Genomic DNA, 57,671 nt, shown 5'->3' with positions numbered 1-57,671 from the left:
CTGGAGCAGCTGGCTGTCCGCTACCGTGAGCTGGCGCGTCAGGTTCATCCGGATCGTTTCGCCGATGCCGGTGAGCGTGAGCAGCGCATAGCGCTTGAGCGCTCGGCCTGCCTCAACGAGGCGTATCAGGTTCTGAAAACGCCGTCTCAGCGTGCGCGCTACCTGCTTGCGATGCGTGGCCCCGAGCTGCCCTTGGAAGTGACGGTGCAGGATCCGGATTTCCTTCTGCAGCAGATGCAGCTGCGCGAAGAGCTGGAAGAACTGCAGGACGGTGCCGATCTGGCCGGTGTCGCCGCTTTCAAGCGTCGTCTGAAAACAGCGCAGGAGCAGCTCAACGAGCGCTTCGCTGCTTGCTGGGATGACGAAGCTCGCCGTGAAGAGGCCGAGCGCCTGATGCGCCGCATGCAGTTCCTCGACAAGCTCTCCCATGAAGTGCGCCAGTTAGAAGAGCGCCTCGACGATTAACCTGTAGGTTGCCACGGCAGCCTGCCTGATGACTTCAAGAAGACCATGGCCTTATTGCAGATCGCCGAGCCCGGGCAGAGCCCGCAACCGCACCAGCGTCGTCTGGCAGTGGGTATTGACCTGGGTACCACCAACTCGCTGGTTGCCGCTGTGCGCAGCGGCCTGGCTGAGCCCTTGGCTGACGATGATGGCAAGGTCATCCTGCCGTCTGCCGTGCGTTACCACGCTGGAAGCATCGAGGTCGGCGAGTCGGCCAAGCTGGCGGCCGCCAGCGATCCGCTCAATACCGTGCTGTCGGTCAAGCGCCTGATGGGGCGCGGTATCGCCGACGTACATCAGCTCGGCGAGCAGATGCCTTACCGCTTCGCGGTGGGCGAGTCGCATATGCCCTTCATCGAGACCGTGCAGGGGGCGAAGAGCCCGGTCGAAGTCTCGGCGGAAATTCTCAAGACCCTGCGCTTGCGTGCTGAACAGACCTTGGGCGGTGAGTTGGTCGGTGCGGTGATTACCGTTCCAGCTTATTTCGATGACGCTCAGCGTCAGGCCACCAAGGATGCTGCGCGCCTGGCCGGTCTTACGGTTCTGCGTCTGCTCAACGAGCCCACTGCTGCTGCAGTCGCCTATGGCCTGGATCAGAAAGCAGAGGGCGTAGTCGCCATTTATGACCTGGGTGGCGGCACTTTCGACATTTCCATCCTGCGTCTGACCGGTGGTGTGTTCGAGGTACTGGCTACCGGCGGCGACAGCGCGCTGGGTGGTGACGACTTCGATCATGCCGTGGCCGACTGGATCATCCAGCAAGCCGGTATTTCCAGTGATCTCGACCCGGCGACCCAGCGCAGCCTGCTGCAGACTGCCTGTGTGGCCAAAGAAGGGCTGACGGATGCCGATAGTGTCGAGCTGAGCCATGGTGAGTGGCGTGGTTCGTTGTCGCGCACGCAGTTCGAGGCGCTGATCGAGCCGATGGTGGCGCGCAGTCTCAAGGCCTGTCGTCGCGCCGTGCGTGATTCCGGTGTCGAGCTGGAAGAGGTTGGTGCGGTAGTCATGGTCGGTGGCTCCACCCGCGTGCCGCGTGTGCGTGAGGCTGTAGGCGAGCTGTTCGGTCGTGCGCCGCTGACCAATATCGATCCGGATCAGGTGGTGGCCATTGGTGCTGCGATCCAGGCCGATGCTCTGGCCGGCAATCAGCGTGACGATGGTGAGGAGTTGCTCCTGCTGGACGTGATACCCCTGTCGCTCGGCCTGGAAACCATGGGCGGGCTGATGGAGAAGGTGATTCCGCGTAATACCACCATCCCTGTGGCGCGTGCGCAGGAGTTCACCACTTACAAGGATGGCCAGACGGCCATGATGATTCACGTGCTGCAGGGCGAGCGTGAGCTGATCGCCGATTGCCGCTCCCTGGCGCGTTTCGAGTTGCGCGGCATTCCACCGATGGTGGCGGGGGCTGCGAAGATCCGCGTGACCTTCCAGGTCGATGCGGACGGTCTGCTCAGTGTCGCGGCGCGTGAGCTGAGCTCCGGCATCGAGTCGAGCATTCAGGTCAAGCCATCTTACGGTCTGACCGATGGCGAAATTGCACGCATGCTGCAGGACTCCTTCCAGAACGCTGGAGGTGACAAGGCTGCGCGCGCGCTGCGTGAGCAGCAGGTCGATGGTCAGCGTCTGATCGAGGCGGTCGAAGCAGCGCTGCAGGCCGATGGCGAGCGCTTGCTGGATGCCGAGGAGCGCCAGGTCATCGAGCTGGAGGTGCAGGAGTTGCGCGACCTGCTTGCGAGCAATGATGGTCTGGCCATCGAGCGGCAGACCAAGCGACTGTCCCAGGTAACCGATGCGTTCGCGGCCCGCCGCCTGGATTCGACGGTAAAAGCTGCGCTGGCCGGGCGCAATCTGAATGAGATCGAGGAATAATTGATGCCGCAGGTAATTTTTCTGCCTCACGAGCGATTCTGCCCGGATGGCCTGGTGGTCGAGGCCGAGCCTGGCATTTCCATTCTTGAGTTGGCGCACGAGCACCATATCGAGATGGAAAGCGCCTGCGGCGGTGTCTGTGCCTGCACCACTTGTCACTGCATCGTACGTGAAGGTTTCGACTCGCTGAACGAGGCCGACGAGCTGGAAGAGGACTATCTGGACAAGGCCTGGGGGCTTGAGGCTCAGTCGCGCCTGGCCTGTCAGGCCATCGTTGGCGAGGAAGATCTCACCGTCGAGATTCCCAAGTATTCGCTGAATCACGCGGCTGAAGCGCCGCATTAATCCAGGAAGCATCATCATGAGTCTGAAATGGGTCGATGTACTGGACATCGCCATCGAGTTGAGCGAGCAGAAGCCGGATGTCGATCCGCGCTACGTCAACTTTGTCGATCTGCATCGCTGGGTCGTGGAGTTGCCGGAGTTCTCCGATGACCCGCAGCGTGGGGGAGAGAAGGTCCTGGAGGCGATACAGGCCGCCTGGATCGAAGAACTCGATTGAAACAGGCGCTTACGGCGCTCGCCCTACGCTTTTAACCGGAACCCGCGTATAATTCGCGGGTTTAATTTTTCGCTTTAACCCTAAAGTTTCTGGAGCTTCACATGGCTGTTCAACGTACTTTCTCCATCATCAAGCCTGACGCCGTTGCCAAGAACGTCATCGGTGAGATCACCACCCGTTTCGAAAAAGCCGGCCTGCGCGTTGTTGCTTCGAAGATGGTGCAACTGTCCGAGCGCGAAGCCGCTGGTTTCTACGCTGAGCACAGCGAGCGTGGCTTCTTCAAGGATCTGGTTGCCTTCATGACCTCCGGTCCGGTCATCGTTCAGGTTCTGGAAGGTGAAGACGCCGTTCTGAAAAACCGCGAGCTGATGGGTGCCACCAACCCGAAAGAAGCGGCTGCCGGCACCATCCGTGCTGACTTCGCCGTTTCCATCGACGAAAATGCTGTTCACGGTTCGGATTCCGAAGCCTCTGCTGCTCGCGAGATCGCTTACTTCTTCTCCGCTACCGAGCTGTGCGCGCGCATTCGCTGATTGGCGAATGATGCGAGGGTGAAGCCATGACCAATACCACCGGCAAGATCAACCTGCTGGGCCTGACCCAGCCGGAAATGGAACAGTTCTTCGAGTCCATCGGCGAGAAGCGCTTCCGTGCCGGCCAGGTAATGAAGTGGATTCATCACTTTGGCGTCGATGATTTCGCCGCCATGACCAATGTCGGCAAGGCCTTGCGCGAGAAGCTCGAGGCCTCTGCCGAGATTCGCGGCCCGGAAGTGGTCAGCGAAAACATTTCTGCCGATGGCACGCGCAAGTGGGTGGTGCGCGTGGCGTCGGGTAGCTGCGTGGAAACCGTGTACATCCCGCAGAACGGCCGTGGCACGCTGTGTGTGTCGTCGCAGGCTGGTTGCGCCCTGGATTGCAGCTTCTGCTCCACCGGCAAGCAAGGCTTCAACAGCGACCTGACCAGCGCCGAGATCATCGGCCAGGTGTGGATCGCCAACAAGTCCTTTGGCACCGTTCCCGCGAAGGTCGATCGCGCCATTACCAACGTGGTGATGATGGGCATGGGCGAGCCGCTGCTGAACTTCGATAACGTCGTCTCTGCCATGCAGATCATGATGGACGACCTTGGCTACGGCATTTCCAAGCGCAAGGTAACCCTGTCCACCTCCGGCGTGGTGCCGATGATCGACAAGCTGGCCGAGGTCATCGACGTGTCCCTGGCCCTGTCGTTGCACGCACCCAACGACGAGCTGCGCAATCAGCTGGTGCCTATCAACAAGAAGTACCCGCTGGAAATGCTTCTGGCCGCCTGTAAGCGCTATATCTCCAAACTTGGCGAGAAACGTGTGCTGACCATCGAGTACACCCTGCTCAAAGGTGTCAACGATCAGCCCGCGCACGCTGAGCAGATGGTCGCACTTCTGGCCGATGTACCTTGCAAGATCAACCTGATTCCGTTTAATCCCTTCCCCTTCTCGGGGTACGAGCGGCCGAGCAATAACGCCATTCGCCGCTTCCAGGACCTGTTGCACAAGGCCGGCCATAACGTCACGGTACGTACTACCCGCGGTGACGATATCGATGCGGCTTGCGGCCAGTTGGTTGGCCAGGTCATGGACCGTACTCGGCGCAGCGAGCGTTACATCGCCGTGCGCCAGCTGGGCAACGAGGCGCAAGAGCCTCATGCTGCCGCCAATCGAAATTGAAGAGAGGATGCCTATGATCCTGCGCCCAGCGCTGTTGTTGCTCGTTGTCAGTCTGCTCGCTGGTTGCGTCACCACGGGCAATATTGACCCCATGCGTACGGCCAAGGGGCGTGACGAAGCACGCGATGCCTATGTTCAGTTGGGTCTTGCCTATATCCAGCAGGGCGACACGCAGCGCGCCAAGGTGCCGCTGAAGAATGCACTTGATCTCGATTCGTCGAATGCAGACGCGCATGCCGCGCTAGCTATGGCCTTCCAGCTGGAAATGGAGCCAAAGCTGGCCGATGAGCATTTTCGCAAAGCGCTGTCCCAGCGCCCGAAGGACGCCCGTCTGCTAAACAACTATGGTGGTTTCCTGTTTGAGCAGAAGCGTTATCAGGAGGCCATGAGCACCTATCTCAAAGCTGCAGAGGACAACCTCTATCCAGAGCGTTCCCGGGTTTTCGAGAATCTGGGCATGACCGCTCTGCAGCTCGGTCAGCGTGAGCAGGCCAAAGAGTACTTCCAGCGCGCCTTGCGCCTGAGTAGTCGTCAGCCACGCGCATTGCTGGAAATGGCCGTTCTGTCCTATGAGGACAAGGAGTACGTGCCAGCGCGTCGTTACTACGACAGCTACAGCGAAATGGCACCACAGAATGCGCGCAGCCTGCTGCTCGGCGCACGTTTGGCCGACGTATTCGAGGATCGTGACAAGGCCGCCAGTCTGGGCCTGCAGTTGCGTCGCCTGTATCCGGCCTCTCAGGAATATCAGCAATTTGTTTCGGGGCAACAATGAACGCGGCACATAGCGAAGTGACACAGCCGATGCCGACCAATCCGGGTGAAAGTCTGCGTCAGGCCCGGGAGATCAAAGGGTGGAGCGTCGCCGAGGTGGCGACTCAGCTCAACCTGACTCCTCAACGTCTTGCCCAGATCGAGGCCGGTGCTTTCGACAAACTGCCGGGTACCACCTTCGCCCGTGGTTACATTCGCGCCTATGCCAAGCTTCTCGAAATGGACCAGAACCGGCTGGTGATGGAGTTCGATCAGTTCACCGGGACAGATGCCTCTGGTAGCAGTGTGCATGCCTTGGGACGTATCGAAGAGCCCGTGCGCTATTCGCAGAGCATCCTGCGTCTGGTCAGCTTCCTGTTGTTGCTGGCGTTGATCGGTGCAGGTTTTCTCTGGTGGCAGGATCAGGGCCGCCCGGTGGCCAGCTTGGCTGATCTGGGGCTCGAGCATGTGGAGGTGGAAGGCGCCGACGGTACCACTCAGGTGCACTCGCTTGCCGAGCCGGAAGACCAGGCGGTGATCGCCGCTCAGGGCAACGAGCAGAGCAGCCCGCTGCTGCTGCCGGTCGAGCCAGGTGAAGCACCAGAAGCTGTCAGCACCGCAGAACAGCCTGCTGCCGAAACCGGCACCGCTGAAAGCGTGCAAGAGGCTCCTGCTGCGCCTGTATCGAATACACCGGCTGCTCCTGCTCCGGCTGCACCTGCAGCCGAACCTGCAACGCCTGTAGCCGCCTCTGCTGGGCAGGGTGTGCTCAACGTGCAGTTCACCGCCGATTGCTGGACTCAGGTTACCGATGCTGATGGCAAGGTCCTGCTAAGCGCACTCAAACGCAGCGGTGAACGTATCGAACTTGCTGGCAAGGCACCGCTGGAACTGCGTCTGGGTTTTGCCCGTGGTGCCCAGGTGGCCTACAACGGCGAAAGCGTTGACGTTGCGCCGCACATGACTGGCGAAACCGCGCGCCTGAAACTGGGGTTGTAAAGCATGCATTGCGAATCGCCGATCAAGCGCCGACTGTCGCGCAAGATCTGGGTTGGCTCGGTACCGGTGGGCGGCGATGCGCCGATCGCGGTGCAGAGCATGACCAACACCGACACCAACGATGTGGCTGCTACCGTGGCGCAGATCCAGCGCCTGGAAAATGCCGGCGCTGATATCGTGCGTGTTTCCGTGCCGGATATGGAAGCCGCCGAGGCCTTTGGCCGCATCAAACAGCAGGTGCGCGTACCACTGGTGGCTGACATCCATTTCGACTACCAGATCGCTCTGCGTGTGGCAGAGCTGGGTGTCGACTGCCTGCGCATCAACCCCGGCAATATCGGCCGCGAGGATCGCGTCAAGGCGGTGGTCGAGGCTGCTCGTGACAAGGGCATTCCGATCCGCATCGGCGTCAACGCCGGTTCCCTGGAGAAGGATCTGCAGAAGAAGTACGGCGAGCCGACTCCCGCGGCGCTGGTGGAATCCGCGCTGCGCCATGTCGAGCACCTGGATCGCCTTAACTTCCCCGATTTCAAGGTCAGCGTGAAGGCCTCCGACGTGTTCATGGCCGTCGAGGCCTATCGCCTGCTGGCCAAGCAGATCGAGCAACCGCTGCACCTGGGCATTACTGAAGCCGGCGGCCTGCGCTCCGGTACCGTGAAGTCCGCAGTCGGCCTGGGCATGCTGCTGGCCGAGGGGATTGGCGATACCATCCGCATCTCGCTGGCCGCCGACCCGGTGGAAGAGATCAAGGTTGGCTTCGACATTCTCAAGTCTTTGCGTCTGCGTTCGCGTGGCATCAACTTCATCGCCTGCCCGAGCTGCTCGCGGCAGAACTTCGATGTGGTCAAGACCATGAACGAGCTGGAAGCCCGCGTCGAGGACCTGCTGGTGCCGCTGGACGTGGCCGTGATCGGCTGCGTGGTCAATGGCCCTGGCGAAGCCAAGGAGGCGCATATCGGTCTCACTGGCGGCAGCCCGAACAATCTGGTCTATATCGATGGCAAACCGGCCTCGAAGCTGACCAACGAAAACCTGGTGGACGAGCTGGAAAAGCTCATTCGCGACAAGGCAGCCGAAAAGGTCGCCGCTGATGCCGCCGTGATTGTGCGCGGCTGATCCGTGCGTAAGGAATACAATTGAGCAAGTCCCTGCAAGCCATCCGTGGCATGAACGATATTCTGCCGGAGCAGACGCCTGCCTGGCGTTACCTGGAAAGCACCTTGGTCAGCCTGCTCGACGGCTACGGCTACAAGGAAATCCGCTTGCCCATCGTCGAGTACACCGAGCTGTTCGCCCGGGGCATCGGCGAGGGCACCGACGTGGTCGACAAGGAGATGTACACCTTCCTCGACCGCAACGAAGAATCCCTGACTCTGCGCCCCGAAGGCACCGCCGGTTGCGTGCGCGCCGTGCTCGAGCATGGTTTGTCCGGTGGCGGCCAGGTGCAGAAGTTGTGGTACGCCGGCCCCATGTTCCGCTACGAGAAGCCGCAGAAAGGCCGTTATCGCCAGTTCCATCAGGTGGGTGTGGAAGCCTTCAACCTGCCGGGGCCTGACGTCGATGCCGAGCTGATCGTGCTTACCTGGCGTCTGTGGAAGAAACTCGGCCTGGCCGATGCCGTGACCCTGCAGCTCAACAGCCTGGGTTCCAGCGAGGCGCGCGCTGCGTATCGCGACGCCCTGGTGGCCTACCTGCAGGAGCGCTTCGACCAGCTCGACGAGGACAGCCAGCGTCGTCTGACCACCAATCCGCTGCGCATTCTCGACAGCAAGAACGAGGCGACCCAGGCCGTGCTGGTCGGTGCGCCGACCTTGGGCGACTACCTCGACGAGGAGTCGCGTCTGCATTTCGAGGGCGTCAAGGCGCGTCTGGATGCAGCTGGCATTCGCTATCAGATCAACCACAAACTGGTGCGCGGTCTGGATTACTACAACCGCACCGTGTTCGAGTGGGTCACCGACAAGCTTGGTGCTCAAGGCACGGTATGCGCCGGTGGTCGCTACGACGGCCTGGTGGCACAACTGGGTGGCAAAGCCACGCCGGGTGTCGGCTTCGCCATGGGTGTCGAGCGCCTGGTGCTGCTGCTGGAAACCCTGGACTTGTTGCCGGCCGAGCTCAATCGCGCTGCCGATGTCTACGTCTGCGCCTTTGGCGAGGCGGCGGAGCTGGCGGCGCTGACGCTGACCGAGCGTCTGCGCGACGAGTTGCCGGGTTTGCGTCTGCTGCTCAATAGCGGTGGCGGCAGCTTCAAGAGCCAGTTCAAGAAGGCCGACAAGAGCGGTGCACGCTATGCGCTGATTCTGGGGGACGACGAATTGGCAGGGCGCGTGGTAGGTTGCAAGCCGCTGCGCGACGACAGTGAACAACAAAGCGTTGCCTGGGATGCTCTGGCTGAGCATCTGGCTGCCTGCCAGCAGGCCTGAGCAGGCTCTCGATTAGGAGTACGGGGTTAGACATGCAGACCGAAGACGAACAGATCGCGCAACTCAAGGATTGGTGGGATCGCAACGGCAAGCCTTTGTTGGCCGGCGGCGTACTGGCGCTGGTAGCCGTATTCGGCTGGCAGGGCTGGCAGAAGTATCAGGTCAATCAGGCGCAGAGCGCCTCGGTGATCTACCAGCAACTGCTGGAAACCGCACTGGACCCGGCCGGCAAGCCCGACGCCGCGAAGGTTGCCGAACTGGCCGGCAAGCTCGACAGCGAGTTTGGCGGTAGCCACTACGCCCAGTACGGCAGCCTTTTCGTCGCCAAGGTCGCCGTCGAGGCGGACCGCCTCGACGATGCCGCTGCAGCGCTACAGCGCGTGCTCGACAAGCCTGCCGACGCCACGCTCAATGAGCTGGCACGTCAGCGCCTGGCCCGTGTGCTGGCCGCGCAGAACAAGGCTGATGATGCGTTGAAACTGCTCGATGCCAAGGTCGAGGAAGCTTTCCTCGCTAGCCGTGAAGAACTCAAGGGCGACCTGCTGGTACAGCTGGGTCGCAGCGATGACGCGCACGCCGCCTATCAGAAGGCCAAGGATGCGCTGGCCGAAGACGCCGCTGTTGGCGGTCTGCAGATGAAGCTGGACGACCTGGCAAAAGGGGATGCGTGACGTGATGCGTTGGAAGAATGCCGCACTGCTGGCTCTGGCCGTTCTGGCCGTGGGTTGCAGCAGCAATAGCAAGAAGGAACTGCCGCCCGCCGAACTGACCAAATTCGACGAAGAAGTCGAGTTGCGTACCGAATGGAGCCGTTCTGTCGGTGATGGTCAGGGCGAAACCTTCAATATGCTGGTACCGGCCATCGATGGCGAGGTGATCTACGCCGCCGACGTCGAAGGCCTGGTGATGGCCATGGACCGCACCAGCGGCAAGGTCATCTGGCGCAAGAAGCTCGACATCCCGGTTTCCGGCGCCATTGGCGTGGGCTACGGCCAGGTACTGGTAGGTACGCTCAAGGGCGAAGTGATCGCGCTCGACTCCAGCGACGGTGAAGAACAGTGGCGCTCGCGCGTGACCAGCGAAGTGCTGGCTGCACCAGCGACCAATGGCGATATCGTCGTGGTGCAGACCCAGGACGATCGCCTGATCGCCTTCGATGCCAGCACCGGTAGCCAGCGCTGGATCGTCGAGAACACCCCGGCCGTACTGACCCTGCGCGGCACTGGCGCTCCGCTGGTGACCAACCGTCTGGTGGTCGCTGGCCTGTCCAGCGGCAAGGTGGTCGCGGTCGACGCCCAGCGCGGCCTGCCGGTTTGGGAGCAGCGCGTTGCCGTACCACAAGGTCGTTCCGAACTCGAGCGCGTGGTGGATATCGATGGCGGCTTGCTGTTGTCCGGTGGCACCGTCTACGCAGTGAGCTATCAGGGCCGTGTCGCTGCCATGGATCTGGAGTCTGGTCGTGTGCTGTGGCAACGCGAGGCATCCAGTTCGGTAGGCGTCGCTCAGGGTTTCGGTAACGTATACGTCAGCCATGCCAGTGGCACCGTCGAAGGTATCGACGAGCGTAGCGCTTCGGCTCTGTGGAGCAACGACTCCCTGGCGCGTCGTCAGCTGTCGGCACCGCAGGTGTTCTCCAGTTACGTGGCCGTGGGCGATGTGGAAGGCTATCTGCATCTGCTGAGCCAGGTCGATGGTCGTTTCGTCGGTCGTACCCGCATCGACAGCGATGGCCTGCGTGCCCAGCCGTTGGTTGTCGGGGATTGGCTGTACGTCTACGGCAACAGCGGCAAGTTGGTGGCACTGACCATCAAATGAACCGACTATGCTGCATCCAGACCTGAGTCTTGGATGCAGCAGCGCAACAGATTCCGGCCGCTGCCCGTGCAGCGGCCTTTGCATTTTCTGAATTAACTCAAGTGGAGAGCCTGATGGTTCCCGTAATTGCCCTGGTGGGCCGGCCGAACGTCGGCAAGTCCACACTCTTCAACCGCCTGACCCGCAGCCGCGACGCCATCGTCGGCGACCTGTCCGGTCTGACCCGCGACCGCCAGTATGGCGAGGCGAAGTGGCAGGGGCGCACCTACATCGTGATCGACACCGGGGGTATTTCCGGTGACGAAGAAGGCATCGACGCGAAGATGGCCGAGCAATCGCTACAGGCCATTGAAGAGGCCGATGCCGTGCTGTTCCTGGTGGACGCGCGCGCCGGCATGACCGCCTCCGACCAGATGATCGGCGAGCACCTGCGCCGTCGTAACAAGCAGAGCTTCCTGGTGGTGAACAAGGTCGACAACCTCGACGTCGACCTGGCTCGCGCCGAGTTCAGCCCCATGGGCCTTGGCGAACCGCTGGCGATTGCCGGTGCCCATGGTCGTGGCATCACCCAGATGCTCGAAGTGGTTCTCGGCGCTTTCCCAAAGGACGCTGGTGAGCCGGAAGAGGGCGCCGAAGAAGAGGAAGAAGTGCTGGAAGGCCAGGAGGCCAAGCGCATTCCCGGCCCGAGCGAGAAGGATGGCATCAAGCTGGCCATCATCGGCCGCCCCAACGTGGGCAAGTCGACCCTGGTCAACCGTATGCTCGGCGAAGAGCGGGTCATCGTCTATGACCAGGCTGGCACCACGCGCGACAGCATCTACATCCCGTTCGAGCGTGACGACGAGAAGTACACCCTGATCGACACCGCCGGCGTGCGCCGTCGCGGCAAGATCTTCGAGGCCGTGGAGAAGTTCTCCGTGGTCAAGACGCTGCAGGCCATTCAGGACTCCAACGTCGTGGTGTTCGTCATGGATGCCCGCGAAGGCGTGGTCGACCACGACCTCAACCTGCTTGGCTTCGTGCTGGAAAGCGGCCGCGCCCTGGTCATCGCCCTGAACAAGTGGGACGGCATGGACCAGGGGCAGAAGGATTACGTGAAGACCGAGCTGGAGCGCCGGCTGTTCTTCGTCGACTTCGCCGATATCCACTTCATCTCTGCCCTGCACGGTACTGGCGTCGGCCATCTGTACAAGTCGGTGCAGGCCTCGTTCAAGTCGGCCATCACCCGCTGGCCGACCAGCCGCCTGACGCAGATTCTCGAAGACGCCGTCAGCGACCACGCGCCGCCTCTGGTCAATGGTCGCCGCATCAAGCTGCGCTATGCCCACCTGGGCGGTGCCAACCCGCCGCTGATCGTGATTCACGGTAACCAGGTCGACGCCGTACCGCGCGCCTACTCCCGTTACCTGGAAAACACCTTCCGCCGTGTGCTGAAACTGGTCGGTACGCCGATTCGCATCGAGTACAAGGGTGGCGAGAACCCCTACGAGGGCAACAAGAACAAGCTCACCGACCGCCAGGTGAACAAGAAGCGTCGCCTGATGAGCCACCACAAGAAGGCCGAGAAGAAGCGCAAGGACAAGCGCAAGGACAAGCGCAAGTAAGCTCTGCAGAAGCGTGCACGCCGGAGAACGCTCGGCGTGCACGGCATAAGCTTCCAGCTCTTTTTCATAAGCACTGCGGGTGCCGCCTATGGCGCCCTTCGGCTATCCTCGCGGCTTGCCTAGTTCTTCGTAGGAAGTCGCGATGCTCGTCAGCAAACTGCCCAACGTCGGCACCACCATCTTCACGCGGATGTCCCAGCTCGCTCTGGAGACTGGCGCGATCAATCTGTCCCAGGGTTTCCCAGATTTCGATGGGCCGCAGGAGTTGCGCGAAGCCGTGGCGCGCCACGTCATGGAAGGGCGCAACCAGTATTCGCCGATGACCGGGTTGCCCAGTCTGCGCCAGCAGGTGGCGGCGAAGATCGCCCGCAGCTATGGCGTGCAGCGTGATGCCGACAGCGAGATCACCATCACCCCCGGCGCCACCGAGGCGATCTTTTGCGCGGTACAGGCGCTGATCCGTCCGGGTGATGAAGCCATCGTCCTCGACCCTTGTTACGACAGCTACGAGCCGTCGGTGGAGCTGGCCGGCGGGCGCTGTGTGCATGTGCCGCTGGCATTGCCGGATTTCGCCGTGGACTGGCAGCGCCTGAGTGATGCCATCAGCCCGCGCACCCGGCTGATCTTCCTCAACTCCCCGCACAACCCCAGTGGTGCGCTGCTGACCCGTGCCGACCTGGACAAGCTGGCCGAGCTGATTCGTGGCCGCGATATCCATGTGATCAGCGACGAGGTCTATGAGCACCTGATCTACGACGGCGCCCGCCATGCCAGCGTGCTGGCCCACGACGAGCTGTATCAGCGCGCCTTTGTGGTCAGCTCTTTCGGCAAGACTTATCACGTGACTGGCTGGAAGACTGGCTACGTGGTGGCGCCGCCGGCACTGACCGCGGAACTACGCAAGATCCATCAGTACGTCAATTTCTGCGGCGTGACGCCGCTGCAGTTCGCACTGGCCGACTTCATGGCCGCGCACCCCGAGCATGTCGAGGAGCTGCCGGCTTTTTACCAGGCCAGGCGCGACCTGTTCTGCGATCTGCTGGCTGGCTCGCGCTTCACCTTCACCCGCGCTCCGGGTACCTATTTCCAGTTGGCCGACTATTCGGCCATTCGCCCCGATCTGGACGACGTGGCCATGGCCGAGTGGCTGACGCGTGAGCACGGCGTGGCGGCGATCCCGGTGTCGGTGTTCTACCAGTCGGCGCCCGAGGATATGCGCCTGGTGCGCTTCTGCTTCGCCAAGCGTGAAGAAACCCTGCGCCAGGCCGCCGAGAAACTCTGTGCGGTGTGAGAGTAGGGCGGGTGTAACCTGCCTGTAAGGAGTTGGCGGGTTTCACCCGCCCTACGGCGAACGAGGTGCCCCGATGAGCAGCAAACCCGATCTCGAACTGGCTCTGATCCAGACCACCCTGGCCTGGCATGATCCGGCGGCCAACCGTGAACACTTTCAGGCATTGCTGGAGCAGGCGCATGGCGCTGATCTGGTGATCCTGCCGGAGATGTTCAGCACAGGTTTTTCCATGGAGTCGGCCGAGCTGGCCGAGCCCGAGAATGGCCCCAGCAGCGTCTGGCTGCGCGAGCAGGCGCAGCGTATCGATGCGGTGATCTGCGGCAGCCTGATCATCCAGGCGGCCGACGGCAGCTACCGCAATCGCCTGCTGTGGGCGCGCCCGGACGGTTCATGGGGGCATTACGACAAGCGTCATCTGTTTCGCATGGCCGGTGAGCACAAGCATTACCGCGCCGGTAGCGAGCAGGTCGTGCTGGAGCTCAAGGGCTGGCGCGTGCGCCCGCTGATCTGCTACGACCTGCGCTTCCCGGTCTGGAGTCGCGATGCGGGTGGCACCGATCTGCTGCTGTATACCGCCAATTGGCCGGGGGCGCGTCGCCAGCACTGGAACCGCCTGCTGCCAGCGCGAGCCATCGAGAACCTGTGCTATGTCGCGGCTGTGAACCGCGTCGGCGAGGACGGTAAGGGCCACGGATATACTGGCGATTCTCAGGTACTGGATTTCCAGGGCGAGACCCTGCTGGCGGCTGGCGATGGTGATGGTGTGTTCCGCGCCCGGCTGTCGAGCGAGGCACTGGCTGCCTACCGCGAGCGCTTCCCCGCACACCTGGATGCCGATGCCTTCACCTTGAACTGATCAGAAGCTACATGAACATGGACGTACAGCAGAGCAATCCCTTTCAGCCTCCGCAGGCCGACCTGCAGCAGGCCACCACCAATCAGTCGCCGCTCTACAGCGTCGCGGGTGTTGGCCTGGCGACCTTCATCGGCACGCCGCTGGCTGGCGCCTGGCTGCTGGCGCATAACCTGCAACTGCTCGGCAAGGCAGATCGAGTGGCGATGGTCTGGGGTATTGCCGTCTTGCTTCTGGTGGTTACCTTGGTCCTGGCTTTCGTCTTGCCGGAGGAGGTGCCCGCCATGCCGTTCGCCATTGCACAGTTGATGGCTATGATCATGTTTGCCAAGAGCCTCATGGAAGCCGATCTCAAGCAGCATGCAGAGGCCGGTGGTGCGTTTCTGTCCAACTGGCGGTCGGCGGGTATCGGTGTGATGTTCACCCTCGGCCTGGCCGCGCTGATGTTCGCGGTGCTGATGATTTTCGATGTCTGAGTGTATGTGCCCGGATTTCATCCGAGCTACGGACACAAGTACATGCAAAGCGGCTTTTCGTAGGAGCCCCGCCTCGGGGCGAAGCTTTTCGAGCCAGCGCCGCCGGTATTCGCGGCGGGGCGCCGCTCCTACAGGATGCCCGAAACGCTACTGATGTTTGCGATATCCTTTCCGGATTTCATCCGGGCTGCGCATACAAAAACGCCGGGCATTGCCCGGCGTTTTTTGTGAGTGGCGCTTAAGGACATCAGGCCGCTTGCGACTCGGCCTGGCTCAGGGCTCGGTTCAGCGCGCTGAACAGGGCGCGGAAGCTCGCGGTGGTCAGGTTCTCGTCGATGCCGATGCCGTGCAGGGCGCGACCGCCGTTGACGCGTAGCTCGATGTAGGCAGCCGCCTTGGCATTGGTGCCGGCGCCGATGGCGTGCTCGCTGTAGTCCATGACTTCCACCGCGACGGGCAGGGCTGCGGCCAGGGCTTCCAGTGGGCCCTTGCCGATGCCGCGCCAGTGGTGTTTTTCAGCGCCCTCGATAACCTCGATATCCACCGCGCTGGTGCCATTCTCTTCCTGCAGACGATGCCCTTTAAGGGTGTAGGGGCTGCGCGCTTGCAGGTATTCGGTTTCGAGCAACTGATGGATCTGCGCGGCTGTCATTTCCAGACCGAGGCGATCGGTTTCGCGCTGTACTACCTGGCTGAACTCGATCTGCATGCGCCGCGGCAGGCTGATGCCGTACTCCTGCTCGAGCAGGAAGGTGATACCGCCCTTGCCCGACTGGCTGTTCACGCGGATCACCGCCTCGTAGTCGCGGCCGATGTCGGCCGGGTCGATCGGCAGGTAGGGCACTTCCCAGAGGGCATCTTGCTTCTGCTGGGCGAAGCCCTTGCGGATGGCGTCCTGGTGCGAGCCGGAGAAGGCGGTGTGCACCAGATCGCCGACGTACGGATGGCGCGGGTGCACCGGGATCTGGTTGCAGTCCTCGACCACCTTGCGCACGGCGTCGATGTCGGAGAAGTCCAGCTCAGGGTCTACGCCCTGGGTGTAGAGGTTCAGCGCCAGGGTCACCAGGCAGACGTTGCCGGTGCGCTCGCCGTTACCGAACAGGCAGCCTTCGACGCGGTCGGCGCCAGCCATGACGGCCAGCTCCGAGGCTGCGACGCCAGTGCCACGGTCATTGTGGGTGTGCACGCTGATCAGCACGCTGTCGCGGCGGTCGACGTGACGACCGAACCACTCGATCTGGTCGGCGTAGTTGTTCGGCGTGGCGCACTCGATGGTGGCGGGCAGGTTGAGGATCAACTTGTTCGCCGGGGTCGGCTGGAACACACCGATCACCGCGTTGCACACCTCGACGGCAAAATCGATCTCGGTGCTGCTGAACACTTCCGGCGAATACTCGAAGCCCCACTGGGTTTCCGGCGCGGCATCGGCCAGGCGCTTGATGGTGGTGCCGGCGGCTACGGCAATGGCTTTGACGCCGGCCTTGTCCTGGTTGAAGACGATCTTGCGGAAGCTCGGTGCGCAGGCGTTGTAGTAATGGACGATGGCCTTTTTGGCGCCTTTCAGCGACTCGAAGGTGCGCTCGATAAGGTCGTCACGGGCCTGGGTCAGCACCTGGATGGTGACGTCGTCGGGGATGTGGCCGCCTTCGATCAGCTCGCGGACGAAGTCGAAGTCGGTCTGAGAGGCGGACGGGAAGCCCACTTCGATTTCCTTCAGGCCCACGGCCACCAGGCACTTGAAGAAGCGCATCTTCTTCTCGGCATCCATCGGCTCGATCAGCGACTGGTTGCCGTCGCGCAGGTCGGTCGACAGCCAGATCGGCGCCTTGTCGATGATCTTGTCCGGCCAGGTGCGGTCCGGAATCTGAATCTGGGTGAACGGACGGTACTTCTGCGACGGGTCTTTGAGCATGGTCATGAGAGGGTCCTGCGAAATGGGAGTCGAACACGAGGCCGGGCGGCCATGAAACGGGGTTTCAGGCGGGGCTTCGCAGTCGCGGGCTGACCAGTCGCAGGCATGCGAGCTGGCGGACGAGAAAGATGTTTTTCATGTGGGCACCCTATCCATAGCAGGTGGATATGGCAATGCTTGCTTAAAAAACGCCGATTTATTGCTGGATAGCGTTTGCTGGCGGATTTTATTGCTTTGAAAGGTGCGTTTTCGGCGAATCGTGTTTGTGGGGGCTTGCGGCGGCTCGCCCCTGCACCTCTTATAGTCAGCCTTCAATCGGCGTAGTCATATGCGCCACCTTTTTCAAGGGCTCGGCGATAAGCCGGCCTGGCATGAATGCGTTGCAGAAAATCGCTCAGACGCGGGTGGTTGGTTAGCACTCCACGGGCGGCAGCTGCTTCAAGCGGGAAGCTGAGCTGAATATCGGCAGCGCTGAAGGCATCACCGGCAAACCAGTCGTGCTCGCTCAGTTGGCTCTCCAGGTAGTCGAAATGCAGCTTCAACTGCGGCGAGATGAACGCCTGACTGACCTTGTTCGCGATGCCTCTGGCGATGGGTTTGATAAAGAACGGCATTGGCGCGCTGCGCAGCTTGTCGAAGACCAGCTTGAGCAACAGTGGTGGCATCGCCGAGCCTTCGGCGTAATGCAACCAGTAGCGGTAGCGCAGGCGTTCCGGGCTGCCGGCGGCAGGCAGCAACCAATCGCCATAGCGCTCGGCCAGGTATTCGATGATGGCGCCGGATTCGGCCAGGGTCAGTTCGCCGTCGGTGATCAGCGGCGACTTGCCCAGAGGATGCACCTGGCGCAGCTCGGCAGGGGCGAGCATAGTCTGCGGGTCGCGCTGGTAGTGCTTGATCTGGTAGTCGATACCAATCTCTTCGAGCATCCAGAGGATGCGTTGCGAGCGCGAGTTGTTCAGGTGATGCAGGGTAATCATGGCAAGCTCCGACCGATTTTGGGGCAAAGGCTCTGTAACACGTCGTTCAGGGACGCACCACTAGCGTTTCATTGAGCCGCCCCGTGCTGTTCGACGATGGCTGGCCGCAGTTCGCGCATGTCCGCACCGCTCGGATGCTGGAACACGCGCAGGCCGAACTCGGGGAGGATGGCCAGCAGGTGGTCGAAGATGTCCGACTGGATACCTTCATAGGCATTCCAGGCGATGGTGTTGGTGAAGCAGTAGATTTCCAGCGGCAGGCCGTCGGCAGTCGGGCTGAGCTGGCGCACCAGCAGGGTCATGTTCTGGTGGATGTTCGGGTTGTGCCGCAAGTAGTGCTCGACGTAGGCACGGAAGCTGCCGATGTTGGTGATGCGCCGGGTGTTCACCGCTTCCTTGCCGTGCTCGGCCAGCTTGGCGTTCCAGTCCTGCAGTTCCTGGTCCTTGCGATCGAGGTACTCATCCAGAAGCATGAAGCGGCGCAGCCGTGCGATCTCCTCGTCGCTGAGGAAATGTACACTGGTCTGATCCAGAAACAGCGCACGTTTGATCCGACGCCCACCCGACTCCTGCATGCCGCGCCAATTCTTGAACGGGTCGGTGATGAAGCGCTTGGTCGGGATGGTGGTGATGGTCTTGTCCCAGTTCTGCACCTTGACCGTGTGCAGGGCGATATCGATCACGTCGCCGTCAGCGTTCAGCTGGGGCATTTCCACCCAGTCACCGACGCGGATGATGTCGCTGGAGGAAATCTGCACGCTGGCCACCAGCGACAGCAGGGTGTCCTGGAAGATCAACATCAGCACGGCGGCCATGGCGCCGAGGCCGGACAGCAGGATCAGCGGCGAGCGATCAATCAGCGCCGCTACCATCAAGATTGCGGCGATGGCGAAGATGGCGATCTTGATCACCTGCAAGTAGCCCTTGATCGGCTTCAGGTGCGCGTTGGGGCGACGCTGGTAAAGGGTGTTGAGGATATCCAGCAACGCGCCAATGGCCATGGCGATGGTCAGCACCACGAAGGCGCCGCAGACGTTGCGCGTCACTTCCACCACGGCAGCGGGCATGCCCGGCACCAAAACCACGCCGCTGGACAGCACCAGCGCCGGCACGATGTTGGACAGGCGCTTGATGATGCCGCTTTCCTTGATCTGGCCATGGCGGCCCAGGGCGGTCGCGCCGACCAGGCGGTAGATGGCGCGGACCAGGATGCGTTTGACTACCCAGTTCGACAGCCAGGCGGCGACGATCAGGGCGAGGGTGGCGGTGAGGGTGAGCAGTTCTGGCTGAGTGTTCAGCCAGTCCATCCAGGTGTTGAGCTCATTCGGCATTTCCGGCTCCGAAGCAGGCAGGAGGGAGGGCCGGCGCTACAGGGCCGGCCATCAGAGCCGCCGTACCCTAGCAAAAATGTTCGGTTAACCCAAACGGCTGCTATTGCAGGCTATGTATTTTCAGGGCTTGAACGCGCCGATGAAGATTGCCGGGTCGACCCGAGCGTCGTTGAGGCTGACGTTCCAGTGCAGGTGCGGGCCGGTGGCGCGTCCGGTGGCTCCGACCTTGCCGACATGGCCACCTCGGGCGATTTCGTCGCCAAGCTTCACGTCGATCTCGGACAGGTGGCAGAACATGCTGATCAGGCCCTGGCCGTGATCGAGAAACACTGTCTTGCCATTGAAGAAGTAGTCACCGATGAGGATCACCTTGCCGGCGGCTGGCGCCTTGATCGGTGTGCCGCGGTTGGCGGCGAAGTCCAGACCCGAGTGCGGGTTGCGCTCTTCGCCGTTGAAGAAACGACGCAAGCCGAACGGACTGGACAGCGGGCCGTTGACTGGTCTGTCGAACATCAGGTTGCTCGGCTGGCGTGCGCTGAACTGCTGGTAGGCGCGGGTCTGCTCGGCCAGTTCGCGTTCGATGCGTTTGAGGTTGGCGGCGTTGGGGGTGACCTGCTGCTGGTTCTTGATTGTGATGCGCTGCTCGGCGTAGTGCTTAGCACCGACCTGGAAACTCAGCTTCTGGCCGCCCTCGACCTCTATCTGCTGAGTGCCCGGTTTGACGCTGAGTGGAATGCCGACGATGGCGATCCAGCGCTTGCTGTCCTCATGCACGGTCAGCACCGGCTTGCCCTGATAGCGCACCTTGGGCGCCTGCGCCGGGTTACCCAGATCGATCACCGCCACACCGCCCGGCACCGGCTTGTTCAGCAGGCGGGTGATAAAGCCTTCGGCGTGGGCGGGCAGGGCCAGACACAGAGCCAGGACGAACAGGCACAGCTTGTGTAGGAGCGGGCTCTGCCCGCGAAGCTTCTCGGTGATGAATAAACGGGCAAGGGCAGGCATGTTCAGTCAATCCAATAGCGACAAGGTCGCCGGTTGTATGTGGTTGTCTTCGACGCGCACGTCCAGTTCGCCTTCGCCAAGGCGAGCCTTGAGGCGCTGGCCGGGCTGGGTCTGCGCGGCGCGGCGCACGGCCTGGCCGCGTTCGTCGAGGAGGATGCTGTAGCCGCGACCGAGGGTGGCCAGCGGGCTGACGATCTGCAGTTGCGCGGCCAGTGCACCCAGTTGCTGGCGCTGGCTGCGCAATTGGCTTTGCATGGCGCGTGGAAGCCGTGTGGCCAGGCCATCCAGGCGCTGGCGCAACAGGGCCAGGTTACGCCCTGGATGCTGTGCGGCGAGGCGAGCGTCGAGACGGGCCAGACGCTCGCGCTGATTGGCCAGTTGCTGGTTGAAGGCACGGCGCAGGCGCATGTCCAGATCGTCCAGGCGCTGGGCTTGTTGGCGCAGGCGCTCACCGGGATGGCGCAGGCGTCGGCTCGTTCCTTCCAGGCGTAGGCGTTCGCGAGCCAGGCGGGCCTGCATCTGCAGGACCAGGCGGCGCTGCAGATTGTGCAGGCGCTGCACCAGTTCGCTGCTGTCCGGTGCCAGCAGTTCGGCAGCGGCCGAGGGTGTCGGGGCGCGCACATCGGCGACGAAGTCGGCGATGGATACATCCGTCTCGTGTCCCACGGCGCTGACGATGGGCGTCACGCAGGCCGCCACGGCGCGGGCCACGGCTTCCTCGTTGAAGCACCACAGGTCTTCCAGTGAGCCACCACCACGGGCCAGGATCAGTGCGTCGAAACCCTGTGCGTCGGCGCGTTGCAGGGCCCGGACGATCTGCGCGGTGGCCTCACGGCCCTGTACGGCGGTGGGGATCAGGTTCAGCTCCACCTGCGGCGCGCGGCGACGAAACACGCTGATGATGTCGCGGATCACCGCGCCGGTAGGCGAGGTGACGATACCGATGCGCTTGGGATGGGCGGGCAGGGCGATCTTGCGTTCGGTAGAGAACAGACCTTCGGCGCCGAGCTTTTCCTTTAGTGCCTCGAAGGCCAGGCGCAGGGCGCCGTCGCCCGCTGGTTCCACGGCGTCGAGAATCAGCTGGTAGTCGCCACGCCCTTCGAACAGCGAGACCTTGCCGCGCACCTTCACTGCCAGGCCATCACGCAGCGCCTGGCGTACGCGCGCAGCGTTCTGTCGGAACAGCGCGCAACGCACCTGAGCCTGGCTGTCCTTCAGGGTGAAGTAGATGTGGCCGGAGGCCGGGCGGGCGAGGTTGGAGATTTCCCCCTCGACCCAGATACCGGCGAACACGTCCTCCAGCAGCAGGCGGGCGCGGTTGTTGAGCTGGCTGACACTGAGCACCTCGCGGTCGAGGTTCAGGCGGGAAAAAGGGTCATTGATCATGGGGCGGCATGATAAGTCGAGAGCGACGTTGGCGCGACCTTCATCAGGCGTCTTGCAGCAGGCGGTCGAGCAACCAGGCCGCGACCGGACCGAGTTCGCGCTGGCGCGACCAGATGGCGTCCACCGTCACCCGCCGTGGCCAGCCACTGCAGGGCAGTTCATGCAGGCCACCAAAGCCGTAGGCATCGACCAGTTGCCGCGGCAGTTCGGCCCAGCCGAAACCCAGTCTGGCCATTTCCAGCAGCATCAGGTAGTCCGGCGCGGCCCAGCAGCGGCCGCCGCTGCCGGGCAACTCGTCCGTGTTCGCATCGTCATGGGCGACGCTGCTCAGGCGCAGCAGACGCCAGCGCGACAAGTCGTCCTGACGCACTCGTGGCAGCTTGCCCAGGGGGTGATCCTTGGCGACGAACAGACCGAACTCGCTGCTCATTTCCAGGCGGGCGTGGGCGATATGCGGTGGATAGGCCGCTTGCGCGGCGAGCAGTCCCAGCTGAGCGCGGCCCTGGGTGATCAGGTCGAGCACATCGGCCTGCTCGGCAATCAGGCTTTCGAACTGCAGATCGGGGAAGCGCTGATCCAGTTCCTGCAGGCGAACTTCGTATTGTTTCGGCTGGTAGGCGTCGGACAACGCCAGAGTCAGTCGCGCCTCCTGGCCTTTGGCCAAGCCGGCGGCGTGTCGCGCCAGGCGGTCGCTGGCGCAGAGGACTTCTTCTGCATGGGCCAACAGGCTGGCACCGGCTTCGGTCAGCTGCAGTTTGCGTGGGCCGCGTTCGAACAGTGCCACGCCCAGGTCGATTTCCAGGCGCGCGACGGCCTCGCTGATGGTCGACTGGCTTTTGCCCAGACGCCGCGCTGCGGCGCTGAGCGATCCGCAGTTGGCGGCCTGAGCGAAGGCCTGGAGTGAATCGGGGGAAATATTCATATCGGTTTTGCCGATGGCAGCTGCCTTTGGATTGGCTGATATTCCGATGATCATAGCGCTCGTTGTCACTTATCACGAGGTTCGTTTCATGACTCAGCCCCTGCCGCGCTCCCTGCGTGAGCGCATTGGTCACGCCCTGGCCTTCGAGACCATCGCCGTGCTCATCTGCGCGCCGACCATGGCCTGGTTCATGGATAAACCACTGCTGCACCTGGGTGTGCTGACTCTGATGTTCTCCACCGTGGCGATGTTGTGGAACATGCTGTTCAACTACCTCTTCGACCGCGCACAGAATCGACTGGGCTTCGAGCGCGGTTTTCGAGCGCGGGTCAGCCATGCGCTGCTGTTCGAGGTGGGCTTGATCGTCGTGCTGGTACCGCTGGCGGCCTGGTGGTTGTCGATCGGTCTGCTCGAGGCGCTGCTGTTGGACATCGTGCTGATCCTGTTCTTCCTGCCGTACACCATGGCGTTCAACTGGATCTACGACGTGCTGCGTGCTCGCTGGGTGGCCCGTCGTGAAGCGCAGCAAGCTGCTGTGATCTGTCGCGGGGCTTGATTTGCCGGCGGTAGCGCCTAAGCTGCCGCCCTTTCCTTGCCAGCCGTTCGAACACCATGACCGCGCAACTGATCCTCGTCCCACATATATCCACGCTTCCTGCCCACGAGCAAAAGGCCCAGGCCATGCTGCGCTGGCTGGTCAAACGGGAAATCGTCGAGGCATTGCCGACCACCTGCGGCCAGGGTGGCAACGGTATGGCCTACGCTATCGGGCCAGGCGCGCGGCGTATCGCCCAGCGTCCCGATTTGCTGCCTTATGGCCTGGCACACAACGGTCTGGAGATCATCACCCACCGCTGCATCTATGTACCGACGCGCAGCTTTCTCGAAGAGGCGGGCTGCGCCGAATGCCGCAGGGAAGTGGGCGTGCCGCTGTTCGACAGCCTGGAGGTGTGGTGGCCAGGGGAGACCGACAACTTCACCTGCCCGGAATGCGGGCATGAAGATGACATCAACGGTTTCCTGTTCCTGCAGCCGTGCGGCTTTTCCAACCTGGGCTTCATCTTCAACGGCTGGGCTGAAGCCGGCCTGCGCCCGGCGTTCGTCGAAGAATTCGGCGAACGCCTGGGCTTTGCGGTGAGCCAGGTGCGGGTGGACGATCCGGCTTGAGCGGTTTTCAGCCGATTGTGGGAGGGGCTTTAGCCGCGATGTTCTCGAATCCCTTCGCGGCTGAAGCCGCTCCTACAAAGGCTTTTTAGAACTCGACACTGGCCGACATGCGCAGCTCGCGCGGTTCGCCCACAGCAACGCGTAGATTGCCGCCGCTGGAGGGGTAGTAGCGCTCGTTGAACAGGTTACGTACGTTCAGTTGCAGGCGCGTCTTCTCTCCAAGCAATTGGCTGTCCCAAGTGACGAAGGCATCGGCCACGGTGTAGCTATCCAGCCAGAATGTGTTGGCGTTGTCGCCAGCACGCTCGCCGACATAGCGGGCGCCACCACCCAGTTTCCACTGACCCAGCTCCTGGGGTAAATGCAGGTGATGGACGAGGTAGAGACTGCCGACATTGCGTGCGGCGTTGACCAGCTCGTTGCCTTCGTTGCTCGGGTCATCGAGGATTTCCGTATCGGTGTAGGCATAGCTGCCAAGCAGCTCCCAGTGCTCGCTCAGGCGGCCGCTGATATCCAGTTCCACGCCGCGCGAGCCGACTTTGCCTGCTGCTTCCGATACGGAATTGTTGGTGACCACGACGTTTTTCTTCTCGATATCGAACAGCGCCAGGCTGGCACCGATGCCTTGAGGCAGATCGAGTTTCACCCCCAGCTCGTAGCTGCGGCCTTCTTCGGGGTCGAATGCCTGGCCAGTATTGGTATCCGAGGCATTGGGCACGAAAGAGCGGCTGTAGTTGCCATAGAACGCCACCTGGTCGCTCAGCTGGAATACCAGGCCGCCGAAGGGCAGGAAGGTGGTATCGGTACGGTCGGTGGTGCGGGTATAGGTTGCGCCGCGGCCTTGTTCCACGAGTTGCTCGAAACGCTGGTAGCGACCGCCAAGCACCACGATCCACTGGTCGTTTAGATGCCAGTTGTCCTTCGCGTAGATCGAGCGTGAGTGCAGCTCGTCGCTGCGATCACTTTGCGCCGGATTAAGTAACGAAGGCGCCGCGAGATTGCCGTATATCGGGTTGTAGATGTTGAAGCCACCCACTGCTGGGCCGCGCCAGGTATCGCCACGGAAATTGTCGACGCGCTCTGTATCTGCGCCTATCAGCAGATCATGTCGTTGGCTAAAAAGGCTGGCGTTGCCGATCCAGTCCCAGGCCAGATATTGGGTTTGGTTGTCATGCTCACTACCGTCAGAACGGCGGCTGAGCGCGCCTGTAGTGGCATTCAGCGCGTTGGGGCGAGCTTCGGCATAGTCGTAGCGCTCGTTGTTCCAGCCATAGGTGAGGCGGGTCGACCAGTCGTCGCTCAGCTGATATTCGGCGGTGGCGGTGAGCAGTTCGTCGATGCCTTCGGCCTTCGACCAGCTTTCACCGAAGCGGTCGTTGTAGGACACCTTGGCCGGCTTGCCGTTGATGATCACCGTGCCGCGATCCACCGGGCTGCTGTACTCCTTGTATTCATAGGCGATGTTGAGGCGCAGGCGTTCGCCTTCCCAGCTAAGTGAGGGGGCGATCAAGCTGTGTTCTTCTTCGCCGAAGTTGCGCCAGTAGTCTTCGTGCTGGCGCTCGGCAACCAGGCGGAAGGCCAGGCCGCTGTCGGCAATGGGGCCGGTAACGTCGACTGCCAGGCTGCCACCGCCGAAGCTGGAGCTGTCTGCGTTCAGTCGCGTATTCCACTGATACTGTGGTTTCTTGCTGATGACGTTGATCAGGCCGCCCGGCTCCAGCGCGCCATATAGCAGCGAGGCCGGCCCTTTGAGCACTTCCACGCGCTCGGTGGTGGCGCTGAAGTTGCGCGACAGGCTGGATCGAATGCCGTCGCGCAGGATGGAGCCATCGGCGTTGCTACCAAAACCGCGTTTGACGAAGCCATCCTGCGTGCCAGCCAGGGTGTTGCTCTGGCTGACACCACTGACGAACTTCATCGCATCATCCAGCGATCTGACCTGAAAATCCTCGATGGTCTGTGGCGTTACCACCTGTACCGACTGGGCTTCATCCTTGAGTGCCACTGAAGATTTGCTCGCCGTACTGGCGCGCTTGGCCTGGTAGCCATTCTCGCCAGCCACGGGCGCCGCGACGACTTCCTGGCTGGGCAGCTCCAGCTCCTGGGCCAGCAGATGGCCCGCTGGAAGCAGGCAAAAAGTGAGAAGGGCGGCGCCTTGGCCACTCAAGGAAAAGCGGTTGAATTTCATTTGGCACTCAAGTGCAAGAGTTTTTGAGAATCATTATTTTATGTGTTTCGAGGTATGGCTGCCTAGAGACACACTTTGCATTGAGTGAAATGAGCTCGCTGGGTATAATGCCGCGCTTCTTATTTTCCCGCTCGGGAGCCCTCCATGCTGCGCATCAGCCAAGAAGCACTCACTTTCGACGACGTCCTGCTCATCCCCGGTTATTCCGAGGTGCTGCCCAAGGACGTCAGCCTGAAGACCCGCCTGACCCGCGGCATCGAACTGAACATCCCGCTGCTGTCCGCTGCCATGGACACCGTCACCGAAGCGCGCCTGGCCATCGCCATGGCCCAGGAAGGCGGCATCGGCATCATCCACAAGAACATGACCATCGAGCAGCAGGCTGCCGAAGTGCGCAAGGTCAAGAAGTTCGAGGCTGGTGTGGTCAAGGACCCGATCACCATCGAGGCTGATGCCACCGTGCGTGACCTCTTCGAACTGACCCGCCTGCACAACATCTCCGGTGTACCGGTGCTGTCCAACGGCGACCTGGTGGGCATCGTGACCTCCCGTGACGTGCGTTTCGAGAATCGCCTGGACGCCCTGGTGCGTGACGTGATGACGCCGAAAGAGCGCCTGGTCACGGTCAAGGAAGGCGCCGACAAGGAAACCGTACGTGAGCTGTTGCACAAGCACCGCATCGAGAAGGTACTGATCGTCGACGACGCCTTCACCCTCAAGGGCATGATGACCGTCAAGGACATCGAGAAAGCCAAGGCCTACCCGCTGGCCAGCAAGGACGATCAAGGTCGTCTGCGCGTTGGCGCTGCCGTCGGCACCGGTGCCGACACCGGTGACCGTGTGGCTGCTCTGGTCAATGCAGGCGTCGATGTGATCATCGTCGACACCGCGCACGGCCACTCCAAAGGCGTGATCGACCGCGTACGCTGGGTCAAGGAGACCTTCCCGGAGGTTCAGGTGATCGGTGGCAACATCGCCACTGGTGCAGCGGCCAAGGCACTGGTCGAAGCCGGCGCCGATGGCGTCAAGGTTGGTATCGGCCCAGGCTCGATCTGCACCACCCGTATCGTTGCCGGCGTTGGCGTGCCGCAGATCAGCGCCGTGGCCAACGTAGCCGCCGCGCTGGCTGGCACCGGTGTGCCGCTGATCGCCGATGGTGGTATCCGCTTCTCCGGTGACCTGTCCAAGGCCATCGTCGCTGGTGCTTCCGCCGTGATGATCGGCTCCATGCTGGCTGGTACCGAAGAGGCTCCGGGCGAGGTCGAACTGTTCCAGGGTCGCTCCTACAAGGCATACCGTGGCATGGGTTCGCTGGGTGCCATGGCGCAGGCGCAAGGTTCGAGCGACCGTTACTTCCAGGACTCCTCGGCCGGTGCCGAGAAGCTGGTGCCGGAAGGTATCGAAGGCCGCGTTCCCTACAAGGGCGCGATGAGTGCCATCGTTCATCAACTGATGGGTGGCCTGCGTGCCTCCATGGGCTACACCGGTTGCGCCACCGTCGAGGAAATGCGCACCAAGCCCGAGTTCGTGCGCATCACCGGCGCCGGCATGGCTGAGTCGCACGTCCACGATGTGCAGATCACCAAAGAGGCGCCCAACTACAGAGTTGGTTGATTCGCCGCAATGTTATGAATAACGGGGCTGTTCGATCAGCCCCGTGTCATTTGTGAACACCTACGAGAGACGGCCATGGCCCACGACATTCACGCCCACCGCATCCTCATTCTGGACTTCGGTTCCCAGTACACCCAACTGATCGCCCGCCGTGTGCGCGAGATCGGCGTCTATTGCGAACTGCACCCCTGGGACATGAGCGACGAGGACATCCGTGCCTTCGCCCCGCGCGGCATCATCCTCGCCGGCGGCCCGGAGTCGGTGCACGAAGCCAATAGTCCGCGCGCACCGCAAGCGGTGTTCGACCTGAATGTGCCGGTGCTGGGCATCTGCTACGGCATGCAGACCATGGCCGAGCAGCTCGGTGGCAAGGTGGAAGGTTCCGATCTGCGTGAGTTCGGTTACGCCCGTGTCGACGTGGTCGGCAAGAGCCAACTGCTGGCCGGCATCGAAGACCATGTCGACGCTGACGGTGTGCTGGGCCTGGACGTGTGGATGAGTCACGGCGACAAGGTCACCCGCCTGCCGGAAGGTTTCCATATCCTGGCCAGCACCCCGAGCTGCCCGATCGCCGCCATGTGCGACGACACTCGCCACTACTACGGCGTGCAGTTCCACCCGGAAGTGACCCACACCAAGCAGGGTGGTCGCATCCTCTCGCGCTTCGTGCTGGAGATCGCGGGCTGCGAAGCCCTGTGGACGCCGGCCAATATCGTCGAAGATGCCATCGCTGCGGTGCGTGCCCAGGTCGGCGACGCCAACGTGCTGCTCGGCCTGTCCGGCGGTGTGGATTCCTCGGTTGTCGCAGCGCTGCTGCACAAGGCCATCGGCGACCAACTGACTTGCGTATTCGTCGACAACGGCCTGCTGCGCCTGCACGAAGGTGATCAGGTGATGGCCATGTTCGCCGAGAACATGGGCGTCAAGGTGATCCGCGCCAACGCCGAAGAGCAGTTCCTCTCCAACCTGGCCGGCGAAGCCGACCCGGAGAAGAAGCGCAAGATCATCGGTCGCACCTTCATCGACGTGTTCGATGCCGAAGCCAGCAAGCTGGACAACATCCAGTTCCTCGCCCAGGGCACCATCTACCCGGACGTGATCGAGTCCGCTGGCGCCAAGAGCGGCAAGGCCCACGTGATCAAGAGCCACCACAACGTCGGTGGCCTGCCGGAGGAGATGAACCTCAAGCTGGTCGAGCCGCTGCGTGAGTTGTTCAAGGACGAAGTACGCAAGATCGGCCTGGAGCTGGGCCTGCCCTACGACATGGTCTACCGCCACCCGTTCCCGGGCCCGGGCCTGGGCGTGCGCATCCTCGGCGAAGTGAAGAAGGAATACGCCGACATCCTGCGCCGCGCCGACCACATCTTCATCGAAGAGCTGCGCAAGGCCGACTGGTACCACAAGACCAGCCAGGCGTTCGTGGTGTTCCAGCCGGTGAAGTCGGTCGGTGTCGTCGGTGATGGCCGTCGCTACGCCTGGGTCGTTGCCCTGCGCGCCGTGGAAACCGTGGACTTCATGACCGCTCGCTGGGCGCACCTGCCCTACGAGCTGCTGGAGACCGTCAGCGGCCGCATCATCAACGAAATCGAAGGCATCTCCCGCGTTACCTATGACGTGTCGAGCAAGCCTCCTGCGACTATCGAGTGGGAGTGAAGTCGGGTCCTTCTGGGCTCATTGAGATGTATCGATAGCAAATTGTAACGTGTTGATTTAAAAGGAAATTCGTTGCAATGGTTATCGAGGCCTATCGCCGATTAGCAGAACGGATTGGCGGTAGCGGTGACGGTAGTAAACAGCGGTCGGATTGAGACCGTTCTGTTTACTATCCGGTCAAAACCGGTCTTTGACGGTAAATCGCTCCTTGGGAAAGCTTGCCCTGTGCGGCTTTCCCGGCATCAGCAGGTCTCCTGACCCTTGACGGTAAAAGCCGTCATGAACAGGAGTAAAAACCTCGATGCTTACTGATACAAAACTGCGCAATCTCAAGCCCAAGTCCAAGCTGTACAAGGCTTTCGACCGCGACGGTATGTACGTGACGGTATCGCCTACCGGTACCGTCACCTTTCGCTACGACTACCGTCTCAATGGACGCCGAGAAACGCTGACCATTGGGCGCTATGGGCCAACTGGCATTTCCCTGGCCATGGCTCGCGAGAAGCTGCTCGATGCCAAGCGCATGGTCGCCCTGGGCAAGTCTCCCTCTCTTGAGAAGCAGCGCGCTAAGCGGCGCCTCAACGCAGCCAAGAATTTCGGTGAAACGCTGACGAAGTGGTTGGCCGGTGCGCGCATGGCCGATAGCACGCGTGCGATGCGCAAAAGCATCATCGACCGCGACATCCTGCCGGTCTTCGAAAATCGGCTGCTGACCGAAATCACCCCTGACGATCTGCGAGCCCTGTGTGCCAAGGTGAAGGCTCGTGGGGCGCCGGCAACTGCGGTCCATATTCGCGACATCGTGAAACAGGTCTATGCGTTCGCGATCCTGCATGGCGAGAAGGTCGAGAATCCGGCTGACGACGTTAAGGCGTCTTCCATCGCTATTTTCGCGCCGAAGGACCGGGCGCTGAGCCCGACCGAAATTCGGCTGGCCTTCCATCAACTGGAGACAATCGCCGCGTATCCCACGATCAAGCTGGCCTTGCGGCTGGTGCTGCTGACCTTAGTACGCAAGAGCGAGCTGATCGAGGCGACCTGGGACGAAGTGGATTTCGAGAACGCCACCTGGACGATCTCCAAGGAGCGGATGAAGGGGCGTAACCCGCACGTTGTCTACCTGTCGCGCCAGGCCTTGGACATCTTCGTGGCGCTGCACACCTGTGCGGGCGGTTCCCGCTATGTGTTGCCCTCGCGCTATGACATCTACCGCTGCATGTCGCACGCCACCCTGAACCGCATCACCCAGCTTATCGCCTCCCGCGCGAAGGAAGCAGGCCTGCCGTTGGAGCCGTTCACCGTCCACGACCTGCGCAGGACGGGTTCCACGCTGCTCAACGAGGTGGGCTTCAACGGCGACTGGATTGAGAAGTGCCTAGCTCACGAAGATGGTCGCTCCTCGCGTTCGGTCTACAACAAGGCCGAGTACGCGGAGCAGCGCCGGCACATGCTGCAGGAGTGGGCGGACATGATCGACGCTTGGATCGACGGCCGCACTCATGTTCCCAAGCTGCTGCCGGACCGCGTTGTAGTGCCGGTATTGAGTGCCACGGTTTGAGGAAAGCGCAGGGTTGTCAGTTGACAACCTTGCCGGTCATGCGAATACTGGAGATCACTGATGACCCGTCCTTCTCACTCGAAGAAAGAGGTCGAAGAAGCACTCAGGCATGCCGAAGAGCAGGGCTGGCGTATAGAACTGGGTGGTAGCCACGCTTGGGGACGAATCTACTGTCCCTACAACGATGAAGAGTGTCGCTGCGGCGAATTCTGCATCACCAGTGTGTGGAGCACACCGAAGAACCCTGGCAACCATGCGCGTGCTCTTCGGCGCGTCGTCGACAACTGCACCACGCACCGTAAGCAGCGGCAGGCCGCTGAGGGTGCAGAGGAATAGCGCTATGGAATACACCTTCACCCTGAAATACCAACTGGCCGACGATGACCGTGACCCGGAAGCGTTGGTCGAGCGCCTCGGAGAGGCCGGCTGCGACGATGCCTTGATCGGCATTGGTCAGCCAGGCCGGCTGGCGCTGGAGTTCACCCGTGAAGCGGAGAACGCTGAGGTGGCTGTGCGCAGTGCCCTTGCCGACGTGCGCAGTGCCTTACCGTCGGCAAGGTTGATTGAGGTGGCACCAGATCTGGTCGGTCTCACCGATGTGGCGGAGATCGTCGGCGTGTCGCGCCAGAACATGCGCAAGCTGATGTTGGCTTATCCGAGCAGCTTTCCTGCACCAGTACATGAGGGCAGTGCATCGATCTGGCACCTGGCAGACGTGCTGACCTGGCTGCAAGCCAAAGGTAGCTATTTGCTGCCTGGTGGTGTCTTGGACGTGGCTCAGGTGGCCCTGCAGGTCAATCTAGCCAAGGAAGAACGACGACTCACTCGCCCTACCTCCAAGGAACTGCTAGCCCTTGTCGGGTGAGACCGGTGCCGACTTCATGCTTGGTTTTAGCCCGCCCGTACAGGGCGGGTTTTCGTGAGGTAAACATCCGGCTTGCTGATATTGATCCGAGGTGCCCGCTTGCGCTCCTCAATCCAGGCCTCCACCTCGGCCAGATCCCAGACCACGCAATGTGGTGTCAGGTTGAAGCGCCTGGGGAACTCGCCACGGCGCTCCATTTCGTTAATCGTTGATACGGCGCATGAAGAACCATGCCGGGTAGCTGTTCTATTTTGGTATGCATGCTTCAGTCTATGCGTGACCTGCCAATTGAATTTTTGAACTGGACTCAAGGTGGATCGGAGTAATTCAAAGTCTTGAGGGAGATAGTTCTGTATCTATCTATTAATACTCCTGCTCAAGATCAATAAACACCACATCCTCCCGGCTCTGAATATAACGTCCCATATCTGGGTAAAGCACGGACACTGTTGTTAGCCCTTGGTGGAACAGTGTGCAGAAGTGTCTTAAATGCTCGATTGATTGTTCTTCAACTGGAAGAATTAAGCGATGCTTTAAACGCAGTGCTTGACTTGAGCGAGAACCATTTTCGTCGATGAGTGTCAGCAAGTGGGATGGAAATTGAAATATTGAGCCGTTGGGGTGCAAATACGCAAGCATCCCATCGTGCAGGCTGAGAATTATATTGTGCCGGTGGCAAAACGGATGATTGGGAAGCTCCTCATTATAACAATTCACGATATCTTGCAGGTGGTGCTGTACATTAAATTTAAACGACTCGCATATTAGGAATGTGAAAATTTGATCCAGCTCGTCTCGTTCAGGTTCGAACGTACTGCCGTGTATCCCACCTGACTTAAGTGTATAAGAGTAGGACGGCTCGTAGAGCGAGTCTCTAAGCGATTTCAGCTTTGCTAGCTTGCGGAGCGCCTTCTTCAATTCCGTCAGCGACATATGTGATTTGATTTCACCAACTGCGCAGACTGACTCGATAGGAAAGAAACGTTGGAATTGGTCGTCTCGAATCAATGGAGTGACTGTTTTGTCATATATGATGATATCGCATTGTGTACTGATGCGGCCATTCGAGTTAACAACGAATCCAGTATCTAAGCCCATGCGTTCTGGTGTGAATAATTTGAGGAAGTCACCGACAATCCGCTCGCGGTACACGCCAAATTCTAGCGAGTGTACTAATGTGCCTTGCTCATCTACGAATAGTCGCCGAGAACTTTCGATGAATGACGCTACAAAGCTACGTATTTTCTCGTCCAATAATGTGGATAGTGCATTGTCAGATTGTTGTTTGCTCACCATCTACCTCCGCTCCTTTTCGAGAATACGAGCATAGCGCTTATAAGTGTCCAGCGCATGGCTTTGCATAACTTGCCGGGAGCGTCAGAGCCTCCCTGATAGCCCCTCTTGGATCTACCTAAGAGCACTTTATCGACCAGACCGAGCTTCCGGCACAGCATTACGAACTGCCTATAGACTCCAAGGCTGATCGAGTGACGCCGGATCTGATAGGTCCCACCGACGTTGCAGAGATCGTCGGCGTGTTGCGCCAGAACATGCGCAAGCTGATGTTGGCGTATCCGAGCAGCTTCCCTATACCAGTACATGAGGGCAGTGCGTCGATCTGGCACCGGGCGGACCTACTGCCCTGGCTTGTAGGCCAGGGGCAGCTATCTGCTACCTGGCGGTGACTTGGACGTCGCTCAGGTGGCCCAGGTGCAGAACGGCGGCTAACACGTCCAGCCTTCAATGAGCTGCAGGCCCTTGTTGGGTGAGGACGGCGCCAGCTTCATTCTTGGTGTGACCCCACCCGGACAGGGCGGGTTTTCCTGAGGTAAACATCCGGCTTGCTGATATTGAGCCGAGGTGCCCGCTTGCGCTCCTCAATCCAGGCCTCCACTTCGGCCAGATCCCAGACCACGCAACGCGGTGTCAGGTTGAAGCGCCGTGGGAACTCTCCACGGCGCTCCATCTCGTAGATTGTTGATTCGGCTAGCGGGACGATCTGTCTCAGCTCATGCTTGCGAATTGTCCGCCTGAAGGGCAGGGGGCTACCCTTTGGGAACTGCGGAAGCGACTCGTAGGCTTCCGTGCCCGGTAAGGGGAGGGACTGCTCAGACGCAGTGTCGAGGGCATCGGTTGTACGCGCAGAAGTATCCATCTCTATCTCCATGATTACGCTCCATGGGGAGATGGTGAGTTTCAATACCAGATGAGCCAACTTGCTGTGGCGTAGTCTGGTGTAGGAAATGCTTCCGTCCCAAGCTTTGTTGAAGCTACCGCTCAGTTCTGGGGTTCGCATTGCGACTATGTCTCAAGGTATTATAAACGCTACAAGCCTAGTAAAACCGTGCGTAGCTACAGTTGGCTGCCCATAATGTCGTTGCTTGGGGGCTTAATTCGCGGAGTGGGCGAAAACTGAGCACTGTACTGTTAGCTCACAGCTATCCGCCCCCCCCCCCCCCCCCCCTACACGAGTGGATTTAACTTATCAGTCCAGTGAACATTAAGCGAACCTAGTAGCGGGCACCGCGGCAAAGCCGCTGATGACCGAATCAGAGATTTGACATTCATCTATCCAATAATAAAACTTGATGGATTTGATACTAATCTCCACTCAAGTCGGCAATTCCTGCCTTTATCGTTGCTACGACAAATTTAGCGGACAGCAAACAACCAATCCTATGGAATGAGTCTCCTTTATTTTCATCACCATCATCTACAACAGTCTTAGCAGCAAAAAATGCAGTGCGCTTGCGTGCATGTCTCGCCGCCTCATAAACTGAATAAACTTCCATATCAAAGCCTGCTAACTTCCGCTGCCCGACCGCCAATGTGGCAGTTTTACCTGCCTGAGCAAGAACAGCACTTCCACTACTAGTTGCTGCATCAGTCTTAATGTTGCAATTGATCCGCTCTATACCACTCGGGATCTCAGACTTTGCCGGATCAAGATCTGTCAGCAGCATTTTCTTCACACCGGCATCTGAAGAAACTTCTATTAGCTTGTTATGTACGTCAACGTCTAGTTGTACATCATAGTGTTCAGATTTAAACCCCTTGGCACCCCACTTTCCAGCATCATGCTGGTGGCAAGTCTGGCTCACCAATATATCATACAAACTAGACTCACCTTTAACGCCTCCGCAGATGCCGCTCATGCATATTAGTCGAGGTTCGAATCTATCTAATGCGAACGCAGAGCATACCGCCGCAGACACGAGTCCCATTCGGCTTGCCTTAACGATGACGGCATTGTATTTGTCAATGCTAACTTCGCAACAAACCAATCCTGATAAAGACTTCCACTCTCCCCAGCTATCGACTAAATGCTTGTAGGCATCGGCCTCTTTTTCCAGGGCGCACACAATGACAATGTCGAATTTCTTTGTCGGCTGAGATGCAAGTAATTTAATTCTAAGCGCCTCTTGCCATTCGCCATGATCATTGAATGGAATAACATTTATATCAACCAGATTCAGGTTGTGAACAAAGTCACCATCATTCAGGTTGTGTCGCGTCAAGACAATTGCAGGTGTTTTAAATGACTTGCTCTGATAATCTCGGGTAGTTTCTACTAGTGAGGAGTGATGATCTTCTAACGTATCATCTTTAGAGGAACGCGGCACTATGAGGTCGAGCAGAATTAAGTCAAACTTGATGTTGGCCACTGCTCGAGAGTAGTCAAGCCAGTTTTTTTCTCTTTGAATCAATGCGTCGGGTACTACACTAGTCACGTGATCACTAATCTGTGCGAATTTTCCGTCTTCGTCTTCTAGTATTAAAATTTTCATAGGCTCTCCAAAATCTTATTTAATTCTTTCTTCCATTGGTTGTCGTTCTCTAAATATCGGACGCAACCAGCCATGTCTATTCCGAACTTGTTGAATATTTCTTCTTTTGCAAGTTCGACTGGAATTGGAAGCCCTTCTATTTCGATGTCAGGGTACTGCGTTAAAATAATACAGGGCGTGTTGTTGTCTAGATGCGCCACTTCAAATAACACATCTAGCCCGCCTGACGATAATGGGAATGGAGATCCGGCTCCAGCCTTGGGCTCGTGGCTATGAATAGACATGTCAATAATTGCCAAATCGAACGTTTGCTCTGTAAGTAGCGTAGTGGCAGAGGCAAGGGCCTGGCATTGGAATATATTAATCTTATTTCCAAAAAGATCTGATAGGTGAGAGTGAACTCCCTCCATCTTGAAGGGGTCGTCCTCTACAATTAAGCATTTTATTACTTCAGTGCTCAAGAGCATATACGAGCCTCACTTTAACCTCGTTCCCTATCACTTCATATTGTTCAAGCTTAAAATCTTGTCGGCTGCTTTCTAGAAGTAATAATTTTGATATTCCGCTTTTTTTATCGTATAGATTTGCATCTTGAAAGCTGGCTCTCTTCCTTGCTTCTATGTTGTTGGAGACTTCGATGATGCTGTCTGATGGCTTTATAAAAGAACTCATTTCTACGGTTAAGTATTTAGGTTTTCCAGGTACTATTTCAAATTTTCTTTTTAGGGGGCGGCTACGGTCTGAGTGTCTGGCTGCATTACTTACTACAATAGCAAGGGAGTCATAGATTAAGTGATAAAACCCACCTACTAGATCAATTTCTTCTTTGCTTTCATCGGCAGACTGAGGGTCAAAGTCATGAATTGTATCCTTTACTTCCTCGACTGTTGCAGAAAATAGAAGTGATACTGATGCTGTGGGAGCGATGATGGAAGGTCGCTTGAACCACCCAAACATGGTTGAAAGTTTTCTATCAATTGATAAGCATAAGTCTCGTCGAAAAGTGTCCGCAAGCACAGGGCTGACGTGCGCAGCCGCGGGAACTAACTCTTCGTCTAGGAAAAACTCATTTTTTAGAGGCACTTGCTGCGCTTTAAGGTATCTAACAACAGATACAAGATCTATTTCTGCAAGACGCCAGCAATAGTCTATGATGGTTTGGCAAATGTCCGCTGTTGAAGTCATCTCAGCATAGTTCTTGCTAATATTAGTTACTGCAGCTGCCAATACCTCTTGTTTGCCTGCACCATACACCTCTGGAGTTAAAAGCCCTAACGGCTTCGACCGAGACTGGACATGCAAACGCTCCGAAATTATTTCCTCAACTATTCTATTGTAGTTGTCTTTCCATAAGCTCCATTTCACCATAAATTGGTTGTTGGAGAATAAACTCTTGAATTTCTCTGATTTTTCTAAGGAATTTATTACGCTTGAATACAAGTGGCCGTGAAAGGTCCCATGTCTAATCCTGCGGCCGATGTAGGATGATATCCCGAAAACAGCGTTAGAACAAAAAGCAGAGTAGCTCTGGGTCATGACGAGTGATATTACTGTTTCGTCACAAGTTACTGATTGTCCTTTCTTGTCTGTGCCTGTAGATATTATTGCGTTATTTAATTCGATCATCATTTCGTCTTCGAGCCATGACGAAAAACGCGAAGGATCTACGTAGATCCGATGGTCGTCGATTTCATTTCGGACCCTATTGATTTGATGATCGATTCTCACTGCTCTTGCACGTTGAAGGTAGTGATCATCCTTTGTAAATCTAGCCATCCATTCATGAAGTGATGCACGTATTTCTGGAATATAAGAACGGTGTGGTGCAAGTTTGTTGAGTTTGGCCAGAAAATCCTCTGTAGATATATCATAGATATACTCTGCTACATAAGGGTGGGTAAATTGATATGCCTCTACCAGCTTGACTAAGCATCCTTCATGATACTTAAAGGCGAGATCTTCCAATAGCTTCCTAAGAAGAAAACTATCAAGTTCATTTTTGCTGCGTTTTGCAAGTAGTAAAAGAAGAATGAGCTTGACTAGTTCGTCTTTTGCGAGTTTTGCGGCTGTTCTGACTGCTTTGATAGGTACAGTCCGAGATAAATCTCTAGTTAGTCCCATTAAAGTGAGTAATTCTTCTTTTTGGAAACCGATCTGGCCGCCTGAAGTAGTTAGCCAGTAGTTAAAAATTGCTGACCTTGTAACTGTTCCAGAAGACTCCAGTCTGGCCAGTGTTGAATAATTATGTCGTGTGAATTGTGAGTTACCTATAAGATCCTTAAGAGTAATTCCTCCAACACTAGCTTGTATTGATAGTTCTATTTCCGCAGGTAGTTCACCCACTTCCTCTCTGGATGCATCGTAATAGCTATCAATTAGCATTCTGTATTGTCGTACAGGTTCGTACTCAAGCCATGCACTTGACTGCTTAAAGAATGAATATTCGCCTTCGCTATTGCTAGCGTCATAAGTCAAAACTAGAGGTTCAAATATTTTTTGCTTTCCAAGTCTTCCTGAGATTTCTGAGATGGCAGGATATTCAGATATCAAAAAGAGATGGGAATTATATTTCGCCAGAATAATAGCATCAATTAGTGAGCATTTTATTACTTCTCTAAGAAACTCTTCTAGTTCGCTATGCGATGATGCTAGCGGTTGAACTGTCAGTTTGGACAAGGTGCGAGTGTATCGGTTGACTCCTCCGCGATCGACTATGTTCATAATTGAGCGCTTGATCATCAAGATGCTCTGGTCTTTATCGTAAGAGTGAATTAGTGATGAGACTACTATTCCTTTGATTCCAGCTTGCAGCACCAGGCTTTCAATTCTATTGTCAATGGCATCTTCTTCGAGGTTTTCACGGATTAGAATTATTCGTCGCAAAAGAGCATGGCTCCAACCATCCTCTTTAAGGATCTTGTGAATTACATCTATGCATGAGTTGAATTTCTTAGCTGCGTACAGTGTGTCTAGCTCCTCAAAAGAGGCTGCTAGTCGGTTTAGCTGCGCCGTATGTTTAATGGTGTCGGCGTTAATAGATGAGAGTAACTGCTGAAGAGTCATCTCCCTGTGTTCTTGTAGGGTGTCAGCGAAAGGTGGCTTTTTGGGAAAAGGTTTAGGTATTTTCACTGCCCTAGTCATTGAAGGATTATTTAGAATCACTTCTATGGCATTGACTTGATCTTTCCCTAGTTTGCTACGTAAATCAGCAAGTCGGTTTATGACGTTTTCATCTTTCTCGCTGAGTAATGCTCGTAGCTTGTTTCTTGTTTTTTTGTCTAGCCGCCTCAATGCTTCATGTCTATCCATTATTAATCCTGGTTAAATCTCTGTCTTTTTCTTAAATGTTTTCAGCGAAAGGTCTCTCGCTTTTCTTGCATGGTTCAATGAGGGTAGGGAGAGTTAATTTTGAAACGTAGGCATCTTAATGGGCTGCCAACTCTACCTTTAACAGACTCTGCATCATCCAGCACTTCGGAAACCCTGAGCATCCCAAAACTCTTGCCCCACTTTCGGACCAGTCTTCACCGTGCGGAACAGCCGTGCATTACCGCATTACCGCATTTGGGCATTGCCGCTCCGCCGTCGGGTCGCTACGGCGCTTTAGGTTTTGTACATGATCGCGGTGTGTGGCTAGGGTTGGCGCTTGGCGGCCGGTTTGCAGGGCGTGCAGCATGGTGTCGACTTCAGCCTCGCTGAATACCGGCTGCTGGAATGACTGGATGTAGCGGATAAAGCCACTGCCCTGGGTGACGTTGGCAGGCACTTCTGTTTTGAACGTGCCGCCGCCGACGAAGGTGATGACCGAGTGCAGATGCTCGGGACTGACGCCTAGGGTGGCTTCCAGAGCTTTGAGGTGCTTGTAGTTCTGCCGCAGCGGATTCTGGAGTTTGAAGCTGCGCTTGTAGAGCTTCTGCGTCCACTGCGCCTGCTTCTCGCTGCCGAAGATCCAGCCGCTCATGTTCTTCGTTTCCAGTACGAAGATGCCGTAGGGCGAAAGGAATACGTGGTCGATCTGCGTGGTGCCGTCCGGCGTGTTCAGGGTGACGTTGTGCAGGCGGCGGTAGGTTTGCTTGTCCAATTGCCAATGGGTAAACAGGCGCACCAGCAGTTCGCCGATCTGCCCCTTGGCCCAAGGTGATTTGAGCAGGCCGATCAGCAGGGCTGCCGGGATGAACCAGGTCAGCATGCCCCAGACCTGGGCGACTATCGGGCTGTAATCCATTTTCTTCCTTGAGCAAAGCTGCTTGATGGCTGGGCGGGCAGGCGTGCCGAAATCCAGCTGACTGGCACTGGTCTGGATAATGGCTAATTGCTTTCAATCGCTCAAGGGGATCACGACCATTGTCCTATGGTGCGATGACGCACCAAGCGCTGATGAGCTCAGCTCAGCGTGCTATCTGGTAACGCGTGCTGCGCCCACCACCGGGAAGTCGCTCGATGCAGCCTTTTCCCAGCAGGTCGCTCAGATGACGGGTTGCGGTAGCTTTGGATACCTTGGCCACGGCTTGGTACTGCGCCGCGCTGATACCGTTCTCGAAACCGCGCTCGCCGCCATCGAGCAGGCGGTTAAGCACTTTGATCTGCTCCGCCGATAGCGTTTGGCTGCGGTGTGCCTGCCAGAAGCGCGCCTTGACCTGCATACGGTTGATACGAGCAAGGGCTTGCTCCAGGTTATTAAGCGATGTTCTGAGAAACCACTGCAGCCAGGCGGTGATGTCCAGGGTACCTTTCTGGCTAGCTTCAAGGATGCGGTAATAACCAGCGTGATCATCAAGGATGCTCGCGGACATGGCATAGAAGCGAATAGCCTGCTGCTCGCCCTGAGCCAATGCCTGGTCGGTAATGGCGCGCGTGAGGCGGCAGTTGCCGTCATCGAAGTGGGTAGGGTAACGAACCAGAAATGGGCGATGCCGGCGCGCAGAAAGGGATCAAGGCTGGCATCGCTGCGGCTGCTCTCGAACCAGGCGAGAAAGTCCGCCAATTGCGATACCAGCCATGCGCGGGGGGGGGCTTCGAAATGTACCGTAGGGCGGTCTATGCGACCGGAAACCACCTGCATCGGCTCTTCGCCGCGCAGTGTGCCGATGTGCAGAGGTCTAGCCAGAAGTTGGTCATCGCTGGGGAATAGCCAACGGTGCCAGGTAAAGAGTCGCTGTTCGTCTAGCGGTTGTTGATGCGCATGGGTGGCATCGAGCAGCAGTTCCGCCAGGCCTTCGGAGCGCGAGGTGGTACGGCCTTCTTCGTTCAACCCCAAGCGCCGCGCAAGTGATGAACGCACCGAACCGACATTCAACTGCTCACCCTCTATGGCAGAAGAGGTGACGATGTTCTGCAGCATGGCATCCAGGCTGCTATGCACTTCGGTGTCACTGCCCACCGCACCGAGCATTCCCAACAAACGACCCTGAGCCTGGCTGCATACTCGCAACAGCGGGGCGAGCGCTTCGGCTTGCCAACTGAAGTGCGGCCAGTTGGGCTGCTGCCAGATCCAGAGCGAGTCATTCATAGGGGGGGCATCTGTGAGCCGATTAGTGAGCCTATTCGGCTCATCCATTGAGCCGATATTGCCTTCTATTCGGCTCACTGTCTAATTCTCAAGCCGGGCTTGCTAGGTTGATGAGCGCGTCTAATCAGGGTTGTTGCTCGCACGCTTTTTTCAGCGTTTCAGAAGCATCGTTGAAGGAGGTCATTTGTAGCCCCTGGGATACAAAATGGCGCAGCCCGAGCTGTCTTGTAGCTCAAGGGCTACAAGCTTCCAGGCATGACTCTGTATCTGCACCGGTTTTCGGCTGTAGGTTCGGTTACCGATGTCTGTTCCAAGCTGATCGCAATGAGGAGTGCTAGGCACGCGCCAAAGCCAGAACTGGCGGGCGTTTGCGCTGTGCACGGCACGCCTATGCATGCATTGAGTGCCGTCTCCAGCCCCCGTGCAGACTGCTTTTCAGGTCAACGAAGTGCCGCCACCTTTTATCTTGCCCTCCGCTTTTCCCGTGCCTTTGTGCGCCTGAGCAGGGTAATCAGGTTGGGAGATACTAAGGATCTCGCAGTCGCTGGGTGGTAGCCGAGGGCAGAGGTATCCGCGGGGCCCCGGTGCTTGAATGCGCAGGCTGAGCACACGCTATCGACATCCAGATCGACGCCACAATCGACAGCTCATCAGACATGAGTCTGACCTCAAGAGCTGCGCCCGAACGATCACCGCGCCGACAGACAACGGACCTAAGTAACGACTGTGGAATGACTTCGGGTTGGTGCTGCTGAGCCGGAGCATTCATCACCAACCAAGCGCCGACAGGCCTGCCAGACTAGCAGCGCGCGACTCTGTCGATCCCTGCGCAAGAGCCAGGCAATAAGGACGCCATTGATGTGCACAGCACCTGACTCTCTTGCATGCACATGTGCTGCGGCACCATCGCCGCCACGGTCTTCAATGGCGGTGCATTCGCCGGCAGGTAGCCGTGCTGCGCAGCCATTGCATTCCTCCAGTAGTAGGTGAACCAGCATCATATCGCCAGGCGCCAGTGAATTGGCCGGCGAAGTGCGATACCTGCCGTCAGGGACGCTGTCGGACCTTTTGTGGATCAGCCGTGGTGGCGACGTTGCGAGCGCTGTCGAACCTGGGGCGAACATGCGCCTGTGAGCAGTGTCAGCGGTCGCCATGCCCGGTGAGTTCCCGACGTCATGACGTTGCCCGCTGCTCCAGCACCTCGCGCAGCATCTTTGCCATGGTCACGCCGCGGTCGAAGGCCGCCAGCTTGATGCGCGTGCGCAGTGCTGGCGTCACGTCCAGCGTCAGCCGAGCGCTGTAGCGCTCGGCCTTGCCGTGGTCGACGACGGCGCCCTGGCGTATCCAGGCTTCGGCCTGCGGATCGGTCAGCGGGTGTGCACCGATATTGATGCGCTTGCCGCTCATGGCGACCACCTCAGCAGCTCGTCGACCAGGCGGCTGACCTCGCGCGAGGCGGCGCTGTCCGGCGCCAGTTCACGCGCCAGGCGACCGGCCGCCACGCTCTCGGCAAAGACGATGCGCTGGCGTACTTCCGCCTGCAGCGGCGGCAGCGGTTGGTCGGCCAAGGCGCCGCGCGCTTCACAGCCGATCACCGTGGTTCTGACACGGCGGTTGATGGCAAACGCCGCGCGCAGCAAGGGCCTGAACATCTGCGCTTCACGGATCAGGTTGACCATCTCCGCGCTGGCCCACAGGTCGTAGGGGCTGGGCTGCACCGGGATCAACACCCAATCCGCCGCCAGCAACGCCGAGCGGGCGAGGGTGGCGATGCGCGGTGGTCCGTCGATGATCACGTGATCGGCAAGTCGAGCCAGCTCCGGGGCTTCCTGGTGCAGCGTCTCGCGCGCCAGGCCGACGGCGCTGAACAGCCTGGGCAAGCCCTGCTGGCTGCGCCGCTGCGTCCAATCCAGCGCCGAGCCCTGTGGGGCGGCATCGAGCAGGATGACGTTCTGCCCGCGCAGGGCCAGTTCGCCGGCGATATGGGTGGCGAGGGTGGTCTTGCCCACCCCGCCTTTCTGGTTGAGCAGAGCGACGATCATGGCCGGATCTCCCCGACCAAACTGCCCTGTTCAGCTCCTGTCCACACAGCGGCGCTGCCCCAATAACAAGTTAGAGCTTTTAAGTTAGTTAAGTTAAGGGGAGCTGAAAGGCCCGCCAGTCGTAGCCTGCAGCGGAGTTCGTGCGCCTGATAGCACGAGAGTGATGCGCCTGATAGCACGTGCCGGCGTGCGCCTGATAGCACGACTGCATTCACAGCTTTTCCCGAAGTTATCCCCGTGCCGTTGACGGCACGCGCCGGAGATCCGCTCGCCTGGGGGGCAAGCGCTGCGATGTTTCATCGGTTTCCTAGGCTGGGGTTGGCGCCGATCCCGGATCTGGGTGCGGGCAGGCTCGAGATAACTGCGCTCAGGAGAGGCGTCACGATCTGCCGCGCATCGTCCTCGTGCTGGAGTTAGCGCCGATGGTCGCCCTCCGGGCCTGTGCGCATTTGCCGGAAACGGTCCAGGAGCGCGTTGAGGCGCTTCAGGTGACTTGGGAAAGGGCACAGGTGGGGTAAAGCTGCTGGGGCGTTCTAAGGGGCTCTGGAGGCGTTTCTGGCCGCTGTCGTTGAGCGTGGCTCAAGGATGAACAGGTGGGCCTCACTGGTAGATCCTGGCTTGTTCGTGCGCGAGCTCGCGTCTCGCAGTCTCGCCCAACGGGCGGCATGTGGCGTGTGTGGCTGCAATCTCCGAAGGTGCGGTTCTACGGCTTTCTGCAAAACCGGAAAACCGCATCGGCGGATGTCCGTTAATCCGTAAAGGCGCAGATCCGCTTCCCCACAAATCCGTAAATCCGTGGATACGGATCGACGGATTTGGGCAAAAACCTAAAACCGTAACGGTCTCAATCAGCCGGCGGCACAACGCGGTTGCTACAGGCTGATCGCCGGGTGCGCGCACCCGTGCATCAGCCCTCCGGGTGGGGCGCGCGGGTGGCCGGCAGGACAGGGGCGCAAAAAACAAGGCACCGGGTCGCCCCGGTGCCTTCCGTTGTTAGCGATTCCAGAACACGTGCACCTGCTCGAAGCCGGTCTCCAGCGCGAACACGTCGCCGCCGTACTCCATGTCGCGGGCCATGGCGCGGTAGTCGATGTACATGGCCAGGTGCGGTGGAATGCTGGTGGTTTCCTCGGTCAGCTCCTGAGCGTAGTCGGCCAGCGAGGCATGGCAGCCACAGTAATCTTCCTCGGCCGCCTTGCGCGCGTGCTCCAGGTCATTGAAGTGAGCGAGCAGGGCGCCGCCGAACTCGGGGTACTCCTCGATGAAACACGCAATCTCATGGGCGCTTTCGAGGCCCTCGTACTCGCCGAGGCGGTAACCGTCGAAGCCCTCGAAGTCGTGGATGGCGTATTCCTCCGCCCCCTCGACCGGGGAGACCGCCAGAATGGCGTCGACCTGCGCCTGGATGTCGTCCAGCTCCAGGGAGGCGTCGATCCAGACGCCATGCAGGTGACCGGCGTTGTAGGCGGCCAGGTCGGCAACGTAGATCCTGATGTGTTCGCTCATGGCTTTCGCTCCTTCGTCTTCAGGGTTCTGCGCTTGCGCTGCGCATGAACCCCTGCCGACTAGGGCGACTAAGGCGGTCGTGAAAAAATCAGGAAAAATCGCGGAGGCTCCACCCAGCGCAGCGGCCGGGTGGAAGCCGTCTATTTTTCTTGATTTTGAGGGGGGCAAGAACCCCTGCCTTGGAAAGGGAGAACGTCACCACGGGTGGTGATAGCAACGTGTTTCGTCAGTTGGCAGTTGGCACTTGGCCGGAGCCGGCCAGAAGCAGCCGTCTGATGAAGATAGATTTCCACCTCAAGCGGAATATTACTTGGGGAAACTCTGAATAAGACTTCCCGAATCTGGTGAAATACGCCGATTGCTTGTCGAGTTTATGTGGCCGGCCTCTCGGGCTGCCAAGGATTGCAGCGAAGTTATTCAGGCCGTCGCCGTAGGGACTATGCCGCCCCCAATGTCATCAACCTAAGCTGCAGCCCTGCCCAAGGCAAGCCCCCCGAAGCAGCCAGCCGCCATGGCCGTCGGGCGATGACCAGGCCTCTGCCGCTCAATCAGGCGGTCTAACTGGGCTGGCGGTGATGTGATCATCGTCTGTTCCGGCTGTCTAGGCGAGATTTCTCGTTCTCCGGACGAGCCTATGCCGACCGCTTGTGGCCAGCTTTTTTTTGCACGGAGGTTGGGCGGTGGTGTTTCTTCAGCGCGTCGGTTTGTAGCCCTCACAACCTCGGCTGGCTGCGCGTTTGCGTTGGCGCGCAAAGCTACGGCCTGAGCGTACGGCACTGAGGCTTTTAGCCATCAAGGCCAGCACATTGCTCAGCCCCTGAGCACAGGTCCGGAGCACTGATGCTCGATTTCCTTGGTAACGGCGACGAGCGCTATCGTGCAGCTCACGACGGGATTCTTGCAGCTATCGAGAAGGTCATCCACAGTGGACCCAAGACCCGTGACTTAGGGGGTAGCGCTTCGACGCAGGAAGTTGTCCAAGCCATCGCTGCAGCTCTCTAGAAAAGGTGTTCACCCGAGCCAGTCACAGTTATAGGGGCGTGGGGTAGGAGGTTGACCTTGGCTACTCGCGCTGAGCCTTCCTGATGCGACGGATGATGGTGCCTAGCACCAGCACCACTACAGGTGCGGCGTAGAGACTGGCGTCACGCGGCGATAGGTCTAGGCCGAGGCTGCGCGCGCCTTCATAGAGCAGCTTGAGCAGGCTCAGCAGGTAGTAGCTGATGGCGATGATCGATAGCCCCTCGACTGCTTTCTGGATCTTGATCTGGGTGGTGGCGCGTTCGTTGAGGCTGTGCAGGATGGCGCCGTTCTGTTCCTCGACCTCGACCTGTACGCGGGTCTGCAGCAGTTCGCCGAGATTGGCCACGCTCTCTTTGACCCGTTCCATACGCTGATGTGTGGCCGAGCAGTAGCGTACGGTCGGGCGGAAGCGCCGTTCGATAAACACGCCTAGACGCTGGCGGCCCAGCACGTGGCTCTCGCGCAGCTCGGCGATGCGCTCGAAGACGATCTGCGCATAGGCCTCGGTGGCGCTAAAGCGCTGGCGGGTCCTGGCGGTCAGACGAACGATGCGCGAAGAAAGGTCAGAGATGCTCTTTAGGATCTGCCGGGCGTCGCTGCTGGAATGAGCGTTCTGGTCGGACAGTTCGGTGAGCTTGCGCTCGTAATTCCGCAGTTCCCTCGCGACATCCTTGGCCACCGGCAGGGTGAGCGAGGCCATCATACGGTAGGTCTCGATCTCCAGCAGGCGGCGTACCATGCGCCCCAGGCGGTAGGCATTGAGGTTATGGTTGACCAGGAGGATGCGATTGACTCCATCCGGTGTCAGGCGGAAATCGCTCCAGATCACAGCGTCGCCGGCGCCGACCTGCGAGCCGCAGGGATCCCTGAACCCATAGCGCCCGGTGCTGCCTCCCCATTCCTCGGCGGACTCCACCAGCACCTGCGAGCATTCGATCAGCAGCTCCTCGTGCCCTCGGATCAGGGCGGCGAGGCTCTCCGGCAGCGGCGGCCAGAACTCCGCGTGAGCCTGCTTGGGTACGACCATGGTGAGGGAGAGGAACTCGGTGTGCCGCTCCCACTTGGTCGCGTATCCATCCAGGCTGACCAGTCCTTGCAGGGCATCCGCAGCCAGGTCGTCAAGGGTTTCGACGATGCTATCCAGCGCATCGCTGCATTCGAGCAGGGTCAGGTGATAGATATGTGCCGGCTCGTTGAAATAGATTGAGGGGCGCGCGTGCAGCTCGTCGTGCAGTGCGGTGCGAAAGGGATGCATCGTTTGGTGGGTGTTCACTGAACTTGGAGCCGGGCAGGTTATCGAAATCGACGCCGGCCACCCCCGCGGGCGCTGGCACCGTTTATGGGCATCCGCTGCCATCTGGACAGATGCTGGATCGCCGCGTGGCGGCTTAGAGTTGTGGTTGCTCCCAACAACTGACGCGTTGGGTGGATGACACCTCTTTCATCCACCTTTACAGAACCACTGCGGATGTAGAAGGTGACATACACCCTACGCTCGTACTACGCCGTTCAGAGTATCGCTAGGCCAAGGATGGCACGACACTCATCGAGCGAGCGATGCTCGGTGGCGGCATAGAGCTGCAACTCGTCGAGTACCTCTGCGCCGAGGGCGAGATGGAAGTCCGCCTGGTTGGAGCTGATCGCGTAGCTAGCCTGGGCGTTGTCGCCGAGGTTGGACTGGAAGATCCCCGCCGCGCTGACCGGCAGGAAGTCTTCATATACCAGCGGATCGAAGCGGATATGGCCGGCGGCTATCAGTGCCTCCAGGGTCTGCGGACGCTCGCTAGCGGCGCGGCCCTGTTCGGTAACGCTGTAGCGGAAATACGCCAGGCCTTCGGTGCGCATCTGCGCGTAGCTGTCGGGGAAGGCGCGGAAGTGCTTTGCCAGCAGCTCACCATACAGCGCTGCGTTGTGCTCGTTGGGGGCTTCCTTGAGCTCGGCGCGGGCGGCATTGAGCAATTGGTCGTAAAGGGCGCGGCCTTTAGGGGTCAGAGCCGCGCCGCGCTGTTCGATCTCGCCGAAGCGGGCGGTGTGGCTGCCGTCGGCGCCCTGCTGGTCGGTGAAGGCGACCTTCTCCTGCAGCGCCTTGAAGCTGGTCTGGCGCAGCAGGATCGGGCAACGGCGACGGGGCGGACCTTCGATCACGGCCTTCGGCGTGATGCCGCGGGTGGGCATGCCGGCCTGGATCTCGTCGATGTCCAGGGTGCGCGGGGTCAGGTGATTGATGTGTGGCCCCTTGAATGCCACCACGTCGGCGATCAAGCGGTGCTGGGCGTGCAGTTGGTCGTACTCGGCGGCACTGACGGTGGCCTGGGTGTGCCAGCGGAAGGTCTCCAGGGCCTGGGTCACGAACTCCCTGGCGTCCGCCTCATTCAGACCACCATCGGCCTCACACTGCTCGATCAGTTGCAGCGCTCGCGGCGTGAAGATATTGCGCTTGGCCAGCAGGCGCGCGGCCAGGTCACGCAGCTCGGGGTTGTCGATCAGCTCCAGGCGCAGCAGTGAGGTGAACACGCGGAACGGGCTGTGCTGCAGGGCGGCCTCATGCACCGCGCGGAAGGCCGTGGAGTGGACCGGTACGCCAGCCGGGCTGAGGTCGTAGTAACCCACGGGCTGCATGCCCATCACTGCGAACAGGCGACTTATGGTGGCCAGCTCACTGGCGGTGCCGACACGGATGGCGCCGTGACGTTCCATGGCCAGGCGCTCCAGTTCGCCGCTGTGTTGCAACTGTTCGGCGATTTCGGGGCTGTCTTGCAGCACCTGCTGGTTGACTTGTTCGACCAACTGCAGGAGATCTCCATAGAGTGGGACTTCCGCTTTGTACATATCGGACATGGCGCGAGAGAACTGCGCGCGAATCTCGGATGGATCGATGAACGCCGGTTTGCTCATGATCAAGCAATCTCCTGGAGGGCATGGGTGGGTTGAAGCCTGGGCATGGATTGGATTCTGGGCACCGGCGTGGTTCGGCACAAACGACATCTTCTCAGTACTTCATTCGCTGGGGGAATGAATCGCTTGCGTCGTAGGAGCGGCTTTAGCCGCGAAACTCGCGGATAAATCCGCTCCGGGGCGCATAACAACCAACGTGGACATGGCCATAAAAACAACCCCCGGCAAGCTGGGCCGGGGGCTTAGAGCAAAGGGATCAGGGCCGGCACAAGTGCCGTTTAAGCGCCTGTATAGGGTGGGGCAGGGACTGCGAGCTGAGGCGCTCGGCCTGGCTGCGGCAGGAATAGCCGTTGGCCAGCAGGCGTGCGGGGTCGATGTCGCCTTCGACCCGCTCGCGCCAGGACAGGTCGTAGATCCGCTCGGACGTCTGCCTGTTCGCCGCCTCGTGCCCATAGGTGCCGGACATGCCGCAGCAGCCCAGCGGCAGGCTTTTGAGGTTCAGCCCTAGGTGCTGGAACACCTGAACCCACAGTGCCGTCGCTGCCGGAGCGTTGGTCTTCTCTGTGCAGTGGCCCAGCAGGTAGTAGTCTTCTCCAGGGTTGACCACGTCGGCGGGCAGCTTGTCCAACTGCTGCGCCAGCCATTCCTGCGGCAGCAGCACTTTGGGCGCCGCATCGCCCAGGAGCTTGTGGTACTCCTGGCGGTAGACCAGTGTCATGGCTGGGTCCAGGCCCACCAGTTGCACGCCATGGCCACTCAACGCGTTGAGCATTGCTGCATTCCGACGCGCGGCCTTCTCGAAGGCCCCAAGGAAACCCAGTACCTGCAGCGGCTTGCCGTTGGGCAGAAAGGGCGCGAGCAGTACCTGCACGCCCAGGCGTGAGAGCACCTCGATCAGATCCGCCAGCACCTCGGTGTCGAAGTAGCGGGTGAAGGCATCCTGTACCAGGATCACGCTACGTTCGCGTTGCGCCGCAGGCAGCCGGCGCAGGTTTTCCGGCGTGGCCTCAAGTACGTCCCAGCGTTCTAGCGTCGCCTTCATGTCGAATCGGCTGAGCAGCGGGCTGTCGATCATGCCGGCGTAGCGGCGCAGCATTGCTTGGCTAATATTCAGCTGCATCAGGCCGTTGTAGAGCCATGGCAGTTTGGCGAAATAGGGGATGCTGAACTCCAGCGAGCCGATCAGATAGTCCTTCAACGGGCGCAGGTAGCGGCTGTGGTACAGCTCTAGGAAGCGCGAGCGGAACTCCGGCACGTTGACCTTGACCGGGCATTGCCCTGCACAGGATTTGCACGCCAGGCAGCCCGACATGGCCTCGAACACTTCGTGGGAGAAGTCCTCATCGCCGCGGCGTTTGCTCAGGGTGTTGCGTACGCGGCCGGTGAGGCCGCGTAGCGGCGATGTATTGCGCAGCTGTTGGCTGGCGTCGAGTACATCGACACCGGCCTGCTCCTGCAGGCGCAGCCATTCACGCAGCAGCGAGGCGCGCCCTTTGGGCGACTGGGTGCGCTCGCGGGTGGCCTTCCACGACGGGCACATGGCGTCGTTGGGATCATAGTTGTAGCAGGCGCCGTTGCCGTTGCAGTGCATTGCCGCGCCGTAGCTGCTCCACACGCGCTCGTCGATCTGCCGGTCGAGGTCGCCGCGCAGCGGCACTTCGTCGACCTTGGTCAGCTCGCTGCCAGCCGCCAGCGGCGTGGCGATCTTGCCGGGGTTGAGCTGGTTGTCCGGGTCGAAGGCGCTCTTGATCGCCTGCAGTGCCGGGTACAGATCGCCGAAGAAGCGCGGCGCGTATTCCGAACGCAGGCCCTTGCCGTGTTCGCCCCAGAGCAGGCCGCCGTATTTGTGGGTGAGGGCGGCCACGCCATCGCTGATTGGGCGGATCAGCGCCACCTGGGCAGGGTCTTTCATGTCCAGCATCGGGCGCACGTGCAGCACGCCGGCATCGACGTGACCAAACATGCCGTACTGCAGCTGATAGCCGTCGAGCAGGGCGCGGAACTCGGCGATGTAGTCGGCCAGTGCCTCGGGTGGCACAGCCGTGTCCTCGACAAAGGGTTGCGGGCGCGCTTCGCCGTCCACGTTGCCGAGCAGGCCCACCGAGCGTTTGCGCATGTTGTATACGCTGGCCACGGCGGCTGAACCTCGGGCAATGGTGTGGCCGAGGCGCTGCACGCTGGCATCGCTGGCCAGGTGTGCGGTGAAGCGCTCGACCTGCTCATCCAGCAACGCGGCGTCTTCACTGCTGAACTCCACCAGGTTAATGCCTTGTGTCGGGATGGCCGGATTGGCCGGGAAGTACTCGGCCACGTCATGCCAGACGATGTCTTTCATCGCCAGATTGAGCACCCGCGAATCCACCGTTTCGATGGACAGCGGTGCCATGGCCATCAGTGCCTGGGCATCTCTGAGCGCGTCCATAAAGCTGGCGTAGGACACATTCACCAGCACCGAGTGCTTCGGGATCGGCAGTACGTTGAGGGTCGCCTCGACGATAAAGCCGAGCGATCCTTCTGAGCCACAGAGAATATTGTTGAGGTTGAAGCGGCCATCGGCGTCGCGGATATGCGCCAGGTCGTAGCCGGTCAGGCAGCGGTTGAGCTTGGGAAAACGTTGTTCAATCAGCCCGGCGTGTTGCTCGTGTACATGGAGCACGGCGCGGTATACCTCGCCACAGCGGCTGTCGTCCTGCAGAACCTTTTGCAGCTCGTCCTCGCTGACCGGGGCACTGTACAGGCGCTCGCCGCCGAGCAGGATGGTCTGCAGTTGCAGCACATGATCACGTGTCTTGCCATAGGTGCAACTGCCCTGGCCGCTGGCGTCGGTGTTGATCATGCCGCCGATGGTGGCGCGGTTAGAGGTCGACAGCTCCGGGGCGAAGAACAGCCCGTGCGGCTTGAGCGCGGCGTTGAGCTGATCTTTGACCACACCGGCCTGCACCCGCACGCGGCGGTTGTCGGCGTCGATCTCGAGGATGCGATTCATATGTCGTGACAGGTCCACCACTACGCCACTTGTCAGCGACTGGCCGTTGGTACCAGTACCGCCACCGCGCGGGGTTAGGACGATGTCGCGGTACTGCGGCTGCGCGGCCAGACTGGCCAGCAGGCGCACGTCTTCGTCGTGTAAGGGGAAAAGCGCCGCTTGTGGCAGGCGCTGGTAGATCGAGTTGTCGGTCGCCAGTACGGTGCGGCTGCCATGATCGGAGGCTATTTCCCCCTGGAAGCCAGCCTGCATGAGCGAGTCGAGAAAGGCGCGGTAGTGCCTCGTGAGCGCTGCCGGTGGAGCTACTTTGGCAATCATGGGGTTAACGGATTCCTGCCAGGCAGTCTTCGATAATGTCCAGTCCCTGCTCGAATAGCGCCGGCTCGATGGTCAGCGGCGCCAGCAGGCGCACGATGTGCCGGCTCTTGCCACTGGGCATTAGCAGCAGGCCCTTGGCACGCGCAGCCTCCAGCAGGGCAGCGAGTTGCGTGGTGCCGGCCTTGCCCTCTGCCGTAAGCAATTCGATGCCGCGCATGGCCCCGGTGCCGGTCAGCCGGCCCAAGCAGGGCGAGATCGCCCGTTCGCGCCAGCTGTTGTAGCGGCGCACGATGGCCTGCTCCTGCGCCTCGCCCCAGGTCGCCAGGTTGGCGTCGCTCATCGCCTCCAGGCTGGCCAGCGCGGCTGCGCAGGCTAATGGGTTGCCCGAGTAGGTGCCGCCGAGACCGCCCTTGGGCAGGATATCGAGCAAGTCCTTGCGGCCGACCACCGCACCCAGCGGCAGGCCGCCAGCGATGCTCTTGCCGAGCAGCAGCAGGTCCGGTTCTATGCCCAGACGACTGAAGGCGAAGCGCTGGCCGGTGCGACCGAAGCCGGACTGGATCTCGTCGGCGATCAGAAGGATGCCGTTGGCATCGCACAGCGCACGCAGGCGCCGTGCGAACTCGGCGTCCATGGCTAGGAAACCGCCTTCGCCCTGTACCGGCTCGAAGATGATGCAGGCGACTTCGTTGATATCGACCTCGACGCTGAAAAGCCGCTCCAGTGCCTGCAGGCCCTGTTCGGTGCTGACGCCGGTATCCGCGCTGGGGTAGGGCACGTGGTAGACCGGGCCGGGCAGCACACCAACACGCTGCTTGTACGGGGCGACCTTGCCGTTAAGGTTGAGCGTGGCCAAGGTACGACCATGAAAGCCGCCGTCGAAGGCGATCACCACACTGCGTCCGGTGGCGGCGCGAACGATTTTCAGTGCATTTTCCGCCGCTTCCGCGCCACTGTTGGTGAGCATGCCAGCCAGTGGGTAGCTGAGCGGGATGAATGCGGCGAGAGCGTCCATAAGTTGGTGGTAGCCGCTGTGCGGAACTGCGTTGAAGGCCGAGTGGGTCAAGCGCTGGGCCTGCGCGCCAATGGCGGCGACCACACCTGGATGGCAGTGACCGAGGTTGAGTACGCCGATGCCGCCGACGAAATCGATGTAGCGCTTGCCCTCGGTATCCCAAACCTCGGCGTTGCGGCCGTGACTGAGAGTTATAGGGTGCACGATGGACAGCGAGGCACTGATGGGCGACGTGCTCATGCGCGGCCCTCGGGCAGCGCGGAGGCATGAAATGACATTGCGGCGTTCCTCGTCGAAGGGGGGATTCCCTTCTATGAAAACGAGGAAGGCCGAGGCTGCACAAACGAAAAAAAATTACCGGGTCATTCCAAAGATTCAGGAACTAGCATGCCCCTGCCGGCTATGCGCCTTGTCCAGTATCCAATCGACAAAGCTTCTGACCTTGGGAATATCGATCGACTGCTCGGCATAGGCCAGGTAATGCGAGCCTTCGCTGGGCTTGTGATGAACCCAGGGAATCACCAGCTTGGCGTCGTCCAGTTCGTCCTCGACCAGAAAACGCGGCACCAGGGCGATGCCGCATCCCGCGCGGGCAGCACGGATGCACATGTAGAAGGTGTCGAAACGCGGCCCATGATAGCTGTGCTCGGTGTCGATGCCTTGTTCCTCGAACCATTCGTGCCAGGCCTCGGGGCGCGACGTGCACTGCAGCAGGACGAACTCGGCCAGCTCTGTGGCGCCTCGTAGCGCACGCCCCTGCAACACGTCCGGCGAGCACACTGGCACCACCTCCTCGCCGAAAAGTTCGATGCAGGTAGCCCCCGGCCAGGAACCCTGGCCGTAGAAGAAGGCTACGTCCGCCTTGGCCTGCACCAGATCGAAAGGCTCCAGCTCGCTCCTGATATCGAGGTGGATATTGGGGTGGTGCTTGGAGAAGCCCTTGAGGTTGCTGATCAGCCAGCGCGCGCCAAAGGTCGGTTGGGTGGCCACCCGCAGCACCTCGGTTTCGCCACCGTAGGAGAGGATGTAGCGGCTGGAGATGTCCACCTGGGTAAGGATCTTGTTGACCTCGGCCAGGTACAGTTCGCCTGCCGGGGTCAGCTGCAGGCGCCGACGTACGCGATGGAACAGCAGGTGCTGGAGCATGTCCTCGAGTTGGGCGACCTGTTTGCTCACCGCGCTCTGAGTCAGGAACAGCTCTTCGGCGGCGCGGGTGAAGCTCATATGACGGGCGGCGGCCTCGAAGCACTGCAGGGCGGTCATGGTGGGCAGCAGGCGCTTGGGCATGTTGGTCTCACGGGCAGGTGAATGGTGAGTTCATTCTGCTGGGGAATGATGTGGTGCGTAAAGGTCGTTTGTTGGCCTGCGCAAATCGGTTCGATACTGACCCTCGTCAATGAACCCCAGTGCTCAGCGGATGTAGGAGAACAATATGGTTGGCGAGCTGCTCAACACCCTCGGCGTGCAAGCCCACGCGTACCAAGGCGGCGATCATGCCGTGCACAGTCCCATCGACGGCAGGCTGATCGCCTCGATCAGCCTGGAAAGCGCCGACGTCGTACCGGCCAAGGTGGATGCGGCGCATCAGGCCTACCTTAGTTGGCGCAACGTCCCAGCCCCGCGTCGTGGTGAGCTGGTGCGCCTATTCGGCGAAGTGCTGCGCGAATACAAGACTCAGCTCGGCGAGTTGGTGTCGATCGAAGCCGGCAAAATCACCCAGGAAGGCCTGGGCGAAGTGCAGGAGATGATCGATATCTGCGACTTCGCCGTCGGCCTGTCGCGCCAGCTGTACGGCCTGACCATCGCATCCGAGCGCCCGGGCCACCATATGCGCGAGTCCTGGCACCCGCTGGGCGTGGTCGGGGTGATCAGTGCATTCAACTTCCCGGTCGCGGTCTGGGCTTGGAACACCACGCTAGCGCTGGTGTGTGGCAACTCCGTGATCTGGAAACCGTCTGAAAAGACCCCGTTGACCGCGCTGGCCTGTCAGGCGCTGTTCGACAAGGCGCTGGCGCGTTTCGGCGATGCACCGGCGAATCTCAGCCAGCTGATCGTCGGCGATGCCAAGGCCGGCGAGGCGTTGGTGGATGATGCGCGCGTACCGCTGGTCAGTGCCACCGGCAGCACCCGCATGGGTCGTGCAGTCGGCCCGCGCGTCGCCGCGCGCTTCGCCCGCAGCATCCTCGAGCTGGGCGGTAACAACGCGATGATCCTCACCCCTAGCGCTGACCTCGACCTGGCTGTGCGCGGCATCCTGTTTTCCGCGGTGGGCACCGCCGGCCAGCGCTGCACCACGCTGCGCCGCCTGATCGTGCACCGTTCGGTGAAAGACGAAGTGCTGGCCCGGGTCAAGGCCGCCTATGCCAAGGTGCGCATCGGCGACCCGCGTGCCGGCAACCTGATCGGCCCGCTGATCGATAAACAGGCCTTCGATGCCATGCAGGACGCCCTGGTGCGTGCGCGCGACGAGGGTGGCGCGGTGTTCGGTGGCGAGCGTCGCCTGCAGGAGCAGTACCCCAACGCCTACTACGTCGCCCCAGCGATCGTCGAGATGCCAGCGCAGAGCGAAGTGGTGCGTCACGAGACCTTCGCGCCGATTCTCTACGTTCTTGCCTACGACGATTTCGAGCAGGCGCTGGCACTGAACAACGAAGTGCCACAGGGTCTGTCGTCCTGCATCTTCACCACCGATGTGCGCGAGGCCGAGCGTTTCCAGAGCGCCTCGGGCAGCGACTGCGGCATCGCCAACGTCAACATCGGCACCAGCGGTGCGGAGATCGGCGGGGCGTTCGGCGGCGAGAAGGAAACCGGCGGCGGCCGCGAGTCCGGCTCCGATTCATGGAAGGCCTACATGCGCCGTCAGACCAACACCATCAACTATTCCCGCGAGCTGCCCCTGGCTCAGGGGATCGTCTTCGACTGACCAAGCGTTAGCCATGTCGGCCAGGTTCGGCATGGCGTTCCCACATCGACACGGAGAATCAGTAGTCGTCAACCCTTATAAGGCGGTCTTTGCCCGTAGGCATCATGGGTAGCAAAGGCCGTGAATGCAGAGCAATAACAACAAGAGAGGCTCGCCATGAGTGCTACACCCCATTTTGCTTACTGCCCCCGTAAATCAGAGGAGTTTTACCTTGGACGCTCATAAAGAAGTGACCAGGGAGGCACCGTCCTTTGCTGTGGCAGTGGCTCCCCTCGTAATTACCGCCATCTTGCTGATGGTCCAGTTCTTCGTCTTCGAGGATTTCACCCCCCATGTGCCGCTTGCCTTTGGTGTGCTGGTGTGCGGACTGTTTGCGGTATTCCGGGGTACACCTTGGTTCAGCATCGAGGCGTCGATGTTCAAGGTGGTGCAGATCGGCATTCCGGCCATCTTCATCCTGATGTGTATCGGCATGCTGATAGGCTCGTGGATCGCCTCCGGCACCGTGCCGACGCTGCTCTACTACGGCTTCAGCTACCTGTCCGGCGGCAGCTTCCTGGTGATGACCTGCCTGCTCTGCTCGCTGATCTCGCTGATGACCGGTACCTCCTGGGGCACGGTCGGCACCGTCGGCCTGGCACTGATGGGCGTCGGCGAAGGCCTCGGCGTACCGGCCTACCTGACTGGCGGGGCAATCGTTTCCGGCGCTTTCTTCGGTGACAAGATGTCGCCGCTGTCGGAAACCACCAACCTGACCCCGGCCGTGTGCGGCACCGACCTGTGGAGCCACATCAAGAGCATGCTGGCCACCACCGTGCCGGCCATGCTGATTTCCCTGGTGCTGTACGCCTGGATCGGGGCCAGCTTCGCCGACAATGCGGTGGATGCCAGCAGCATCGAACTGATGCGTGCCGGCGTCGAGCAGCACTACAAGATCGGCCTGCTGACCCTGTTACCGCCGCTGGTGGTGATCATCCTGGCCATGCGCAAGGCACCGGCGCTGCCGGTGATGTTCGCCGGGGTAGTGCTGGCCGTGGCCGTGGCGGTGTTCTATCAGGGCGTCGGCATCAAGGAGATGACCAACATCCTGCAGAACGGATTCGTCAGCCAGACCGGGATCGAGTCGGTGGACAAGCTGCTGTCCAAGGGCGGCATCATGTCAATGACCTGGGTGATTACCCTGACCCTGATCGCGCTGGCCTTCGTCGGCGCCCTGGAGGCCCATGGCACCCTCGACGCCATCCGCAAGAAACTCGATCAGGTTATCAAGGGTCGCTTCGGCCTGGTGCTCAGCAGCCATGCCAGCGTGCTGGGTGTCGGCACCCTGGTTGGCGATGTTTACACCTCGCTGGTGCTCCCAGGACAACTGCTCAAGGACAAGTACGCGGCCATGGGTTACAAGCCGACCGTGCTATCGCGCAGCATCGAGGATTGCGGCACTCTGTGCTCGCCGCTGATTCCGTGGAACATGGGCGGCGCTTTCGTCTCCTCGTCCCTCGGTGTGCCGACGCTGCTGTACGCCCCGGTGGCCTTTGCCTGCTGGCTGTCGCCCGTGATCGGCCTGATCTGGGCCGCCACCGGCCTGTTCATGCCGCGTGTCGAACCCGCAGCCGTCGAGGCTGAGATCGACGAAGCCTACCCGGCTGCTGCCGTGCAGCGCTGAACGGGTCACACCCTCCCCCGGCGTGCCGGGGGATTTTCTCTTTACCGCGCTAACTGATGTGGATGTTGAAGAGGTATATGACATGACGGTTTTTCATCAACAGTGCCTCTGGGAAAAGGCCACGCCTGTGCGCATCGACGTCGTGGCGCTGAAGGGCGTGGTTAAGGCCGACGTGTGCGTCATCGGCGGTGGCATCACCGGCCTCAGCGCCGCGCTACGCCTGCTCGAACAGGGCAAGACAGTGTGCCTGCTGGAGGCCCATGAGGTCGGCCACGGCGGCTCAGGGCGCAATGTGGGTCTAGTCAACGCCGGCACCTGGATTAAGCCTGATGACGTCGTCGCGGTGCTCGGCCAGAAGCAGGGCGAGCGGCTCAATAGCGCGCTCGGCCAGGCGCCGGCCGAGGTTTTCGCGCAGATCCGCCGCTACGGCATCGACTGTCAGGCACGTAACCAAGGTAGCCTGCACATGGCCCACAACGACGCCGGTCTTGACGACCTGCGTGCCCGCGAGGCGCAGTGGCAAAGGAGGGGAGCTGATGTCGAACTGCTTACCGGCGCCGTCTGT

General features: G+C 60.1%; 47 protein-coding genes and 5 pseudogenes (2 of these 52 only partly in view). 28 read left to right on the top strand and 24 right to left on the bottom strand.

Annotation, left to right across the window (positions count from 1 at the left end; translation table 11 throughout):
• The 16 genes from hscB to BLT86_RS12975 form a co-directional block, all read left to right on the top strand.
• Nucleotides 1-465 carry the 3' portion of a co-chaperone HscB gene (gene hscB, locus BLT86_RS13050; protein WP_092377249.1) on the top strand. 57 nt of this gene lie to the left of the window's left edge, so 465 of the gene's 522 nt are visible here — the last part of the coding sequence; the start codon falls outside the window, past its left edge; it ends in the stop codon at nucleotides 463-465.
• 45 nt (nucleotides 466-510) lie between these two features.
• A complete protein-coding gene (hscA, locus tag BLT86_RS13045) occupies nucleotides 511-2,376 on the top strand; it encodes a Fe-S protein assembly chaperone HscA (RefSeq protein ID WP_092377246.1) in 1,866 nt (621 codons plus the stop codon).
• Between the two features lie 3 nt (nucleotides 2,377-2,379).
• On the top strand, nucleotides 2,380-2,721 hold the full coding sequence (fdx, locus tag BLT86_RS13040; RefSeq protein ID WP_003459694.1) for an ISC system 2Fe-2S type ferredoxin: 342 nt from the start codon (nucleotides 2,380-2,382) through the stop codon (nucleotides 2,719-2,721).
• A gap of 16 nt (nucleotides 2,722-2,737) precedes the next feature.
• Nucleotides 2,738-2,938 carry a Fe-S cluster assembly protein IscX gene (gene iscX / locus BLT86_RS13035; RefSeq protein ID WP_017675178.1) on the top strand — a complete coding sequence of 67 codons (201 nt, stop codon included), beginning with the start codon at nucleotides 2,738-2,740 and terminating at the stop codon, nucleotides 2,936-2,938.
• A 101-nt stretch (nucleotides 2,939-3,039) separates the two neighbouring features.
• Nucleotides 3,040-3,471 carry a nucleoside-diphosphate kinase gene (ndk, locus tag BLT86_RS13030; RefSeq protein ID WP_072426064.1) on the top strand — a complete coding sequence of 144 codons (432 nt, stop codon included), beginning with the start codon at nucleotides 3,040-3,042 and terminating at the stop codon, nucleotides 3,469-3,471.
• A 26-nt stretch (nucleotides 3,472-3,497) separates the two neighbouring features.
• Nucleotides 3,498-4,646 carry a 23S rRNA (adenine(2503)-C(2))-methyltransferase RlmN gene (rlmN, locus tag BLT86_RS13025; protein ID WP_072426063.1) on the top strand — a complete coding sequence of 383 codons (1,149 nt, stop codon included), beginning with the start codon at nucleotides 3,498-3,500 and terminating at the stop codon, nucleotides 4,644-4,646.
• A 13-nt stretch (nucleotides 4,647-4,659) separates the two neighbouring features.
• Entirely contained in the window at nucleotides 4,660-5,421 is a 762-nt protein-coding gene (gene pilW / locus BLT86_RS13020) for a type IV pilus biogenesis/stability protein PilW (protein ID WP_092377243.1), read from the top strand.
• Nucleotides 5,418-6,398 (top strand): RodZ domain-containing protein, encoded by a 981-nt coding sequence (locus tag BLT86_RS13015; RefSeq protein WP_074917886.1) that lies wholly within the window; start codon nucleotides 5,418-5,420, stop codon nucleotides 6,396-6,398. The genes pilW and BLT86_RS13015 overlap by 4 nt, the downstream gene beginning before the upstream one ends.
• A 3-nt stretch (nucleotides 6,399-6,401) precedes the next feature.
• On the top strand, nucleotides 6,402-7,514 hold the full coding sequence (gene ispG, locus BLT86_RS13010; RefSeq protein WP_074917888.1) for a flavodoxin-dependent (E)-4-hydroxy-3-methylbut-2-enyl-diphosphate synthase: 1,113 nt from the start codon (nucleotides 6,402-6,404) through the stop codon (nucleotides 7,512-7,514).
• Nucleotides 7,515-7,534: 20 nt separating this feature from the next.
• Complete coding sequence (hisS, locus tag BLT86_RS13005) at nucleotides 7,535-8,821, top strand: histidine--tRNA ligase (RefSeq protein WP_072426060.1); 1,287 nt, start codon at nucleotides 7,535-7,537, stop codon at nucleotides 8,819-8,821.
• Between the two features lie 32 nt (nucleotides 8,822-8,853).
• Nucleotides 8,854-9,492: a tetratricopeptide repeat protein gene (locus tag BLT86_RS13000; protein ID WP_074917892.1), complete on the top strand. Its 639-nt coding sequence runs from the start codon at nucleotides 8,854-8,856 to the stop codon at nucleotides 9,490-9,492.
• Complete coding sequence (gene bamB, locus BLT86_RS12995; protein WP_072426058.1) at nucleotides 9,485-10,636, top strand: outer membrane protein assembly factor BamB; 1,152 nt, start codon at nucleotides 9,485-9,487, stop codon at nucleotides 10,634-10,636. The genes BLT86_RS13000 and bamB overlap by 8 nt, the downstream gene beginning before the upstream one ends.
• A 113-nt stretch (nucleotides 10,637-10,749) precedes the next feature.
• Nucleotides 10,750-12,240 (top strand): ribosome biogenesis GTPase Der, encoded by a 1,491-nt coding sequence (gene der, locus BLT86_RS12990; RefSeq protein WP_092377240.1) that lies wholly within the window; start codon nucleotides 10,750-10,752, stop codon nucleotides 12,238-12,240.
• Nucleotides 12,241-12,382: 142 nt separating this feature from the next.
• Nucleotides 12,383-13,531, top strand: a complete 1,149-nt coding sequence (locus BLT86_RS12985) for a pyridoxal phosphate-dependent aminotransferase (RefSeq protein WP_092377235.1) — start codon at nucleotides 12,383-12,385, stop codon at nucleotides 13,529-13,531.
• Nucleotides 13,532-13,604: 73 nt separating this feature from the next.
• Nucleotides 13,605-14,387, top strand: coding sequence for an amidohydrolase (locus tag BLT86_RS12980; RefSeq protein WP_090336113.1), 783 nt, complete (start codon nucleotides 13,605-13,607; stop codon nucleotides 14,385-14,387).
• A gap of 11 nt (nucleotides 14,388-14,398) precedes the next feature.
• Nucleotides 14,399-14,860: a hypothetical protein gene (locus tag BLT86_RS12975; RefSeq protein WP_231976541.1), complete on the top strand. Its 462-nt coding sequence runs from the start codon at nucleotides 14,399-14,401 to the stop codon at nucleotides 14,858-14,860.
• Between the two features lie 247 nt (nucleotides 14,861-15,107).
• Here BLT86_RS12975 and leuA read toward each other — a convergent pair whose 3' ends face one another.
• From leuA to BLT86_RS12945, 6 genes are all read right to left on the bottom strand, one after another.
• Nucleotides 15,108-16,778, bottom strand: a complete 1,671-nt coding sequence (leuA, locus tag BLT86_RS12970; protein ID WP_074917900.1) for a 2-isopropylmalate synthase — start codon at nucleotides 16,776-16,778, stop codon at nucleotides 15,108-15,110.
• Between the two features lie 305 nt (nucleotides 16,779-17,083).
• The gene (locus BLT86_RS12965) at nucleotides 17,084-17,749 is read right to left on the bottom strand and encodes a glutathione S-transferase family protein (RefSeq protein WP_092377232.1); all 666 of its coding nucleotides are present in this window, start codon (nucleotides 17,747-17,749) and stop codon (nucleotides 17,084-17,086) included.
• A 68-nt stretch (nucleotides 17,750-17,817) separates the two neighbouring features.
• Nucleotides 17,818-19,080 (bottom strand): mechanosensitive ion channel family protein, encoded by a 1,263-nt coding sequence (locus BLT86_RS12960; RefSeq protein WP_064495697.1) that lies wholly within the window; start codon nucleotides 19,078-19,080, stop codon nucleotides 17,818-17,820.
• Nucleotides 19,081-19,200: 120 nt separating this feature from the next.
• Complete coding sequence (locus tag BLT86_RS12955) at nucleotides 19,201-20,085, bottom strand: peptidoglycan DD-metalloendopeptidase family protein (protein ID WP_231976540.1); 885 nt, start codon at nucleotides 20,083-20,085, stop codon at nucleotides 19,201-19,203.
• A gap of 6 nt (nucleotides 20,086-20,091) precedes the next feature.
• Nucleotides 20,092-21,471 (bottom strand): exodeoxyribonuclease VII large subunit, encoded by a 1,380-nt coding sequence (gene xseA / locus BLT86_RS12950; protein ID WP_092377229.1) that lies wholly within the window; start codon nucleotides 21,469-21,471, stop codon nucleotides 20,092-20,094.
• Nucleotides 21,472-21,514: 43 nt separating this feature from the next.
• A complete protein-coding gene (locus BLT86_RS12945; protein WP_197676059.1) occupies nucleotides 21,515-22,393 on the bottom strand; it encodes a LysR family transcriptional regulator in 879 nt (292 codons plus the stop codon).
• Between the two features lie 88 nt (nucleotides 22,394-22,481).
• Between BLT86_RS12945 and BLT86_RS12940 the strand changes: the two genes are divergently transcribed.
• Both BLT86_RS12940 and BLT86_RS12935 read left to right on the top strand, forming a co-directional pair.
• Nucleotides 22,482-22,949: a multidrug/biocide efflux PACE transporter gene (locus BLT86_RS12940; protein ID WP_092377222.1), complete on the top strand. Its 468-nt coding sequence runs from the start codon at nucleotides 22,482-22,484 to the stop codon at nucleotides 22,947-22,949.
• A gap of 56 nt (nucleotides 22,950-23,005) precedes the next feature.
• Nucleotides 23,006-23,560, top strand: a complete 555-nt coding sequence (locus tag BLT86_RS12935) for a sugar ABC transporter ATPase (protein ID WP_092377220.1) — start codon at nucleotides 23,006-23,008, stop codon at nucleotides 23,558-23,560.
• 85 nt (nucleotides 23,561-23,645) lie between these two features.
• Here BLT86_RS12935 and BLT86_RS12930 read toward each other — a convergent pair whose 3' ends face one another.
• A complete protein-coding gene (locus tag BLT86_RS12930; RefSeq protein ID WP_092377217.1) occupies nucleotides 23,646-25,748 on the bottom strand; it encodes a TonB-dependent siderophore receptor in 2,103 nt (700 codons plus the stop codon).
• A 144-nt stretch (nucleotides 25,749-25,892) separates the two neighbouring features.
• On the opposite strand from BLT86_RS12930, the gene guaB reads away from it, so the two are divergent.
• From guaB to BLT86_RS12905, 5 genes are all read left to right on the top strand, one after another.
• On the top strand, nucleotides 25,893-27,362 hold the full coding sequence (gene guaB / locus BLT86_RS12925) for an IMP dehydrogenase (RefSeq protein ID WP_092377215.1): 1,470 nt from the start codon (nucleotides 25,893-25,895) through the stop codon (nucleotides 27,360-27,362).
• Nucleotides 27,363-27,437: 75 nt separating this feature from the next.
• Entirely contained in the window at nucleotides 27,438-29,015 is a 1,578-nt protein-coding gene (gene guaA / locus BLT86_RS12920) for a glutamine-hydrolyzing GMP synthase (protein WP_092377212.1), read from the top strand.
• A gap of 301 nt (nucleotides 29,016-29,316) precedes the next feature.
• Nucleotides 29,317-30,573 carry a tyrosine-type recombinase/integrase gene (locus BLT86_RS12915; protein WP_092377209.1) on the top strand — a complete coding sequence of 419 codons (1,257 nt, stop codon included), beginning with the start codon at nucleotides 29,317-29,319 and terminating at the stop codon, nucleotides 30,571-30,573.
• 60 nt (nucleotides 30,574-30,633) lie between these two features.
• Entirely contained in the window at nucleotides 30,634-30,909 is a 276-nt protein-coding gene (locus BLT86_RS12910; RefSeq protein ID WP_092377205.1) for a hypothetical protein, read from the top strand.
• 4 nt (nucleotides 30,910-30,913) lie between these two features.
• A complete protein-coding gene (locus BLT86_RS12905) occupies nucleotides 30,914-31,438 on the top strand; it encodes a helix-turn-helix transcriptional regulator (RefSeq protein WP_092377202.1) in 525 nt (174 codons plus the stop codon).
• Between the two features lie 26 nt (nucleotides 31,439-31,464).
• Here the strand turns inward: BLT86_RS12905 and BLT86_RS26230 are convergent, their stop codons facing one another.
• Together BLT86_RS26230 and BLT86_RS12895 are read right to left on the bottom strand one after the other, a co-directional pair.
• Nucleotides 31,465-31,749 carry a helix-turn-helix transcriptional regulator gene (locus tag BLT86_RS26230; protein ID WP_269458101.1) on the bottom strand — a complete coding sequence of 95 codons (285 nt, stop codon included), beginning with the start codon at nucleotides 31,747-31,749 and terminating at the stop codon, nucleotides 31,465-31,467.
• Nucleotides 31,750-31,801: 52 nt separating this feature from the next.
• A complete protein-coding gene (locus BLT86_RS12895) occupies nucleotides 31,802-32,734 on the bottom strand; it encodes a DUF6602 domain-containing protein (protein ID WP_092377196.1) in 933 nt (310 codons plus the stop codon).
• Nucleotides 32,735-32,913: 179 nt separating this feature from the next.
• Between BLT86_RS12895 and BLT86_RS26295 the strand changes: the two are divergent.
• Nucleotides 32,914-33,207, top strand: a pseudogene (locus BLT86_RS26295) (DNA-binding protein); the annotation flags it as partial.
• Nucleotides 33,208-33,221: 14 nt separating this feature from the next.
• Here the strand turns inward: BLT86_RS26295 and BLT86_RS12885 are convergent.
• The 10 genes and pseudogenes from BLT86_RS12885 to BLT86_RS25790 form a co-directional block, all read right to left on the bottom strand.
• Nucleotides 33,222-33,605 carry a helix-turn-helix transcriptional regulator gene (locus tag BLT86_RS12885; RefSeq protein ID WP_092377194.1) on the bottom strand — a complete coding sequence of 128 codons (384 nt, stop codon included), beginning with the start codon at nucleotides 33,603-33,605 and terminating at the stop codon, nucleotides 33,222-33,224.
• A 433-nt stretch (nucleotides 33,606-34,038) separates the two neighbouring features.
• Nucleotides 34,039-35,226: a 5'-methylthioadenosine/S-adenosylhomocysteine nucleosidase family protein gene (locus BLT86_RS12880; protein WP_092377191.1), complete on the bottom strand. Its 1,188-nt coding sequence runs from the start codon at nucleotides 35,224-35,226 to the stop codon at nucleotides 34,039-34,041.
• The gene (locus tag BLT86_RS12875) at nucleotides 35,223-35,693 is read right to left on the bottom strand and encodes a response regulator (protein WP_092377188.1); all 471 of its coding nucleotides are present in this window, start codon (nucleotides 35,691-35,693) and stop codon (nucleotides 35,223-35,225) included. The genes BLT86_RS12880 and BLT86_RS12875 overlap by 4 nt, the downstream gene beginning before the upstream one ends.
• On the bottom strand, nucleotides 35,677-38,535 hold the full coding sequence (locus BLT86_RS12870; RefSeq protein WP_092377185.1) for a hypothetical protein: 2,859 nt from the start codon (nucleotides 38,533-38,535) through the stop codon (nucleotides 35,677-35,679). The genes BLT86_RS12875 and BLT86_RS12870 overlap by 17 nt, the downstream gene beginning before the upstream one ends.
• A gap of 115 nt (nucleotides 38,536-38,650) precedes the next feature.
• Nucleotides 38,651-39,451, bottom strand: a pseudogene (locus BLT86_RS12865) (nuclease-related domain-containing protein).
• Between the two features lie 163 nt (nucleotides 39,452-39,614).
• Nucleotides 39,615-40,735: pseudogene (locus BLT86_RS12860) on the bottom strand (Fic family protein).
• 1,173 nt (nucleotides 40,736-41,908) lie between these two features.
• Entirely contained in the window at nucleotides 41,909-42,142 is a 234-nt protein-coding gene (locus BLT86_RS12850) for a hypothetical protein (protein WP_092377182.1), read from the bottom strand.
• Nucleotides 42,139-42,777, bottom strand: coding sequence for a ParA family partition ATPase (gene parA / locus BLT86_RS12845; RefSeq protein WP_092377179.1), 639 nt, complete (start codon nucleotides 42,775-42,777; stop codon nucleotides 42,139-42,141). Before parA ends, BLT86_RS12850 begins: the two co-directional genes overlap by 4 nt.
• A 993-nt stretch (nucleotides 42,778-43,770) precedes the next feature.
• Nucleotides 43,771-44,283, bottom strand: coding sequence for an antirestriction protein ArdA (locus BLT86_RS12840; protein ID WP_092377176.1), 513 nt, complete (start codon nucleotides 44,281-44,283; stop codon nucleotides 43,771-43,773).
• A gap of 691 nt (nucleotides 44,284-44,974) precedes the next feature.
• A pseudogene (locus BLT86_RS25790) lies at nucleotides 44,975-45,109 on the bottom strand (IS4 family transposase); the annotation flags it as partial.
• On the opposite strand from BLT86_RS25790, the pseudogene BLT86_RS25785 reads away from it, so the two are divergent.
• Nucleotides 45,082-45,285, top strand: a pseudogene (locus BLT86_RS25785) (tartrate dehydrogenase); the annotation flags it as partial. The pseudogenes BLT86_RS25790 and BLT86_RS25785 sit on opposite strands and share 28 nt — an antisense overlap.
• A 61-nt stretch (nucleotides 45,286-45,346) precedes the next feature.
• On the opposite strand, the gene BLT86_RS12835 reads toward BLT86_RS25785, so the two are convergent.
• From BLT86_RS12835 to BLT86_RS12815, 5 genes are all read right to left on the bottom strand, one after another.
• Nucleotides 45,347-46,561 (bottom strand): DUF3422 domain-containing protein, encoded by a 1,215-nt coding sequence (locus tag BLT86_RS12835; RefSeq protein WP_092377173.1) that lies wholly within the window; start codon nucleotides 46,559-46,561, stop codon nucleotides 45,347-45,349.
• 254 nt (nucleotides 46,562-46,815) lie between these two features.
• Nucleotides 46,816-48,201, bottom strand: a complete 1,386-nt coding sequence (gene hglS, locus BLT86_RS12830; RefSeq protein WP_092377171.1) for a 2-oxoadipate dioxygenase/decarboxylase HglS — start codon at nucleotides 48,199-48,201, stop codon at nucleotides 46,816-46,818.
• A gap of 256 nt (nucleotides 48,202-48,457) precedes the next feature.
• Nucleotides 48,458-51,505, bottom strand: coding sequence for a D-2-hydroxyglutarate dehydrogenase YdiJ (gene ydiJ / locus BLT86_RS12825; protein ID WP_092377168.1), 3,048 nt, complete (start codon nucleotides 51,503-51,505; stop codon nucleotides 48,458-48,460).
• Nucleotides 51,506-51,509: 4 nt separating this feature from the next.
• Nucleotides 51,510-52,760 carry a 2-aminoadipate transaminase gene (locus BLT86_RS12820; RefSeq protein WP_092377164.1) on the bottom strand — a complete coding sequence of 417 codons (1,251 nt, stop codon included), beginning with the start codon at nucleotides 52,758-52,760 and terminating at the stop codon, nucleotides 51,510-51,512.
• 135 nt (nucleotides 52,761-52,895) lie between these two features.
• Nucleotides 52,896-53,807, bottom strand: coding sequence for a LysR substrate-binding domain-containing protein (locus BLT86_RS12815; protein WP_092377160.1), 912 nt, complete (start codon nucleotides 53,805-53,807; stop codon nucleotides 52,896-52,898).
• A 145-nt stretch (nucleotides 53,808-53,952) separates the two neighbouring features.
• On the opposite strand from BLT86_RS12815, the gene amaB reads away from it, so the two are divergent.
• The 3 genes from amaB to amaA all read left to right on the top strand — a co-directional run.
• The gene (gene amaB / locus BLT86_RS12810; protein ID WP_092377157.1) at nucleotides 53,953-55,443 is read left to right on the top strand and encodes an L-piperidine-6-carboxylate dehydrogenase; all 1,491 of its coding nucleotides are present in this window, start codon (nucleotides 53,953-53,955) and stop codon (nucleotides 55,441-55,443) included.
• A 262-nt stretch (nucleotides 55,444-55,705) separates the two neighbouring features.
• Complete coding sequence (gene nhaC, locus BLT86_RS12805; protein WP_230925739.1) at nucleotides 55,706-57,106, top strand: Na+/H+ antiporter NhaC; 1,401 nt, start codon at nucleotides 55,706-55,708, stop codon at nucleotides 57,104-57,106.
• A gap of 82 nt (nucleotides 57,107-57,188) precedes the next feature.
• Nucleotides 57,189-57,671, top strand: partial view of an L-pipecolate oxidase gene (gene amaA, locus BLT86_RS12800; RefSeq protein WP_092377154.1) — the beginning only. The gene runs 804 nt beyond the window's last position; only the first 483 of its 1,287 coding nucleotides appear in the window; the start codon lies at nucleotides 57,189-57,191; its stop codon lies beyond the right edge, outside the window.

Source organism: Pseudomonas sihuiensis, assembly GCF_900106015.1.
Lineage (GTDB): Bacteria > Pseudomonadota > Gammaproteobacteria > Pseudomonadales > Pseudomonadaceae > Aquipseudomonas > Aquipseudomonas sihuiensis.
Note: the sequence above shows the minus strand (reverse complement) of the source record. Positions and strands in the feature narration are given on the sequence as shown.

Coding starts and splice junctions, on each gene's coding strand:
- BLT86_RS12975 (WP_231976541.1), top strand. CDS start 14,399: ATGAACATGGACGTACAGCAGAGCAATCCCTTTCAGCCTCCGCAGGCC.
- BLT86_RS12875 (WP_092377188.1), bottom strand. CDS start 35,693: ATGCTCTTGAGCACTGAAGTAATAAAATGCTTAATTGTAGAGGACGAC.
- BLT86_RS12905 (WP_092377202.1), top strand. CDS start 30,914: ATGGAATACACCTTCACCCTGAAATACCAACTGGCCGACGATGACCGT.
- BLT86_RS12960 (WP_064495697.1), bottom strand. CDS start 19,080: ATGCCGAATGAGCTCAACACCTGGATGGACTGGCTGAACACTCAGCCA.
- BLT86_RS12815 (WP_092377160.1), bottom strand. CDS start 53,807: ATGCCCAAGCGCCTGCTGCCCACCATGACCGCCCTGCAGTGCTTCGAG.
- BLT86_RS12985 (WP_092377235.1), top strand. CDS start 12,383: ATGCTCGTCAGCAAACTGCCCAACGTCGGCACCACCATCTTCACGCGG.
- BLT86_RS12850 (WP_092377182.1), bottom strand. CDS start 42,142: ATGAGCGGCAAGCGCATCAATATCGGTGCACACCCGCTGACCGATCCG.
- BLT86_RS12940 (WP_092377222.1), top strand. CDS start 22,482: ATGACTCAGCCCCTGCCGCGCTCCCTGCGTGAGCGCATTGGTCACGCC.
- rlmN (WP_072426063.1), top strand. CDS start 3,498: ATGACCAATACCACCGGCAAGATCAACCTGCTGGGCCTGACCCAGCCG.
- fdx (WP_003459694.1), top strand. CDS start 2,380: ATGCCGCAGGTAATTTTTCTGCCTCACGAGCGATTCTGCCCGGATGGC.
- BLT86_RS12965 (WP_092377232.1), bottom strand. CDS start 17,749: ATGATTACCCTGCATCACCTGAACAACTCGCGCTCGCAACGCATCCTC.
- hscA (WP_092377246.1), top strand. CDS start 511: ATGGCCTTATTGCAGATCGCCGAGCCCGGGCAGAGCCCGCAACCGCAC.
- ispG (WP_074917888.1), top strand. CDS start 6,402: ATGCATTGCGAATCGCCGATCAAGCGCCGACTGTCGCGCAAGATCTGG.
- BLT86_RS12895 (WP_092377196.1), bottom strand. CDS start 32,734: ATGGTGAGCAAACAACAATCTGACAATGCACTATCCACATTATTGGAC.
- der (WP_092377240.1), top strand. CDS start 10,750: ATGGTTCCCGTAATTGCCCTGGTGGGCCGGCCGAACGTCGGCAAGTCC.
- guaA (WP_092377212.1), top strand. CDS start 27,438: ATGGCCCACGACATTCACGCCCACCGCATCCTCATTCTGGACTTCGGT.
- guaB (WP_092377215.1), top strand. CDS start 25,893: ATGCTGCGCATCAGCCAAGAAGCACTCACTTTCGACGACGTCCTGCTC.
- BLT86_RS12980 (WP_090336113.1), top strand. CDS start 13,605: ATGAGCAGCAAACCCGATCTCGAACTGGCTCTGATCCAGACCACCCTG.
- BLT86_RS12955 (WP_231976540.1), bottom strand. CDS start 20,085: ATGCCTGCCCTTGCCCGTTTATTCATCACCGAGAAGCTTCGCGGGCAG.
- BLT86_RS12935 (WP_092377220.1), top strand. CDS start 23,006: ATGACCGCGCAACTGATCCTCGTCCCACATATATCCACGCTTCCTGCC.
- BLT86_RS12820 (WP_092377164.1), bottom strand. CDS start 52,760: ATGAGCACGTCGCCCATCAGTGCCTCGCTGTCCATCGTGCACCCTATA.
- xseA (WP_092377229.1), bottom strand. CDS start 21,471: ATGATCAATGACCCTTTTTCCCGCCTGAACCTCGACCGCGAGGTGCTC.
- amaB (WP_092377157.1), top strand. CDS start 53,953: ATGGTTGGCGAGCTGCTCAACACCCTCGGCGTGCAAGCCCACGCGTAC.
- ndk (WP_072426064.1), top strand. CDS start 3,040: ATGGCTGTTCAACGTACTTTCTCCATCATCAAGCCTGACGCCGTTGCC.
- leuA (WP_074917900.1), bottom strand. CDS start 16,778: ATGACCATGCTCAAAGACCCGTCGCAGAAGTACCGTCCGTTCACCCAG.
- BLT86_RS12945 (WP_197676059.1), bottom strand. CDS start 22,393: ATGAATATTTCCCCCGATTCACTCCAGGCCTTCGCTCAGGCCGCCAAC.
- BLT86_RS12885 (WP_092377194.1), bottom strand. CDS start 33,605: ATGGAGATAGAGATGGATACTTCTGCGCGTACAACCGATGCCCTCGAC.
- BLT86_RS12840 (WP_092377176.1), bottom strand. CDS start 44,283: ATGAGCGAACACATCAGGATCTACGTTGCCGACCTGGCCGCCTACAAC.
- iscX (WP_017675178.1), top strand. CDS start 2,738: ATGAGTCTGAAATGGGTCGATGTACTGGACATCGCCATCGAGTTGAGC.
- BLT86_RS12880 (WP_092377191.1), bottom strand. CDS start 35,226: ATGAAAATTTTAATACTAGAAGACGAAGACGGAAAATTCGCACAGATT.
- hglS (WP_092377171.1), bottom strand. CDS start 48,201: ATGAGCAAACCGGCGTTCATCGATCCATCCGAGATTCGCGCGCAGTTC.
- parA (WP_092377179.1), bottom strand. CDS start 42,777: ATGATCGTCGCTCTGCTCAACCAGAAAGGCGGGGTGGGCAAGACCACC.
- BLT86_RS13015 (WP_074917886.1), top strand. CDS start 5,418: ATGAACGCGGCACATAGCGAAGTGACACAGCCGATGCCGACCAATCCG.
- BLT86_RS12835 (WP_092377173.1), bottom strand. CDS start 46,561: ATGCATCCCTTTCGCACCGCACTGCACGACGAGCTGCACGCGCGCCCC.
- BLT86_RS12930 (WP_092377217.1), bottom strand. CDS start 25,748: ATGAAATTCAACCGCTTTTCCTTGAGTGGCCAAGGCGCCGCCCTTCTC.
- BLT86_RS12915 (WP_092377209.1), top strand. CDS start 29,317: ATGCTTACTGATACAAAACTGCGCAATCTCAAGCCCAAGTCCAAGCTG.
- BLT86_RS13000 (WP_074917892.1), top strand. CDS start 8,854: ATGCAGACCGAAGACGAACAGATCGCGCAACTCAAGGATTGGTGGGAT.
- BLT86_RS12910 (WP_092377205.1), top strand. CDS start 30,634: ATGACCCGTCCTTCTCACTCGAAGAAAGAGGTCGAAGAAGCACTCAGG.
- ydiJ (WP_092377168.1), bottom strand. CDS start 51,505: ATGATTGCCAAAGTAGCTCCACCGGCAGCGCTCACGAGGCACTACCGC.
- bamB (WP_072426058.1), top strand. CDS start 9,485: ATGCGTGACGTGATGCGTTGGAAGAATGCCGCACTGCTGGCTCTGGCC.
- BLT86_RS12870 (WP_092377185.1), bottom strand. CDS start 38,535: ATGGATAGACATGAAGCATTGAGGCGGCTAGACAAAAAAACAAGAAAC.
- pilW (WP_092377243.1), top strand. CDS start 4,660: ATGATCCTGCGCCCAGCGCTGTTGTTGCTCGTTGTCAGTCTGCTCGCT.